This window comes from Microvirga sp. M2, from assembly GCF_047497095.1.
Lineage (GTDB): Bacteria > Pseudomonadota > Alphaproteobacteria > Rhizobiales > Beijerinckiaceae > Microvirga.
Window position 1 is genome coordinate 57,672 of the sequence record NZ_CP134063.1, and the last position, 54,997, is coordinate 112,668.

Genomic DNA, 54,997 nt, shown 5'->3' on the forward strand with positions numbered 1-54,997 from the left:
TGTGGCCCCCGAAGGTGAGCATGGCGCCCGAAAGCGCCGCCGTCGCATCGGTGGTGGGATGCCCCTCGGCGTCGATGGCCCAGCCGGCGGGAATGGGCTTGCCCGCGCGCCGGTGCAGCTCGATCTCGCCGCGCGCGATGGCGCTGGTGGCGAAGTCGAACACGAAGGGCGGCCCGTCGGGGCGCGGCCAGGCGAAGGCGATCGGGTTCGTGCCGAACACGGGCTTCTTGCCGCCCGCCGGCGCGACCCAGCTGTGGCTCGGCGTCATGGCGAGCGCCACGAGCCCGTCCTGGCTGATCGCCTCGACCTCCGGCCAGAGGGCCGAGAAATGATAGCAGTTGTTGATCGCCAGGGCGGCAAGGCCCGTCCGGCGCGCCTTCTCGACGAGCAGCGGCCTGCCACGCTCGAAGGCGAGCGGCGAGAAGCCGAACCGGGCGTCGACGCGCACGATTGCGGGCGCATGATCCACGACGTCCGGCACGGCGTTCGGATCGACCTTGCCCTCCTTCACGGAGCGCACGCAGCCGAGCAGCCGGTACACGCCGTGGGAATGGCACTCGTCGCGCTGACCGGCATAGACGACGCCCGCGATGGCCTGCGCATGCTCGACGGACAGACCGCCCGCCTTCAGGACGTCGATGCTGAGACGCCGGACCTCGTCCAACGAAAGGGAAACTTCTTCGCTCATACCTTACCTTGCCTTACCTTGCCTTGTTCCATTCGGTTCCGTCGATTTTGCGAAAGCGGATGCCTCTTACATCTGCGGCCAGGTATCCGACAACCGATAGCCGGCCGGCCACGGATCTTCGGGATCGAGCATGTGCTGGTGGGTGCCCGTGATCCAGGCGCGTCCGGAGATCATCGGGATAATGCCGGGCCTGCCGCCCACCGTCACCTCGGCCTCGATGCGGCAGATGAACTCGGAGTCGATGATCGAGCGGCCGACGAAGCTGTCGCCGACCTTCAGGATGCCGCGCGCATGAAGCACCGCCATGCGGGCCGAGCAGCCCGTGCCGGTCGGCGAGCGGTCGATCTTGCCGGGGCGCACCACGACGGCGTTGGCCCCGTGCGCGACGCCGTCCCGATCGACGAGCGGCGCCGCGATCTGGCAGAAGGAAATGTGGTTCCAGCCCGGAAGCTCGGGATGCCGAAAGCCGATCTGCTCATTGGCCGCCCGGGTGATCTTCACGCCGATCTCCGCCAGGTCCTTGGCCTCGTCGGGGCGGATCGCGAAACCGAGCGCCTTCGCGTCCGCGATCACGAAGCTGTCGCCGCCATAGGCGGTGTCGACCGTGAGCGTGCCCACGCCTGCGACGTCGAGCTTCACGTCGAGCTTGTCGGCGAAGGAGGGCACGTTGCGGACCCGGATCCGCTCGGCCTTGCCGTTCCGGCATTCGGCTTCGACCTCGATCAGGCCGCCCGGCGGCTCGAGAACCATGCGGGTGATCGGCTCCTGCATGGGAACGATGCCGGTGTCGAGCAGAACGGTGGACACGCAGATGGAATTCGAGCCCGACATGGGCGGCGTATCGGCCGGCTCCATGATGATCCAGCCCATCTGGGCCCGGGGATCCTTCGGCGGCACGAGCAGGTTCACGTGCCGGAAGACGCCGCCGCGCGGTTCGTTGAGCACGAAATTGCGCAGCGTCTCGTCCTCGGCGATGAAGCGCGACTGCTCCCAGATCGTGTCGCCGGGCGGCGGCGCGACGCCGCCCACGATCACGTCGCCGACTTCCCCTTCCGCGTGGCAACTGACCACATGAACGACTTTCGACGTGCGCATTGAACTCTCCGGGTCAAAGGTGGAGTCTGGAACGGGGAGGCCGGCACGGAGCGCGCCGTCCCGCGCCCTCAAAGAACGGATTTCAGGAACTCGATCGTCTCGGGCTTCTGCGGGTGCCCGATCACCTCTTCGGGCGTGCCGATCTCGTGGATCAGGCCCTTGTGGAAGAAGGCGACCCGGTCGGAGACGTCGCGCGCGAAGCGGATCTCGTGGGTGACGAGGATCATGGTCATGCCCTCTTCGGAGAGCATCTTCAACGTGTCCAGCACCTCGCCGACGAGCTGCGGATCGAGCGCGGAGGTCACTTCGTCGAAGAGCATGTAGTCGGGCGACATGGCGAGCGCGCGCGCGATGGCCATGCGCTGCTGCTGGCCGCCGGAGAGCTTGGACGGGTACACCTTCAGCTTCTCGCCGAGGCCCACATGGGTGAGCTGCCTGACGGCGATCTCTTCCGCCTCCCGCTTGCTCTTGCCCAGAACCTTGCGGAGCGCGAGCATGACGTTTTCGAGGACGGTGAGGTGCGGAAAGGCGTTCCACTGCTGGAACACGATGCCGATCTTCTGGCGCAGCTTGTTGAGATCCGTGCCGCGCGCATGGACGTCGATGCCGTCGACGAGGATCTGCCCGCCCTGGATCGGCTCGAGGCCGTTGATGCACATGAGCATCGTGGACTTGCCCGAGCCCGAGCCCCCGATGACGGACAGCACCTCGCCCTTCTGAACCGTGAGGCTGACGCCCTTGAGCACCTCGAGGGCACCGAAGGATTTCCGAACGTCCTTTAACTCAATCATTTTCACGCCACCGCTTTTCGAGCCGCGCCCCGAGCCGGGCGATCGGGAAGCTCATGAGGAAATAGATCAGGCCTGCAATCGACAAAACAAAGAGCGGCTCCTGGATGCGCGTCACGATGATCTGGGACGACCGCAGCAGCTCGACGATGCCGATCCAGAGAACGAGCGCCGTATCCTTCATGACGCCGAGCGTGAGGCCGATCCAGCTCGGGAGCGCGACGCGCATGGCCATGGGAAAGACGATGCTCGTCAGATCCTGGGTGTAGGTCATGCCGAGCGAACGGGCTGCCCGGCGGGTCGTCGGCGGAACGGCCAGGATGCCGCCGCGCACGATTTCCGCGCAATAGGCCGCCGTATAGAGCGCGAGCACCACGCAACCGACCGTGAAGGCCGTCACGTTGAGCTTGAGGATGGACTTGAACGAATTGGCGAGCACGAACTGGATCAGGAGCGGCACCGAGCGGAGGATGTCCAGCACGAATCCGACCGGGATGTTCAGCCACCACGGCGCGGAGGCGCGAACGAGGCCGAAGAGCATCCCCAGGATGGTGCCGCCCAGGACGGCCCAGAAGGTGATGGCGAGCGTCGTTCCCGCGCCCTGAAGAAGAAAGAGGAAGTCGTTCCAGGTGAGGCTTGTCTCGAACATCGCCGTCTCCTCAGTACCGGAACAGGCGCCAGGCGAAGAGGCGCGACGAGAGGGTGATGAGCTTGGCCATGAGGTAATAGATGACGGCCGCGATGGCGAAGAACTCGAAGGTCCGGAAGGTGCGCACGTTCAGGTCCTGCGTGACGCCCGTGAGGTCCGTGTTGAGACCGACCGTGACGCCCAGCGACGTCATCAGGAGCGCCCAGACCATCTGGTTGGACATGGGATAGAAGACGATCCGGAACATCTGCGGCAGGACGATGAGGCGAAACGCCTGCGGCGCGCTCATGCCGAGGGAGCGCGCGGCGCGCGTCTGCGTGTCCGGGATGGCGCGAAGGCCGCCGCGGAAGGTCTCCGCGAGATAGCCCGCGTTGTTGAAGGCGATGCCGGCCAGAAGCGCCACGTAGGAATCGAGATGGATGCCGAAGGAGCCCAGACCGAAATACGTCATGTAGACCTGGAACAGGGCCGGCGTGTTGCGCGCGAGTTCAACCCAGCCGGTCGAGAAGCCGTAGAAGAGCTTGTTGTTCGACTGGCGGCCGAGCGCCAGGAACACGGCCAGGACGACGCCGATCACCATCGACAGCACGGCGATCTGGAGCGAGACCCATGCACCTGCCAGCATGTCTGGCAGAGCATTCAGAGCCGGGCGCCAGTGAAATGTATAATTCAACATAATGGGTGCGGTCCCAACAACTGCAGTGCGTCAAAGGGGCGGAGGCGCTGCATGGCCTCCGCCCCATCGACGGCTCATCAGCGATAGACGCCCTTGACGGTCAGGTCGGGGGCTTCGCCGCCGCCCACCCACTTGTCGTACAGCTCTTGATACCGCCCCGTGCGAACCTGCTGGTTCACGAAGAGGTTCAGGTAGTTGAGCAGGCCCTGCTCCTGGCGCAGGCCAATGAGGGCGACATAGTCGGTCACGTAAGGCGCATCACCCTTGACCACGAAGCCCTTGAACTTACCGGACTTCACCGTCGCCTGCGCCACCGTGTTGGTGACGACGGTGGCGTCGATCTGGCCCTGCTGCATGGCAAGGAACACGTCGGCCTGGGTCTGGTAGGGGCGGAACGAACCGGTGCCCCACTTCTTGACATCCTTCTCGAGCGCAATGGCCTCGAAGGTGCCGGAGGTCGAGCCGGTCTTCTTGCCCTTCAGGCTCTCGTAGGTGTCGATGCCCGTTCCTTCCTTCGTGAGAACGACCATTTTGAAGGCGAAATAGGGAATCGAGAAGCCGATCGTTTTGGCGCGCTCCAACGTATCGGAGGTCGAGGCGACGCCCACATCCGCGCGATCCGAGACGAGGGCCGGAATGCGGTCCGGGAACGGCGTTTCGACGATTTCGGCCTTCACCCCGAGGACCTTGGCGAGGTCGTTGCAGGTGTCCACGTCGAAGCCGATGGGCTGGTTCTTGTCGTCACGGGAGCCCATGGGCGGGAAGTCGAGCGTCACTGCACAGCGCAGCACGCCGGAGGCGATGATATCGTCGAGCTTGTCCGCCTTGGCCGGCATGGCGGCGATCATGCCGAGAAGAAGTGCGGCCGCAGTTGTCCTCAGTTTCATCGTTCGTCCTCTGATTGTTGCGTCTCCGGCCCGGCGGTCTCGCCCAAGGTCAGGTGTCGCAACATCCGCATATTGGATACAATTTGCAATATGAAATGTGTTTCACTACGCCTAATGTCTGAGCGCCCGTGCCCGGAGATCAGCCAAAAGAATGAGACAAGCATCCTGGAAGGCGCAGCCCTCCCGGCGCGCCGGAATCGGTCGCATGTGTCACGATATCGGACGTGTCTTCGAGTGCGTCCCGGCGAAGCGTAACGGCGTGCTTCGCCTTGAGGGTCACATCAGAAGCGCTGCGCCGAAAACGGCGTCAGGTCGATCGTCGCAGGCGATCCTTCCACGAGCTCCGCCACGAGACGGGATGTGATCGCGGCCTGCGTCAGCCCGTGATGACCGTGCCCGAAGGCATAGAGCACGCGCTTGTCCCGCGAAGCTTCACTGATCACAGGAAGAGAATCCGGAATCGACGGCCTGAAGCCCATCCAGCGCTTGGCCGGCTGCTCGGTATCCAGATGCGGCAGGAAGCGTTTGAGACGCGTGATCATGGCGGCGGTGCGCTCATGATTGGGCGGCGCCTGCGTGCCCGCGAACTCGACGGCCCCGCCCACCCGGTCGCCCGTATCGAGCGTCGAGGCGACGAAGCCTTCGCCTTCGAACATGACGGGACGATTGAGACCGAACGCGCCCCTCGCGTAGGTGGCGTTGTAGCCGCGCTCGGTATCGAGCGGGATATGATCGCCCAGCTGCCTGGCGAGCTGACGGGACCAGACGCCGGCACAGATCAGCACGCGGTCCGCCGCCACGATCTGCACCGCCGCGTCCGTGTGGACGTGAACGGCGTCGTCCGTGGGCCGGATGGCGAGGGCCTTGCCCTCGACGCGCGCGGCGCCGCGCCCGACCGCAAGCCGCAGCAGGTCGGCGGCAAGAAGCGCGGGATCGGACACGTGACAGGATGCCGAATAGAGCACCCCCGCTTCGACATGGTGAAGGACAGGCTCGAGATCGGCGAGCTCGCGCGGCCCGAGGACCTCGAGCGGAATGCCGAAATCCTTCTGCCGGTCGATGATGTCCTGAGCCTGCAGGAAGTGGTTGCGGTCGCGCCAGACCGACAGGATGCCCTTCTCGCGCAGATGCTGGTCCAGCCCGAGCGACGAGAGGCGCTCTCTCCAGGCCGGCAGGGCCTGCGCGTTGATCGAGCGAATGGCCGCAATGCTGGATTTGATGCGGGCCGGAGACGAGGCCAGCACGAACCGCACCAGCCAGGGCGTCAGGGCGGGAAGATAGGACGGCCTGATGGTGAGCGGGCCGAGCGGATCCATCATCCAGCGGGGGAGGTTTCGCCACGCCTTGGGCGAGGCCAGCGGCATCACGTCCATGTCGGCGATCCAGCCCGCATTGCCGTCCGTCGGCCGCTGCGGATTGTTTCCCGGATCGATGAGGGTGACCTGGTGACCTTTGTCGAGAAGCGCATGGGCGGCCGCAAGGCCGACGATACCCGCACCAACGATCGCAATCCGCATCATGAAACCTGTTGTAGAAAAACCCTCATGGACAGGGGCGAGCCGTTTGGGGCCGCCCCTGGCAAGCCCTGTCCGGTCTAGGCGGAACGGCTCTGGTCGACGACCTGGAAGCCGTTCGCGAACGGATCGCGGTCGTCGATGAAGATGGTGTTGAATCCGGTGACCCGCGCCCAGCCTTCGATCGACGGGATGATCGCATCGCGGTCGCCCACCTTGGCGCGGCCTTCGATGCGGCCGGTGAAGGTGGAGCCGATGATGCTCTCGTGCACGAAGGCGTCGCCCTCCTTCAAAGCGCCGCGCGCGGCAAGATGCGCCATGCGGGCGGATGTTCCCGTGCCGCAGGGCGAACGGTCGATCGCCTTGTCGCCGTAGAACACGGCGTTGCGAGCCGTGCCGCCCGGCGTCTGAGCTTTGCCGGTCCACAGAACGTGGGTCAGGCGATCGATGGCCGGGTTCTCGGGATGCGCGATCCTGTAGCGCGCGTTGAAGGCCTCGCGCAGCTTCGGGCTCCAGCGCAGGATGTCGGACGGATTCACGTCGGCGAGGTCCGCATAGAGCGGCTGCTTCTCGACGATGGCATAGAAGTTGCCGCCATAGGCCACGTCGACCGTGAGAGTCCCGAGCCCCTCGACCTCGACCTCGTAGCCGGTGCCGTAGAGGAACGAGGGGATGTTGGTGATGCGCACGCTCTCGATGAAGGGCCCGTTCTGCTCGTAGCGGGCCTCGACGACGCCGGCCGGGGTATCGAGGCGGAGGAGCCCGGGGGTCTTCGGGTGAATCAGCCCGTTCTCGAGCGCGATGGTCACCGTGCCGATGGTGCCATGGCCGCACATGGGCAGGCAGCCGGAGGTCTCGATGAAGAGAATGCCGACATCGCAATCGGGGCGCGTGGGCGGATAGAGGATCGAGCCCGACATCATGTCGTGGCCGCGCGGCTCGAACATGAGGCCCGTGCGGATCCAGTCGTACTCCGCCAGGAAATGCTGGCGCCTCTCGAACATGGTCTCCCCGTTGAGCCGGGGGATGCTGCCGCCGCCGACCACGCGGACCGGGTTGCCGCAGGTATGCCCGTCGATGCAGAAAAAGGTGTGACGCGCCATGGCTTTTCGCTCTTGGGTTCGAACTCTTGGGTTCGAACTCTTGGGTTCGAACTTCTGTCGTGAAGGGTCAAAAAATGAGGCGGAGGAGACCTTCGTCTCCTCCGCCTTCATCGTATCAGGCCGCGGGCTTCAATCCCACATCGGGAAGCGCCGGGCGGTTCTTCAGCGCCTTGTCCATGATCGCCTCGACATAGGCGCGATCCTGGTCGCCCAGGGCCAGGCGCGGCGGACGGGTGAGCGCGGAGCCGCGGCCCATGATCTCCTCGCAGAGCTTGATGCACTGCACGAGATCCGGGCGGGCATCGAGGTGCAGGAGCGGCATGAACCACTCGTAGAGGGCGCGGGCCTCATCGTAGCGGGCGGCCTTCGCGAGGCGGAACAGGGTCTCGCCCTCCTGCGGGAAGGCGTTCGACATGCCGGAGATCCAGCCCGCCGCGCCGAGCATGACGCTCTCGACCACCACGTCGTCGAGGCCGGCGAACATCACGAAGCGGTCGCCCACCATGTTCTTCACGTCCGTGAAGCGGCGGGTATCGCCGGACGAATCCTTGAAACACACGATGGTCTCGCAATCGGTGAGCGAGGCCAGGATCTCGGGCGTCACGTCGTTCTTGTAGATCGGCGGGTTGTTGTAGACCATCACCGGCAGGTCGGTCGCCTTGGAGACGCCGCGGAAATGCGCGGCCGTCTCGTGCGGCTTCGAGGAATAGACGAGAGCGGGCATCACCATGACGCCGTCGAGCCCGACGCGCGCGGCCTCCCTGGCGACCTCGGACGCGAAGGCCGTCGTGAACTCGGCGATGCCGGCGATCACCGGCACCCGGCCGCGGGAGACGCCCTTCGCGGCTTCCATGATGGCGATCTTTTCGGAGCGCGACAGGGACGTGTTCTCGCCGACGGTGCCGCAGACGATCAGGCCGGAGACGCCGTCACGGATCAGGCCCTCCATGACCTTGGCGGTTGCTTCGATGTCCAGGTCGTAATTCGACTTGAACTGGGTGGTCACTGCGGGAAAGACGCCTTCCCAGCCGATTTTCTTCGCCATTGTGCTCCAAGCTCCTGCGATGAGGCGTTGAATTTGGTCAATGTAGATTGTATAAAATCGCCGATGTCAAGCCGGAGTCTCTAGCTCTTTCGCCAAAGAGCAATAAGATCCCGTTCCCTCTTCTTTGTTACAGAACCGTCAGTTGCCATGCCGCCTTCCAGACCCGCTCAGAAATCCCTTCAGCACAGGACCATCTCCTCGGCCGTCGCCGAGGAGCTGCGCCGCCGCATCGTGGACGGGGAATTCGGCGCGGGCTTCCAGCTCCGCCAGGACGCCCTGGCGGCGGAGTTCGGCGTCAGCCGCATTCCGGTCCGGGAGGCCCTGATGCAGCTCGAGGCGGAGGGGCTGGTGAAGATCCATCCCCATCGGGGCGCCATCGTCTCGGAGCTGTCCACCGAGGAGATCGACGAACTCTTCGAGCTGAGGGCCTGGCTCGAACCGCGTCTGCTCAAGGCCTCGGCCCCGCATTTGATGGAAGCCGACTACACCCGCCTGAACGAGATTTTGCAGGAATACAGCTCGGAACTGCGGGCCATGCATATCGGTCGCTGGGGCGAACTGAACACCGAGTTCCACATGGTGCTCTATCAGCATGCGAAGCAGCCGCGCTCGCTCGCCATCATCGCGAACCTTCTCCAGGAGAGCGACCGGCACACGCGCCTCCAGCTCTCGCTGACGCAGGGCATGGAGCGCGCCGCCGCCGAACATGCCGAAATTCTCAAGCTATGCACGCAAGGCAAGATCGGCGCGGCCTGCACGCTCCTGAAGAAGCATATCGAGGGCGCGGGACATTCCCTGCGCAGCTACCTCGAACAGCACCAGAAGGTCAGTGCGAGGAGATAGGCTATTCTCCCGTGTCGAGAATGACCTGAAAGCCGCCGAAGATCAGCCGCTTCGTGTCGAAGGGCATGTCCTTTTCGGCGAGGCGGGGATCGCTCCGGAGGGTTTTGTAGGCCTCGTCGCGCGCCTCCTTGGACGGCCACACGATCCAGGAGAAGACGACGTTCTCGCCGTCCTGGGCTTTCACCGCTCCCTTGAAATCGGTGAGCGTGCCGTCGGGCAGATCGTCGCCCCAGCACTCCACGATGCGGACCGCGCCGTATTCCTTGAAGACCGGCGCGGCCTTCGCGGCCGCCTCCCGATAGGCCTCCCGGTTTTCGGACGGCACGGGAATGAGGAAGCCGTCGACATAGCTCATGGCGCGTTCCTCCAATCACGCCGCGTCCGGGATCGAGCGGCCTTCGGCCAGGGCGGCGAGCTGGCCCGCGACGATGCCCCATCCTTCGTTAAAGCCCATGGCCTCGTGCTGCTTGAGCGTCTCCTCGTTCCAGTGGCGGACGCGCGCCGTGTAGCGGGTGCCCGCGCCTTCCGGGTCGAAGGTGACGATCACCACCATGAACGGATTCTGCGGAATCCATCCGGCCCTGAAAGCGTCGGTGAACACGAGCTTGCGGTTCGGAACGACCTCCAGGAACACGCCCTCCTGACGCGGAAGATCGGCGCCGTCGGGGGCCCGCATGGCCATCAGGCCGCGTCCGCCGGGACGCAGATCCAGATGAACCTCCGGCGTCGTGTAGGGACGCGGCGCCCACCATTCGGCAGTGCGCTCGGTCCAGACGCGATAGACGGTTTCGGGCGGCGCCTCGATCAGGCGCGTGATCGACAGCTCATGGGTGGCGGTCTCGTTCGTCATGGGTCGTCCCTCCGCTGCGGCTGCGCGCTCTTAGGCGTTCGCCATATCGGCCATGGCGGCCTTGGCCGCTTCGAGATCCATCCACATCACTTCCCAGATGTGGCCGTCCGGGTCCTCGAAGCTTCGGCCGTACATGAAGCCGTGATCCTGCTTCGGGCCGGGATCGGCGCGTCCGCCGGCAACCGCGGCTTTCGCGACGACGTCGTCGACTTCCTCGCGGCTGCCGGCGGACAGGCAGATCAGGACCTCTGTCGTCTCGCGGGCATCGGCGATCTTTTTCGGTGTGAACTGTCGGAACTTGTCGTGGGTCAGCAGCATCGCGTGAATAGTCTCGGAGAGGACCATGCAGCTGGCGGTGTGATCGCTGAACTGCGGGTTCTTGACGGCTCCGATGGCCTGATAGAACGCATCGGCCCGATCGAGGTCTGCGACCGGGAGGTTCACGAAAATGAGTTTCGACATGGCGTTTCCCCTTTGTGGTTTTGACATTGATTCCAGATAAAGTTATAAATTGCAACTATGAAGTTAGAAAAAATAACTAACAATCCGGAAACACGGCCGCGCCGCCACTACGAGGACGCCTGCGCGGCGGCCCATGCCCTCGACCTCGTGGGAGAGCGCTGGGCCCTGCTGGTCATGCGCGAACTGATGCTCGGACCGAAACGGTTCGGCGATCTGCGCGAGAGCCTGCCGGGCATCAGCGCGAACGTGCTGACCCAGCGGCTCGAAGGGCTGGAGGCCGCCGGCGTCCTCGTCCGACGCAAGCTGCCGCCGCCCGCCTCCGTCCAGGTCTATGAGCTCACCGAGTGGGGTTACGAGAGCGAGCCCATCTTCCAGGCGCTCGGCCGTTGGGCCGCCCGCTCGCCCCTGCACGACCCGACCCTGCCCTTCAGCGCCGCCTCCCTGATCCTGTCGCTGCGGACGATGCTGGATCCGACGAAAGCCGAGGGCCTCGATGCGCGAATCGGCTTTCGCCTGAGCGACGCCGAAACCTTCCTGGCGCATCTCGCCGGCGGACGGATCGAGATCGTGCGCGGGCCCTTGGACGGCGCGGACGTGATCTTTTCCGGAGCGCCTCCGGTGATGGCGGGCGCCATCTATGGCGGCCAGCCGATGGCCGCGCTGGAAAGCGCAGGCGTGCTGAAGGTGGAGGGCGACAGGGCCCTGGCCGAGCGGTTCCTCGGCCTGTTTCCGCTGCCGCCCAAAACGTCTCTTCGGACCTGAGAGCGCATCGTTTGAGCGGAAAACCGGGTCCACTTTTCGCTCGCGCGGCCCGCCGGGTCCGCACGATGCGCTAGGAGGGCACGTTCCACGCTCAGGACGGACGCTCGCGCGTCCTAAGGGCGCGAAACTCTTCCGCATCCATGACGCCGCGCCGGTTGTTGCAGGCCTGGCAGGCGAGCACGAGATTGGCGGGAGTGAGCGGCCCGCCCACGGAGCGCGGCACCACGTGATCGAGCGTCGCGAGAGCGGGCGAGCGGCTCAAGCCCTTCGCCAGACGGTGGGTTTCGACGCCGCAATAGACGCAGCGGCCGCCGTCACGGGCGAAAATCGTCTCGAACAGCCTGATGCGTTGCGCAGCTTTCATGGATGGGAACCAGGGAGGGATCGGGTGGTTGCTCTTGGCACGGCACAGAACTTGGCACGGAACAGAACTTGGCACGGAACAGGACCCGGCACGGAGCAGGAGATCAAGCCATGGTAGACACCCGCCGCAGGAACCGGAACCCCTATAACGACGACAACCGCTATGGCGACGTTCCGACCGGCGCCGTCGGCTTTCGCAGGGAGGGCCGGGACTATCCGGGCGGCTATGGCAGCGATGCTGACGAGTTTTACGGCGGCGTGGTCGATGACGGCCATGGCGGACCTCGCGACGACGAAGGATTTGCGCCCGCCTACAGCCGCTACCATTCGGGTCTCGGCGCTCTCGGAGATCGCGACCCGAACGATCCGGATCTGCGCGGCGGGCGCGACATGGGTCGTGACATGGGTCGTGACGTGGGTCGTGACATGTCCGGTCCGCACCGCGGACGCGGCCCGAAGGGTTACAGGCGCTCCGACGAGCGCATTCACGAGGACGTGTGCGAACGCCTGATGGAGGACCGATTCATCGATGCCTCGAACGTCGAGGTGACGGTCAAGGACGGCGAGGTGACGCTCTCCGGCACCGTAGCGAGCCGCGGCCTCAAGTATCGCGCCGAGGATCTCGCCGAGCTCGCCTCGGGCGTGCGGCATGTGCAGAACAACCTGCGCGCGCAAAGCATCGCGTCATGACCTTGCGGTCTTTGCCGGAAGAGCGTGGCGGTCCTTCCTGATGGAGCGCGCGGCGATCCGCTGTCTCGGCCGGGTCTTTTTGAAGCCGAAAAACCGGGAGCATGCGCCTCGGGCCGAAAGCATTTCTCTTTAGACGAATTCCCTTGGCCGCAGCCTTGCTTTAGCAAGCAAAGGTCTCAGGACCTTGGGACAGGCGCTTCCGTCCGCTCTTCGGTGATCTGCTCATGTTCGGTATCTCGGTTTTCGATCTGGCCTGGCTGGTGGTGGCGCTGCTTGCCGCCGGTGCCCTCACCGGGCTTCTGGCGGGCGTGTTCGGCGTCGGCGGCGGCGCCGTCGTGGTGCCGATTCTCTACGAGCTGTTCCGGATCCTGGCGGTGCCCGACGAGGTGCGCATGCCGCTCTGCGTCGGCACCTCGCTCGCGATCATCATCCCGACCTCGATCCGCTCCTTCAACGCACACCGCGCCAAGGGCGCGGTCGACATGTCGATCCTCAAGGTCTGGGCCGTGCCGGTCGTGGTGGGCGTCGTGCTCGGCAGCGTCATCGCACGCTATGCGCCCGCCGACCTGTTCAAGGGCGTGTTCGTGGTGGTGGCGGGCTTTTCGGCGATCCGGCTGCTCTTCGGCAAGGACACCTGGCGGCTCGGCCTCGACATGCCGGACCGGCCCGTCATGGTGGCCTATGGCGGCCTCATCGGCGTGCTCTCCGCCCTCATGGGGATCGGTGGCGGCCAGCTCTCGAACCTGTTCATGACCTTCTATAACCGGCCCATTCACCAGGCGGTGGCGACCTCCTCGGGGCTGGGCATCCTGATCTCGATCCCCGGGGCGATCGGCTACATCTATGCGGGCTGGCCGCACATGGCCGAATACCCGGACGTCGCAGCGTTCCAGCCGCCGCTGGCGCTGGGCTATGTCTCGCTGCTCGGCCTGCTGCTGTTCATTCCCACCAGCGCCTGGATGGCGCCGGTCGGCGCGCGGCTCGCTCACCGCCTCTCCAAGCGCCGGCTCGAACTCGCCTTCGGCATCTTTCTCGTGCTCGTCTGCGCCCGCTTCGCCGCAAGCCTCATCGCTTAAGGCACCTCGGGAGGCGGCGTCGGGTGGATGACCGGCTTGTCCGGTTCCGGCGGCTGCTCCGGAATGGACGAGGGAACTCTTGGCGCGTCCGGCGGCACGGGGGTTTCGGACGGCGTCGGCATGCCTGGAACCGGCTCCGTCGGCGGCGGTTTCGGATAGAATTCATCGGGCTGCGGGCGGTTGCTGGCAATCGCGGTCAAGGAAGCCTTCTCCTTATCGTTTCACCGGACAACCGTCCGGGAAGACGAAAAGTTCGGCAGGGCGGCCGTTCACCGCTCCTTGACCGAACACCGAACCGCCTGCGCGCGACGGCTTGACCTCACCGGCATTTGCCGTCAGGACGGACTCCCGATCACGCACACACGGTGTCGAACCATGCGCTTTCCGAAATCGCTCAGCCTTGCCACGCTGTTTCTCGCTGGTGCGGGGGTGGGTTCGGCTCAGGCGGCGGATCCGTTCTTCACCCTCCTGCCCGAAAGCCCCTCGGGCTGGATCGTGACGCTCAAAGCCAATCTGCAGGCGCAGCCCACCTTTCCCGGCGCGGACGATCTGAGCTTCATCGGCTATCCGTCCTTGAGCCTGCGCCGCGCGGGAACGGTGGAGCGCTTCAGTGCTCCCGACGATGGATTGAGCTTCTCCGTCCTCGACGCCTCGGCGCTGCGCTTCGGCGTCGTCGGCCGCTTCGTCGGGGGACGATACCTGCAGGACGACAGGCGGCTTGTCGGCCTCGACAAGATCAACTGGGCCATCGAACCGGGACTTTTCGTGGAGTACTGGCCCGTCGATTTCCTGCGCGCCCGCGCCGAGCTTCGCCACGGCATCAACGGGCATGACGGCTTCGTGGCCGATCTGGGCCTCGATCTGGTGCAGACCTTCGGGGCCTTCACGGTTTCGGCCGGCCCGCGACTGTCGCTGGGCGACGGGGAGTTCACGCGCACCTATTTCGGCGTGACGCCCGAGGAGGCGGCGCTCAACGGACAGGTCTGGGCCTATCGCCCGTCCGGCGGCCTCACGTCCGTCGGAGCGATCGCGAGCGCGTCCTACACCTGGTCGGAGCAATGGGCCACGACGGCTTTCGTGTCCTACAAGCGCCTGGTGGGCGATGCGGCGGACAGCCCGATCGTTCAGGAATTCGGCTCCGAGAACCAGATCGGTCTCGGCCTCACCATCTCCTATTCCTTCGCCGTGGGTCGGTGAGGGTGAAACGCGCCGCGCCCGAAGTGGTCTTCGGGCGCCGCACTTCTTGATTTTACGCCGCGAGATGAGCCGACGGCGCCTCGCCGCGATAGATGCAGCCTTCCGACGAGCCCGGCATGCCGCGCTTGAGCTCGACTTCCTCGAGGTTCGGGAAACGCTCCTTCACCTTGCGCCAGATATACGTCGTGATGTTCTCGAGCGAGGCGAGGCCGATCTCGTCCTGCTTGAGATCGAGGTTGGCATGGTCGAGGCCCGTGCCGTGATCGCCCTTCAGTTCCTTGATGTAGTTCTCGACATCATAGAGATTGACCGGCCAGCCATAGACCTCGTCGATCGGGCCGCCGAAGGTCAGCCGCGCGATGAACGTGTGGCCGTGCAGCCCGGAATAGGGATGCACCGAATGGGCGGCTTCGAACGTGAATTCGCAGTAGGTCTTCATGCGTCTTCCTCTGGCTTGTGATGGAATTGACCGCCGGCGTCAGGCGACTTCCGCTTTTCGCCGCTTCGTCGCGAGCATGTGGACGAGTTCGGAGGCGGGCTTGGGCCGTCCGAAGTAATATCCTTGCACTTCGGTGCATCCGGCCGCCGTGATCTGAAGGAACTGGTCCTCCGTCTCGACGCCCTCGGCGACGGTCGACATGCCGAGGCTTGCGCCCAGCCCCGCGATCGAGCGTACGATCGCCAGGCAATCCGCCCGGGAGGAGAGCTCGCGCACGAAGCTCTGGTCGATCTTGATCTTGTCGAACGGGAAGCTGCGCAGATAGCTCAGCGAGGAATAGCCCGTGCCGAAATCGTCCATGGCGATGCGCACGCCCATGCGGCGCAGCTGATGCAAGGTCGCGACGGTCAGTTCGTTGTCCTGCAGAAGAACGGACTCGGTGACCTCCAGCTCCAGGCGATCCGGCGCCAGGCCGGAGCGGGTGAGCGCGCGGCTCACGCTCTGGACCAGGGTCTTGTTGCGGAACTGCACGGGCGAGAGGTTCACCGCGACCTTGATCCCTCTCGGCCATCCGGTGGCCACGATGCAGGCCTGCTCCAGAACCCAGTCGCCCAGGGGCGAGATCAGCCCGATATCCTCGGCGACCGGGATGAATTCGGCAGGCGAGATCATGCCGCGCTCGGGGTGCTGCCAGCGCAGCAGCGCCTCGTAGCCTCCGATCTCGTTCGCCCGCACATTGACCTGCGGTTGGAAATACAGCTCGAACTCGCGGTTGACGAGAGCCTTGCGCAGGTCGGTTTCGAGCAGGCGGCGGGCCTGCAGCTCCGCATCCATCTCGGGCTCGAAGAAGCGATAGGTCGCCCGTCCGTCGGCCTTGGCGCGGTAGAGCGCGAGGTCCGCCTGCTTGAGCAGCTGATCGGGCGAGAGGTTGTCCTCGGAGGCGACCGCGATGCCGATGCTGGTGCCGATGACGATTTCCTGGCCCTCGAGATCGTAAGGCATGCTCACCGCTTCGACGATGCGCGTGGCGAGAGCCGCGCAATCCTGCTGATCGTCGATGGCGAGCTGCAGGATCGCGAACTCGTCGCCGCCGAGGCGCGCGACCACGTCCTGCGGACGGATGCAGCTGCGCAGCCTCTCGGCCACCAGCTTGAGCAGAGCGTCGCCGGTCTCGTGGCCGAGGGAATCGTTCACGTCCTTGAAGCGATCGAGGTCGAGGCAGAGCACCGCCATCTTCAGCCGCTCGCGCCCGGTTTCGGTGAGGGCGTGTTCGAGCTGCTGGCGGAAGAGCACACGGTTGGCGAGATCGGTGAGCGCATCATGATGAGCCATGTAGGCGATCTGCGATTCCGCCTGCCGGCGCTCCGTGATGTCCTCGTAGGTCGCGACCCAGCCGCCATTGGACATGGGCTGATGGGAGATGGCGAAGGTCTGCCCGTCGGGCTCCTCGTGGATGAAGCCGAACTGCTGCCTCTTGCGCATGAGCTCCTGCTGTTCGGCCACGATGCCGCGCAAGGGGCTCGCTTCCTCGCAATCCTGCGCCTCCGCCTGGCCGATCAGATGGCCGAGCGTGACGCCGGGCTGCACGGTCCTGTCGATGCCGAAAAGTTCCGCGAAACGCGCGTTGAAAACGATGATGCGGTCGGAGCCGTCCACCATGCACAGGCCGTGGGACATGTTGTTGAGCGCCGCATCGAAGCGCTCGTTCTGCATCCTGAGCTCGTGCTCCTGGGCCTGGAGCGCCTCGTTGCGAAGCTGCAGCTCCTCGTAGGCGCTGCTGAGAGCCTTGTTGGTCCTCTCCAGTTTCGCCGAGATGTTCTCGAAATTGTCGGCGTAAAGCCGCAGCTCGTTGTGCGCCCGCTCCAAGAGCCGGTTGTGCCATCCCAGCAGGGCCAGCAGGAACAAACCGAAGACGATCAGGCCGGCCGCAAGACTGGAGAACATCCAGTGCAGGCGGATCAGTTCGTGCTGATCCTGCTCGGCGCGCTGTCCGCCGTAATGATTGGCCGCGGCCGCGAGGCCCGCGAGCTTGATCTCCAGCGGTTCCAGCACCTTCAGGGCTGCCATCGCGGCGCCCGGCCCGTTCAGATGATCGATGGAGGGCTGGATTGCCTTCAGGGCCTTGTCCAGCTCCTGGGCCACGGCGAGCCATTCGGGCGCGGAATAGAGGAATTCCTTGAAATCGCCCGCGAAGAGCAGGTTCGTTCGGCTGACGATGATGTCGTATCGAAGCGAGACCTCGTCCTGAGTGACCGTCGGATCATGGGCCGCGAAGGCGCTCAGGCGCTGTTCCAGCCGCGTGAACTCGTGCACGGCCTGAGCGGCGTGCCAGGGCGTGTTGTAGCGCGCGACGTGCTTGAGGACGTCCTGGCGCTCGACGATGAGAATCGAGATGTAGGCTGCGGACACGATGAAGCCGGCAATGACGACGGCAAGCACCAGTTTGAGCGTGCGCAGCGACAATCGAAATTCTCCGGAGCGCCCAGGGTGGCGCTACTTCACGACGATCTTGGAGACCTGCCACACCGAGCGGCCGTAATAGGTCTGGTGCTGCAAATCGGGATCGGAATCGAAGGGATAGATGATGAAGATAGGGCCCTTGTCGCGGACGGACATGTACTCGCCGTTCACTTTGAGGGCGAAAAGAACCTTGTACTTCCTGACGTCCGCGACGGGGATGTCGCTGCTGTAGTCGTTGAGGGCGATCACCATGAGATGCTCGCCCGAGGCGCCGAGCCGGTCCAGGATCTTCGCGATCGGGATCCCCTCGAATTTCGTCGGCCCGGAATACCACGGAGTCGAGGTCGTGAAGGTTTCCAGGCCCATGGCCTCCAGCATGGGCCGGTCGAACTCCGCCGTATCGCCCTTGTTGGTGACTTTGATCTTACCGGAAATGGTGAGAATGGGTTTTTCCGTGGGCGTCGGAAGCGGTGCGGCTTCCGCCACTGTGGCCCCAAACCATGCCGAGAGCGCGACGAGCGCACATAAGAAAAGAGCTCTCGCTTTGAACTTAGACATCATCAGCCCCATCATAGTGCTCAGTAAATACACGCTTATATGGGGTGTGGTAAAACTTTATTTATCGGGACGGACGAGACCTTCGTACACACCCAACTATGTAACACATTCGTTCTTGCATTTGAGCTTCTCGCCCGATGTCGTCTCAGTCATCACTTCCTCTCGGTCAAGGGCAGGATTGACCGCGATTTCGAACCGCCTCGCCTCTTCGGCAAGGCGGTTCGAATCGCGGATTTGCAAGGCCTTCAGGCGCTCAACGGCTTCAGGCCCGCCTCGATCTCGGCACGCCGCGGCTCCAGGAAGGGCGGCAGGGCGAGGCTTTCGCCGAGCGTCTCCATGGGCTCGTCCGTGGCGAAGCCGGGACCGTCGGTGGCGATCTCGAACAGAATGCCGTTGGGCTCGCGGAAATAGAGGCTGCGGAAATAATAGCGGTCCACCGGACCGCTCGACGGCGCCCGCAGACTCTGCAGCCGCTCCCAGCATTCCTGATAGGTCTGCTCGTTCGGGGTGCGGAACGCCACATGGTGCACGCCGCCGGCCCCCGGCTGCGCGAACGGCAGATCGGGCTCCACGGCCATGTGCAATTCCGCGGCAGGCCCGCCCTCGCCCATCTCGAACACATGGACGGGCGTGTCGCCGATGCGATACTCGCGGGCCGCCCGCATGTCCATGGCGGCGGTCAGCACGAGGGCCGTGCGCTCGGGCTTCGGAACGCTGATGGTGATGGGGCCGAGGCCCCGGATCTGGTATTCCGCCGGGATGGGGCTGCGCTCCCACGGATGCGCCTCGCCCTGCCCGCCGTCATCGATGAGGCTCAGGCGCTGGCCTTCGAAATCCTCGAAATCGAGAACGAGCCGGCCGTCGCGCTCGGCGACCGGCCGATGCGCGATATCGAGGGAGGTCAGGCGATCCTTCCACCATTGCAGCGCCTGCTCGCCGTTCACGCGAAGGCCCGTGCGCGTGATGCTGTGGGTGCCGCGCTGCTCGCGCACCACCGGCCAGTCGAAGAAGGTGATGTCGGTGCCGGGCGTGGCCTTACCGTCCGCATAGAAGAGGTGATAAGCGCTCACGTCGTCCTGGTTCACGGTCTTCTTCACGAGCCGCATGCCGAGCGCCTGGGTGTAGAAGGCGTGGTTGCCGGACGCGTCGGCCGTGACGGCGGTGAGATGGTGAATTCCGGTCAGTTTCATGGGAATGCTCCATGGATGTCGACCGGAAGATAGGGCCGGGACGTCAGGATCGCGACCCTGCCGCGCGCCAAGAGGACCTTGCTGAAATGCAAAAACCCGGCTCATTTCAAGCCGAGTCCCTTGCAGCTGTGAAAGGACGAGCGTCAGGCGGCCTTGGCGCGCAGATCGTCCGGCGTCACTTCCGGCGGGATCGGGCAGAGATAGGCCCTTCCGCCCGTGCGCTCCTTCAGCTCCGCCTTGGCGCGGGCGATGATGTCGGGATTGCGCAGGCAATCGGCCGCCGTGGTGGCCATGGCCTTGGCGGCGAGCACCATGCCCTTGTGGGCTGCGGGCAGGTTGCCCTGGGCGACGAGCTGCCAGGTGTGGAACGGGGTTCCGATGGCGAAACAGGCCGCATGGCACTGCACGGTCGGGACGATCCAGCTCACGTCGCCGACATCCGTGGTGCCCATCTGGACCACCTCCCGGGTCGGCATGGAGAGCAGGCCGTCGTGCAGCACCTCCGTGGCGAGCGAGCGATCGTGCGGGGTGACGCTCGCGAGGATCTCCTCCTTCGTGAGCGCCTTCTTCTGCAGCTCGCCCGCGAAGGCATAATCCGCCTCGTCGAAGCCCGGGCCGCCGAGGCGCTTCATGTTCTCGTACATGACCTCCTGCAGCACCTTGTTGGGCACGACGTTCGAGGTCGCATCCGTGATCTGCACGGTGAAGGACGTCTCCGTCATCAGGGACGCGCCTTCCGCGATCTTCTTCACGCGCTCGAACAGACGCTCCGCGTCCGGCAGATGCGGCGAGCGCACGAGATAGAGGGATTCCGCATAGGCCTGCACCACGTTGGGCGCGTCGCCGCCCGTGTTGGTGATGGCGTAATGCACGCGCGCGTCGGAGGGCATGTGCTCGCGCATGTAGTTCACGCCCACGTTCATGAGTTCCACCGCGTCGAGCGCGCTGCGGCCCACATGGGGAGCGGCCGCCGCATGGGCCGCGCGGCCTGTGAAGCGGAAATAGGCCTGGATGCAGGCGAGCGACGAGGTGGTCTGCACTTCGTTGACCACGCTCGGATGCCAGCAGAAGGCGGCGTCGAGATCGTCGAACAGGCCCTCGCGCGCCATGAAGGTCTTGCCGGAGCCGCTCTCCTCCGCCGGACAGCCGTAATAGCGCACCGTGCCGGCGATGCCCTCCGCCTCCAGCGCGTCCTTGAGCGCCACCGCGGCCAGCGCCGAACCGGAACCGAGGAGGTTGTGCCCGCAGCCGTGCCCCGGCGTGCCCTTCGCGGTCGGCCGGTGCTCGGTCAGGCCCGACACCTGAGCGAGGTCGGGCAGCGCATCGAACTCGCCAAGGATGCCCACGATGGGGCCGCCTTTGCCGTATTCGGCCACGAAGGCGGTGGCCATGCCGCCCACTTTCTTCGTGATCCGGAAGCCCTCGCGCTCCAGCATGGCGATCTGTTCGGCGACCGAGCGATGCTCCTCGAAAGCGAGTTCCGGCATCGCCCAGATGCGGTCGCTCAGGGCGCAGTAATCGGCGGCCTTCGCGTTCACGCGACGGACGATTTCATTAAGGCTCAAGGGATCGTTCTGCATGGCGGGATTGTCTCTTCAAATGGTGCGTGGCGGGCAAACTATCTCCGGTTTGCCCAATGGGAAAGGGCCGGGCGACTCAGGAGTCCATGCCGTTCATGCGCGCCTCGGCGGCGCGGGCGTGGTCGATGCCGTATTCGTAGACGGTCCTGACGATGACGTCGCCGGGACGGATGCGGGACTGCGGGCGAAAGATCGCGCCCCAGCTGGTTCCCATCGCCCTGATGTGCCGGTGCGCGGCCAACCCCGCCACTCTATAGCCCGGCCAATCCGCCTTCACCCCGTCGCGAACAGGTCGCGGGTGTCCGGCGCGGCGACCGGCTCCTCGAAGGCGTTCGGATCGCCCGGACCGGTCTCCCAGCCCAGATCCGGCAGAGCGATGATGCGGAGCCCGCGCGGGTCGTTGCGGGTCACGACGATGTTGCGGCTTTCCATATAGGCGATGAGACGGCGCGCACGACCGGGCGAACGGCTGCCGCAGGCGCGGGCGATCTCGCCGTCCGGCGGGCACGCGGAGCTTTCCATCGCGGCACGGGCGAGCAGCAGATAAACGCCCTGAATGTCCTCTTCCAGCGCGCCCGCGAAGGCGACCGCGCGGTCCCATTCGGTGCCGTCGGCCGTAGCCGTATCGACGCCCGCGCGGGCGACCGCCAGGCGGCGGCGGAAAGTGTTGAGGTTCAAGGGCTCTCCGGAAATGCGGCGGATGCGGCAGCGCACGAGGAAGTCCTGATAGAGCACGGCCACGGACCGGAAGGCGGCCTCGGGGTCGTCCAGGATCTCGCGCAGGATCGCATCGAGGGTCGCCTCGCGCTCGGCCTTCGTCTCCGCCGTGACCTCCTCGGCCTGGGGCTCCGGCGCGGCCGCCGCGCGGGTGCGGGCGAGTTGGGCCAGGAGATCGTTGGTGGAGGGCGCCGGCGGCGGAGGCGGGGTGCGGCGCGGCAGGACCGGGCGGGCGGCCATCTCGTCCTCGCCGGCCTTGAAGATGAGGTCGCGCGCATCCTCCCTCTGCTGCTCGGGCAGCGGCATCAGCTTGAAGGAGCCCGAGCGGGCGGCGGTCTCCACCTCGCCGATGCGGATCGGCAGCGGGCGGCGCGAGAGCGCGGGGCCGAGCGCCACGAAATGGCCGCGCTCGAGATCGCGGAACATCTCGGCCTGGCGGCGCTCCATGCCCAGAAGGTCGGCGGCGCGCGCCATGTCGATATCGAGGAAGGTGCGGCCCATGAGGAAGTTCGAGGCTTCCGCCGCCACGTTCTTGGCGAGTTTCGCCAGGCGCTGGGTGGCGATGATGCCTGCAAGCCCGCGCTTGCGGCCGCGGCACATGAGGTTGGTCATGGCCCCGAGCGAGACCTTTCTGGCCTCGTCCGACACCTCGCCCGCGGCGGCCGGGGCGAAGAGCTGCGCCTCGTCCACGACCACGAGCATCGGATACCAGAAGTCGCGCTCCGCATCGAAAAGACCGCCCAGGAAGGCGGCGGCGCAGCGCATCTGCGCCTCGGCGTCGAGGCCCTCCAGGCTCAGGACCACCGAGACCCGGTGCTGGCGCACCCGGGCGGCGATGCGCTGGATGTCGCCCTCGCTGCGGGAGGCGTCCACCACCACATGGCCGAACCTGTCGGCGAGCGTGACGAAATCGCCCTCGGGGTCGATGACGGCCTGCTGGACGAGGGATGCGCTCTGCTCGAGAAGGCGGCGCAGGAGGTGGGATTTGCCGGACCCGGAATTGCCCTGGACGAGCAGACGCGTCGCCAGAAGCTCTTCCAGATCGAGCTGGGCCCTTTGTCCTCCGGGGGTGGAGGAAACCGCCCCCATGTCGATGCCGACCTTCATCAGCCTCCCTCTTCCATGTTCGAAATTCGTTCCGGTCCTAGAGCATCGGACCCGAAAGGGGAATGCCCTTCAGGCCCGATCCGCTAACACGGCAGGGCTCGTGAATGTGCCCAGGGTGGCGGGTTCCTCCACAGGCAAGCCCCGCTATCCCCAGGCATGACGCCGCAGGTTTGACGGAAACCGGCCACGTTTCGGGCCACGACCAAGGCCAAGCTGCGATTCCCGCACAAGCTCCGGAGGAATCCGTGCCGTCGCATATCCCGGCTCCCGGCGTCCTTTCCGTCCGCCGGTCGGGACGTGCCGGACGTGCCGGTTCTCAATGCGCTCGGTCGCCGCCCGATCCTCGATCAAGGAGCCGATCTCGGCCCACCCCCGGCCGCGGAGCAGCGGGCCGAGACCGTCTTCGAGACGACCGGGATCATCCTCGTCCTGCTGATCGTCCTCGGGGCCGCGTGGATCCTGATTCGCGGGCGGGTCTGAGATGCGTGAAGTCTATGCTTTCGAGCATCTTTCCCCGCAAAACCGGTGCCCACTTTTCGCGTCCGATGCTCTCCTTGCCTGAGCATCTTTCCCCGCAAAACCGGTGCCCACTTTTCGCGTCCGATGCTCTCCTTGCCTGAGCATCTTTCCACGCAAAACCGGTGCCCACTTTTCGCGTCCGATGCTCTAATCCGCGATCGCCGCTTCCGCCGCCCTCGCGGCGCCGCCGCGCAGGGGCCGTTCCTCCATGGCGACCAGGAAGGCCAGCGCCAGGCCGAAGCCCACCACGGCGGCGACGAAGACGTAGGCGAAGATGCCGCCGAGATCGATGCCGCTCTGCGCCGCCGCGCCCGCCAGGCTCTCGAAGCTCGCCGCTCCCGAGAGCCCCGCCCCGCTGAGCACGATGGCGCCGAAGACCGCCACGATGAGCGCGCCGCCGAGGGAACGGAAAAAATTGGCCGTGCCCGTGGCGGTGCCGAGTTCGTGCGGCAGCACCGCGTTCTGAATCGCGACCGTCGAGACCGGGAGCAGCGTGCCGAGCCCGATGCTGATGACCGCGAGCAGAACTTCGACCATGACGAGGGGCAGGGTATGGGCGAAAGCCGCGAGCAGGCCGGTCGCCACCATGGCGACGAGGAGGCCGATCATGGGCAGGCGCTTGTAATGGTCCACTCTGGCCATGCTGCGCCCGGAGATCGTGGCGCCGCAGACGGTACCGGCCATGAGCGGGATGAGCGCCAGCCCCGACATGGAAGCGGAGAGCCCGCGCACGGCCTCGAAATAGACCGGCAGGTAGATGGTGAGCCCGATATAGGTGCCCATGCCGAAGCAGGCGGAGAGCACGCCCATGCGCACCACGGGATTGTGCAGCACGCCCGGCGGGATCAGCGGCTCCGGCGCGAGGCGCATGCGGGCCGCGAACAGGCCCCACAGAACCAGGGAGCCCAGGACGAGGCCGAAGATCGGCAGGGAGAGCCAGGGATAGCGCAGGCCGCCCCAGCTCAGGGCCAGGAGCAGCGAGACCGTGGCGCTGACGAGCAGCAGGGCGCCGAGGACGTCGAGCTTGTGGGGGTGGTCGTGGCGCGGCAGCTTCTTGAGGCTGTGGGAGACCAGGAAGAAGGCGACGAGACCGAGCGGCAGGTTGATCCAGAAGATCACCGACCAGTGCAGATGCTCCGCGAAGAACCCGCCGAGCACCGGGCCGATCAGGCTCGACGTCATGAAGACGCTGGCGAAATAGACCTGGTACTTTCCCCGGTCCCGGGGAGCCACGATATCGGCCACGATGGTCTGGGCGAGCGCGATGAGACCACCTCCCCCGAGGCCCTGCAGGCCGCGCGCGAGGATGAGCACGAGCATATTGGGCGCGGCCGCGCAGGCGATCGAGCCGAGGATGAAGATCACGATGCCGATCAGCATGGTGCCCCGCCGGCCGTGACTGTCGCTGAACTTGCCGTAGAGGGGCGTGACGGCCGTGGAGGTCAGGAGATAGACCGTCACCACCCAGGGCAGGTGCTCGAGATCGCCGAGCTCGCGGCCGATGGTGGGAAGCGCCGTCGCGATGATGGTCTGGTCGAGGGCCGCCAGCAGCATCGCGAGCATGATGCCGACGATGATGGTGCGGATCTCGGCATGGCTCAGGGCAGGAGCTGCATGGCCTCTCGTGGCCTGGGGGACTGGCTGATCCATCTTCATCCTTCGCGGTTGGGCTCGCCCGTCTAGGAGATCGGCGCGGGTTTGTCTCAAATCCTTTTGCAGGGCAGATATGCACCGGAAGTGGCGGTGCGCCGGCTCCGGACGCCCCGGAGGGGCCACGCCGTCGCTGGAGAGAACGGTTCACGCAACCGGGTGTTTCCCATGAAGGTTCGTGAAAGGATCCGCAACTGCTAGGAGCCGGGACATATGGCGAAAGGCCCTTGCCCAAAGCCTCGCGGTCACGCTAGCTGGATGTCTGTTTCGCACCGAGCCCATGACCGCCCGCACCAAGCTCTCCCTCGCTCAGGCCCGCCGCATCGCCCTCGCCGCCCAAGGATTTCACGAGGCGCGGCCCGACGGCGCGAATGCCCGCCACGTGAAACGCCTGCTGAAGCGCTCGCACCTCCTGCAGATCGATTCGGTGAACGTGCTGGTGCGCGCCCATTACATGCCGCTCTTCTCCCGGCTCGGGGCCTATGACCGGGACCTGCTCGAAAGCCTCGCCTATCATCGCAGGAAGCGGGAGACCTTCGAGTACTGGGGCCACGAAGCCTCCCTGATTTCCCTCGATCTTCACCCCCAGTTCCGCTGGCGCATGGCGCGCGCCGCAAGGGGCGAAGGGATCTATGGCGGGCTCGCGCGGTTCGGACGGGAGAAGCGCGGCTTCATCGAGGAGGTGCGGCGGGAGATCCGGACGCGGGGGCCCATCGGAGCCGGCGACCTCTCCATCGGGGGCAAGAGCCAGGGCGCCTGGTGGGGCTGGAGCGACGGCAAGCGCGCCCTCGAATGGCTGTTCTGGGCCGGCGAGGTGACGACCGCGACGAGGCGGGGCTTCGAGCGCATCTACGACCTGCCGGAGCGGGCCTTGCCGTCGGACGTGCTGAACACGGCGACGCCCGCCGAGGACGAGGCGCAGCGCGAGCTCCTGAGACGCTCGATCCGCGCCCTGGGGATCGCCTCCGAGCGCTGCCTGCGCGATTATTTCCGCCTCGAGGCGCAAGACGCGAAAGCCCGCATCCCCGAGCTCGTGGAGGCGGGCGATCTCGTCCCCGTCGCGGTCGAGGGCTGGAACGGGCCGGTCTATCTCGATCCGCAGGCGAGATTTCCGCGCCGGATCGAAGCGCGCTCCCTCGTGTCGCCCTTCGATCCGATCGTCTGGGAGCGCACGCGCACGGAGCGCCTGTTCGATTTCCGGTACCGGATCGAGATCTACACGCCCGCCGAAAAGCGCGAATTCGGCTATTACTGCCTGCCCTTCCTGCTCGGCGAAAGGATCGTCGGCCGCCTGGACCTGAAGGCCGACCGCGCCCGGGGCGCCCTCGTGGTCCACTCCATCCACCCCGAGGCCTCCGTCGCGCCGGAAGAGATCGCCCCCCCTCTCAGCGAGGAGCTTCGCCTGATGGCCGAATGGCTGGGGCTCGCCCGCATCGACGCGCCCAAGGCATGGCGCGGACGGCTCGGCTTCTGACCTCAAGGTTCGACATGGCCTCGCCGGATCGCCGCCCGCCCCTATTTCCGGCGGGCATGAACAGGTATCTCTCCTCCGTCAGAAGCCTGTGGCTTCGCCTCCGGCTCAACGAAATCGGGCCGCTCGTCTCCATGGCCGCCTGCGGCCTCTTCGCCTGGGCCTTCATCGCCCTGGCCGGCGAGGTTCTCGAGGGCGAGACCCATGCCTTCGACAGCGTCGTTCTTTTGGCCCTGCGCAACCCCCATAATCTCGCCGACCCCATCGGCCCCGGCTGGCTGGAGGAGTCGGCGCGCGACTTCACGGGGCTCGGCGGCTACGCGATCCTCACCTTGCTGACGGCCGCGGCGGTCGCCTATCTGCTGATGGCGGGAAAACGCGCCGCCGCCCTGCTCGTGCTCGCGTCCGTGGTCGGCGGCGCGCTGCTCTCGGCAGGACTCAAGCTCGGCTTCGAGCGGCCCCGGCCCGACCTCGTTCCTCATGCCACGCGGGTCTACACGGCAAGCTTCCCAAGCGGCCATGCCATGCTGTCGGCCATCACCTATCTGACGCTCGGGGCTCTTCTCGCCCGCATGGAGAAAAGCCGCCGCATCAAGGCCTTCATCATGGGTCTCGCCATCGCCCTGACCCTCCTGGTCGGGGCAAGCCGCGTCTATCTCGGCGTGCACTGGCCGAGCGACGTGCTGGCCGGCTGGGCCGTGGGGGCGGCCTGGGCGTCCCTCTGCTGGTTCGTGGCCCTGCAATTGCAGCGCAAGGGCCAGGTGGAGAGGCCGGGCGAGACCTCCCTTCCGCCCGAGGCCGACCGGACATGACCGAGGACGAAAAGCCCATCCGGAAGATCCCGGGAAAGGTCACCCCGGCCTATCTCCAGCGGGCGGCGCTCGCCTATCTCGAACGCTATGCGTCCTCGGCCGAGAATCTGCGCCGCGTCCTGAGGCGCAAGGCCGACAGGCGCTGCCGCCTGCGCGGCGAGGATCCGGCGGCGTTTCATGACATGATCGACGAGGTGGTAGCCAAAAGCCTGCGCACCGGCCTTCTCGACGACACCCGCTACGCGGAGGCCCGCGTGGCGACCTTGCGCCGCCGCGGCGGTTCGGCGCGCGCCATCCAGGCGAAGCTCTCGGCCAAGGGCCTCGATCGCGGCACCATCGCGGCCGCGCTCGAAGGCGGCGAGGAGGACGACGAGGACAAGGCCGCCCATGCCTTCGCCCGCCGCCGCAAGCTCGGGCCCTATCGCCCCGGCGAGCGCGCGCCCTACCGCGACAAGGACCTCGCGGCCATGGCGCGCGCCGGGTTCCGCTTCGACGTGGCGCGCAGCGTCATCGACGGTGAGGGAGACGACGCGGACGCTTAGAGCATCGGACGTGAAAAGCGGGCGCCGGTTTTCCGTGACAAGATGCTCAGGACCATAGACGTGAGAAGCGCATCGTTTGAGCGGACCCGAAGGGCCGCACGATGCGCTAAGCCTTCGGATTGTCCCGCGCGAACATGATCATCGGATTGTCCTTGTAGGTCGTGCGCAGCAACTCCCGGTATCCGCATTTCTCGGCGACGCGGATCGAGGACCGGTTCTCCGGAGCGACGATGCAGACGGTTCGCGGGCCTTCGAAGTGAGCATCGCCCCAGGCGATCGCGGCGCGCACGGCCTCCGTGGCGTAGCCCCTGCCGTGAGCATGGGGCGCGATCATCCACCCGACCTCCGGCATGCCGTCGAACGACGGCTCGATATTGCGCTTGAAATCCGCGAAGCCGACCTCGCCGAGGAAGCGGCCGGTGGCCTTCTCCTCGACGGCCCAATAGCCGAAGCCCATGAGCGCCCAATGTCCCACATAGCGAACGAGGCGGCCCCAGATCTCCTCCCGGGTGAAGGGCCTGCCGCCGAGGAAGCGCGTCACCTCCGGGTCGCGCCAGAGCGCAAGGCTTTCCGTGAAGTCGGCGATGCCGTGCATGCGAAGGACGAGCCGCTCCGTCTCGAGCGTGGGAGCGGCGGAATGGGAGGATATGGACATCGCGACAATTTGCGGCGACCGCGGGCGCAATGCAATGGAGATGCGTTGCGCGGGCGGTCGGCTCTTTAGAGCAGCCCCGCCCCCACGTTCACGGCAAGAGCCAGGATGGTGGTGTTGAACAGGAACGCCAGCATCGCGTGCGCCAGGCTCAGGCGGCGCATGCGCTTTGAGACGATCATCACGTCCGAGGTCTGGGCGGCTGCGCCGAAATTGAACGAAAAGTACAGGAAATCCCAATAATCGGGCTTGTCGTCGTGCGGGAAGATCAGGCCTCTCCGCTCGCCTTTGTCGCCGTAATACTCATGAGCGTAGTGAATGGCGTAGATCGTGTGTACGAAGAACCAGGAGCACAGGATCGTGATCGCCGCGATCGTCAGCCGGAAGGCCTCCTGGCCGCCTGCATTGTGGATCCCGGCCAGCTCGATCCCGATGGCCGCGAGGCTGGCCACGGCGGCGGACAGGGTCAGGATCAGGAAGACCACCGCCTTCTCGTCTTCCTCCGCGGCCCGCTTCTGCATCATGGCCGTGGTCGAGCGCGCCGCCACGATTCCGGCCAGCGCCAGGTAGCAGACAACGCCGACATCCCACGCCACCAGAAACCGCGAGACCGTTGCCCAGGCCTGCGGCTGGACGGCGTAGACGATGATCGCCAGGAGGGTCGACCCGAAGAGCCGGGGCCGCAAGCGGGATTGGAGATGAAGCATCGACTGTCTCGTTCGGCCGGGCCTCGGGGCCGACCCGGCGGCAACGCTGTTCTGCAGGCCCCGACTGGAGTCCCATGAGCTTTGTCCTACATCACCCCCGTCAACCTTCAAAGGAGATCGCGATGAACCGCAAGGCAAGAGCCATCTGGCAGGGCACGGGCAAGGATGGGTCCGGGCAGCTGACGTCGGATTCGGGCGTGCTGTCGTCCACCCCCTATTCCTTCAAGACCCGGTTCGAGAACGAGAAGGGCACCAATCCGGAGGAGCTGATTGCCGCCGCGCATGCCGGCTGCTTCACCATGGCGCTTGCCTTCCAGCTGCAGGGAGCGGGCTTTACGCCGACGGAACTCTCCACCGAGGCCGTGGTATCGATCGAGCGGCAGGGCGACGGATTCGTGATCACGAAATCGGCACTGACGCTCAACGCCAATGTTCCGGGAATCGACGGCGCCAAGTTCGAGGAACTCGCCCGCGCGGCAGAGAAGAATTGCCCGGTCTCGAAAGTGCTTAACGCCGAAATCACCATGGATTTCACTCTGGCGTGAACCGACATGTTTCCTAGGATGGCCGGGCTCGTCCCGGCCATGATTTTTGAAAGCTCGCGATTCTCTGGCCTCATCGACAGAACCAATTCCCAGTTAGCCCGTTGAGACACCAAGCGGCGCTTCACGCCGTACTCTCACGCTTAGGAGGAATACTCATGGTTGCGAAACATCTTGCTGTGGCTCTGCTGGGTTCGGCTCTCTTCGCGGCTCCGGCCCTGGCGCAGACTTCGTCCGGCACCACGACGAACCCCTCGACCGGCGCGGCCCCGACGATGAACACCACCACCAGCTCGCCGAGCGTCAACAGCGGCACCGTCATGACCCAGATGCAGCCTGGTCAGTGGCGCGCCTCGAAGCTCGATGGGCTGAACGTCTACAACAACAACAATGAGAAGATCGGCGACATCAGCGAATTGCTGCTCGACGACAGCGGCAAGGTCCAGGCCGTCGTGGTCGGCGTCGGCGGCTTCCTCGGCATGGGCGAGCACGACGTCGCCATTCCATTCGATCAGGTCAAGTTCGTGAACGAGCCGCGCTCCAACACGTCGGCGTCCAATACGGGCACGACCGGCACGGCCGGCGCCGGCAATACGGCCATGAACACCACGACCGCTCCGAATACCACCGGCTCCGTGGCCAACACGACCGATCGCGCGGCGCCCGATCACGCCCTGGTCAACATGACCAAGGACCAGCTCAAGGGCATGCCCGAGTTCAAGTACAACCGCTAAAACCTTCGGCGGATACGGGAAAGGGGCCCCTCGAGGGGCCCCTTTCTCTTTGTGGGATTTACGATTTCTGATGCGCGATGATGCGGTCCTTGATCGCATCATAGGCGTTTTGGGGAATGATCTTCTTGTCGATGAGATCGCTCTTGGCCTTGTAGGGGCGGCCCTGGATGATCGCATCGGCCCGTGCGGTGCCGATCTGAGGCAGCTTGTCGAGTTCGTCCTTGGAGGCCGAGTTGATGTCGATGAGCTTGCCGACCGAGGCTGTCGAGCCGGGTGCGGGCTTTGCGGCAGGCGCCGGTGTGGCCGCGCTTGCGGGCGGTTTGGCCGGAGTGCCGGTGCTTGGCGCGGTGGTCTGCGCCAGAACCGGTGAGGTGAGCAGGAAAGCGAGAGCAGTGATCGCTCCGAGACGCGACAGATGCATTGTATCCTCCTTCTGTTCGCCAGCCATGATCGAGCCGGTGTCTTCAGAATGCCGAAACCGGCCGAAGGCTCCCTTGAACGGACTGTTTTCTGGCGTTCGGATTCCCTCTCGACGCCTGTCACGTGCCTTGCGCCGTCGGCAAGCGACCCGTGCGGACCGCGTCCGGCATCGCCGCCCGACCCGCAAACGGGATGAGGGGAGCAGCCTCGGTCGGCTCACCCGCGGCTGCCTTCTTGGGAGCTGCCTTCTTGGGAATTGTGCAAAAAGTGGACTTGGTTTCTCACCATGAGCGATGCGCTGCGTTCGTCAGGAGCATCGGATGGATCCAAACGTGCAAGTCCACTTTTCGCGTCCGATGGTCAGAACGGGTATCCCTCCAGGCGCCGGTAATAGCCGAGATTGGGATAGCCCGCAGCCGTGCACCAATCTGCTCCCGGCAGGCAGGGCTGCCACTCCTGGGACGGAGGATAGGGCGCAGTCACCGGCGGTACTCCGGGGATCGAGCCTGTGACGAGGGGCTCTTCCCCGATGATCGCCCTGCGCTCCAGCCGCCTCTGGTGAGGCGTCCGATAATAATGCGGCGGCGCCTGCTGCACGTATTGCACCGGCTCAAGCAGCGCGGCGGCGTCGTTAGGGGACCGGTCCTGTGCACGGGACACGGTGGCTGTGCCGGCCAGGATGGCAGCGGCTCCGAACATTGTGACTGCAACGGTTGTGAAGATGGTTCTGGTCATGTGCACCTCCTTTCGAGGGCCATCATACCAATCGGGATCACCGGATCGGCGTTCCTCGTCAACAGCCATGATCGCGCTCCTGTGATGACGGGGCGGCGTCATGTCAAAACCCCGGCGGAGTCCGCCGGGGCTTTGCGAGGTCTTGCGAGGTCTGTCCGATCCGGACGGGAAGGGCCTTACAGCATCATGGTTTTGAGCATCTTTTCACGCAAAACCGGTTCCCACTTCCCGCGTTCGATGCTCTAGAAATCACGCTGCACGCGCAGCCGTCCCTCCCAGCCATGGGACGAGCTTTGGACGGTCCCGGGCACGCCTACCACGCTCGACGGCACGAACACGTCTCCCCGGGGATCGATCTTGGCGTACATGATCTCGAGGCCGAGATCGAGGCCGGACACCGGAGACCAGATGAGGTTCGAGCCGAGACGCAACTCGTTGAAGTCCGAAAGTCCCACGGCGAACCCGCCCGGAGTGATCGTGGAAGCGCCTCCGCCGTACTCGACCCGCATGTACGAGCCGAAGACCGACTGGCGGATATCCGGCGTCCAGTAGTGGCGCAGGCCGCCCGCGATGGACCAGCCACGACCGCGTTTGATGTCCCCGGTGATCGGGTCGATATAGCCGTCGACCATGCCCACCGCCCCGGAGGCGCCGAGTTCGTTGATCGGGTCGATGGCGGTGACGGAATTGCCGCCGTTCATGTAGGCCATGGCCCCGTCCGTATAGGTCGCGGCGATCCAGAGGGCGTCTCCCGCGGCGATCTGCGGGAGATTGAAGGTCAGATAGCCCGCAACGGCGAAGCCGTATTCGGTATCCGGGATCGAGCCGACGATGCCCGGACCGAAGATGACGGGTCCGCCGACCGGGTTCGTGAGAGCCAGACTCCGGAGCTGATGGAGCGCGCCGGAGAGCTGAGCGTTGCCCCAGGTTCCCACGTATTTGAGGTTGCCGACGATGTCGGGCATCCGGTCGCCGCCATAGAAGAGCTGGGCCGCTTCCAACCCGCCCGGAATGAAGCCGGGGAGACGGCGGTCTTCGGCGTCTTCGAGGGACAGGGTGGCCGAGAAGCCGTTGCCGAAGGAGAAGGTGTAGGCCAGCAGGTTCACGTCCGGCGCGTCGTCGAAGCGCAGGGTGCCGAAATGCTCCGTCGGAAGGTCGCCGTCCGAGAAGAACGAGACCGCGCGACCGGCGGTCATGCCGCCGAACTGGACGAACGCCTCGGCCACCGACGGGGACGTGGAAATCGTTCCGGTATTGGGAATGCCGTTACTGACGCCGGCCGTTCCGCCGAACAGGTTGAACGGCGTTCCCGTCGTCCGGGTGATCTCGTAGCGGACGAACGTGCGCAGCAGGCCCCAGGCCGTCGCGGTACGGACATCGAGCTGGATGCGGCCGCGGGTGTAGAAGCCGACCGCGTCCTGGTCGCGATTGTAGGTGGAACTGTACTGGTACTCGGCACGCGCCCTACCGCCGACACGCAGGCACGTTTCCGTGCCGGGGATGTAGAAGAATCCGTTGCCGTAGGTGGAGCAGACGCGAACATACTCGACGGGAGCAGCTTTTGCGACAGGCAGGTCGGCTGCGCGGGCCCCGGCAACGGTGGCGAGACCCGCCACCGATCCGAGGACAAGGCTCATGAAAGGCTTCATCACAATGGTCCTCCAGGCATCACACCCATTTTGTCCGTACGGGAAGCCTGCTTTCACCACCCATGGCGGGTAGCGGCCCTCTTTTTCCGTCCGTCCACGAAACGCCACGACTACTGGTGGAATATTCGTGGTCGGGAACACGATTATTTGCAATGCAATGGGCTTTCCTTCCCTCTGTTATTGAGGATTAGTACGATTGAGTTCTTTGCGATGCTTGACAGGGAGCGGGCCAGATGCGAGCGGCGCGGCCCCCTCGATCCCGCGGGATTCGCACCCTTGAGTCTGAGGTCGCGGAGCCGATCGCATCCACCCGTCCGCAGCAGGGCGCTTCCTTGTCCGTGCGACCCTCCGCCTCGTCCGGCCCGGTTCCGAATCAGCCTGTCTTCATGCTAGAACAAAACAGGAACAATTCAGCGGAAAACCTCTGATTCCATGGACGAAAAGCTCAGCCGCAAGCTGCGGATCCTGGCGGATGCCGCGAAATACGACGCGTCCTGCTCCTCCTCCGGAGCGCCCGGGCGCAAGGCCGATATCGATGGCCTGGGCTCCACCACGGGCGCCGGCATCTGCCACGCCTACACGCCGGACGGGCGTTGCGTCTCCCTGCTCAAGATCCTTCTGACCAATTACTGCCTGTTCGACTGCGCCTATTGCGTGAACCGGCGTTCGTCCAACGTGAAGCGCGCGCGGTTTTCCGTCGACGAGGTGGTGACGCTCACGGTCGCATTCTACAAGCGCAACTACATCGAAGGCCTGTTCCTGTCGTCGGGGATCATCCGCTCGCCCGATCACACCATGGAGCAGATGCTGCTGGCGGCCAAGAAGCTACGCCGCGAGCACGGATTTCGCGGCTACATCCACCTGAAGACGATCCCGGAGGCCAGTCCCTGGCTCATCGAGGAGGCGGGCCTCTGGGCGGACCGGCTTTCCATCAACCTCGAACTGCCCACGGAGAAGAGCCTGGAGCGGCTGGCCCCGGAAAAGGACGGCGCGTCGATCGAAGGCGCCATGGCGCAGATGTTCGAGCGGATCGCGGAAGCGCGCGAGGAACGCCGCCATTTCTCGCCCGCGGGACAGACGACCCAGGTCATCGTCGGGGCGGACGACACCACCGACGCGCAGGTCCTGCGCACCTCCGCCCGGCTCTACGGCCGTTACGACATGAAGCGCGTGTACTACTCCGCCTTCAGCCCGATTCCGGATTCGAGCGCCGTCCTGCCGCTGAAGCCGCCCCCGCTCCTGCGTGAAAGCAGGCTCTACCAGGCCGATTGGCTGATGCGCCATTACGGCTTCCAGGTCGAAGAGATCGCGGAGGGCGGCGAGAAGGGCATGCTCGATCTCGATATCGACCCCAAGCTCGCCTGGGCGCTCAAGAACCGCCACCTCTTTCCCGTGGACGTGAACCACGCCGCGCGCGAGATGCTGCTGCGCGTCCCGGGCCTCGGGGCCCGCGCGGTCGACAGGATCGTGGCGGCGCGGCGGCACACCGCGCTGCGGCTTGAAGACGTGGCCCGCCTGACCTCGGCCCTCAGGCGCGCCAAGCCCTTCCTCGTCACCATCGATCATCACCCGAAGGCTGCTCTCGACCGGCAGGATCTGCGCGAACGCCTGGTCGGGAAGCCCCGGCAACTGAGCCTGTTCGCATGAACCTTCACTGCATCACCCTCCGGAACGCCGCAGATCTCGACGGTTTTCGCCGGGCCGTGCGCTGGCTCGCCTGCGAGGAACTCGCGCCGCAGCACGTCGTCTGGTCGCTCGACGAAGCGCCCGGCCTCTTCGGCGAGGACGCCTTGCGCGATGCGCCGCCGGTGTCTCTGCCGAGGGGCGTGGCGCGCCTCGTCGAGCTTGGCGTGTGCCACAGCGATCCCGAACGCTATGCCCTGCTCTACCAGCTCGTCTGGCGCGTCCTGAACGGCGAACGCGATCTTCTCGATGTGGCGAGCGACCCGCTCGTCCACCGCATCGACACCATGGCCCGCGCGGTCCGGCGCGACCTTCACAAGATGTACGCCTTCGTGCGCTTCCGGCGCATGAGGGCCGAGCATCTCGAGCGCTTCGCCGCCTGGTACGAACCGGAGCATTTCATCCTGGAAGCCGCGGCTCCGTTCTTCATCGACCGCTTCCGCTCCCTCGACTGGACGATCCTGACGCCCCTGGGCTCCATGCGCTGGGACCGGCGGGAGCTGAGCGTCGGCCCGCCCGGGCGGCGCGAGGATGCGCCGGAGGAGGACGGCTTCGAGGAGGGTTGGCGCGGCTATTACGAGAGCGTGTTCAACCCCGCGCGGGTGAACCCCGTCGCCATGCGGGCCGAGATGCCGAAGAAATATTGGCGCAACCTGCCGGAAACCGCCTCCATTCCGGGCCTGATCCAAACCGCCTCCCGGCGCGTTGACGCCATGATCGGACAGGAGGCGACCATGCCGGCAAAACGCACTCCCGAAGGGGCTCTTGAAGCCATGTGGGATCAGGAGCCAGGGACGCTCGAAGACCTCAACGCCATCATCGCCAAGGCGGGGCCGCTGGTGCCCGGCGCCACCCAGGCGGTGTTCGGCGAAGGGCCGAAACACGCGGATATCGTGTTCGTCGGCGAGCAGCCGGGCGATCAGGAGGACCTGCAGGGGCGCCCCTTCGTGGGACCGGCCGGCAGGCTTTTCGACAAGGCCATGAAGGAAGCGGGCATCGACCGCTCGCACGCCTATCTGACCAATGCGGTCAAGCATTTCAAATTCGAGCAGCGCGGCCATCGCCGCATTCATTCGAAGCCCACGGCCGGCGAGGTGAAGCATTACCGGCCCTGGCTGATGAAGGAGCTGGAGCTGGTGCGGCCCAAGCTCGTGGTGGCGCTCGGCGGAACGGCTCTGCTCGCCCTGACGGGCAAGTCCACGCCCATCTCCCGCTCGCGCGGGCGCGCCCGGTTCGGGCCTTACCTGGGCTATATCACCGTGCATCCCAGCTACCTGCTGCGCCTGCCCGACGAGGCGACGAAGCGCGAGGCCTACGAGGCCTTCGTCGAGGATCTGCGCCGCATCCACGATCTCGCACAAGCCGATCCGGACACGGGCGAGCTGCCGCTCGCGGCCGAGTGACCGTCAGGGGGATCGCCCGGGGGATTTCCAATGTGACCGCCAACGCGATCGCCACGGCCCCGCCGTGAGCTTGCGTCTCCGATCGAGGCGGTGCATCACGGGCGTCACCGTGACCCCGTGAAGCACGATGGAGACGAGGATGACGAAGCCCGCCGTGCTCCAGAGCGCGTCCGGCCGGTCGAAATCCTGATGCCGCAGAGCGTAGGCGAGATAATAGATCGAGCCGAGCCCGCGAATCCCGAAGAAGCTGATCGCCAGCCTCTCCCCGGCCGGAGACTTGGTTCCGATCAGCCCGATCCAGCCGGCGAGCGGCCGGATGACGAACAGCGCCAGCAGGCCGAAGACGACCGCCTCCCAGCTCAGGGCCCGAAAGAGCTGCCCGCCCGTCATCGCGCCGCCGAGAAGCACCAGCAGCGCCATCATGAGCAGGCGTTCGAGCTCTTCGGCGAAATCGTGCAGCTTCTCGTGATAGGCATCCTCCCGCTTGGTGGCGCGCAGCGCCAGCGCGGCCACGAAGACGGCGAGAAAGCCGTATCCCTCCGCCATCTCCGTGACCCCGTAGGCCAGGCACGTGATGCCCAGCGCCACGAAGCCGGAGCCGGTGCGCGACAGCTTGGCCCGGTTCGGCAGATGGAAGGTGAGCCAGCCCAGGACCCGACCGACCGCATAGCCCATGACGATGCCGGCCACGATCTTCCACAGGGCCGCATAGGCGAACCATTTGGCCAGGGACGTCACGCTGCCTCCCTGGGCCAGAGACAGCGCGAGCAGGACGAAGGGAAACGCGAGGCCGTCGTTGAGCCCGGCCTCGGACGTGAGGGTGAAACGCACCTCGTCCTCCTGCCCGCTCCTCGGCGGCCCGACCTGCACGTCGCTCGCCAGCACCGGATCCGTCGGCGCCAGCGCCCCGGCCAGCAGAACCGCGGAAGCCGCGCTCAGACCCAGGAGGCTGGAACCGAGAAAGGCGAGGCACAGGATCGTCAGGGGCATGGACAATCCGAGCAGCCGCCAGGTGAACGTCCATCGCTTCCAGCCGAAGGGCCGGTCGATCTTCAGGCCTGCCCCCATGAGCGAAATGATCACGACCAGCTCGCTCGCGTGCTCGACGAGGGTAAGCTGCTCCATCGGATGAGGCATCACCCCGGGCAGGTTGGGGATGGCGAAGATCAGCGCCCCGAGGCCGATGCAGAAGATCGGCAGGGAGAGCGGCAGCTCCTTCAGGACCATGGGGAGCCAGGCGGTCAGCAGGACGATGACCCCGAAGCCCGCCATCACGACGACGTAAGCGCTCATAGGGCAGCGAACGCGGGCGCGACCTGGGCAGTTCCACTGTTGCAGGGGTTAACCGCCCCTTAAACCGCCACAATTAGGGTGCTCCAGAGCGTGAAGGCCGGAATCAAACCGGCATCGAACGAATATGCGGGGTTGAGAGAAACGTGGCGAACGAACGTGACCGGCGGGAGCCGGTTTTCGATGCGCCAGCCGCCGATGCGGGGGAGCTGGACTTTCACCTCTCGCCCGAGGACCGGGCAGGGGGATCATCTATGGCGAGACGGCGGAGTTCCAGGCGCGACGACGGCGACAAGCCCCTGCGTCGCGGCTCCCGTCCCAAGAAATCCAGGCGCAAGGGCCGTTCGATCCTCGGCAAGCTCGTCTATGCAGGCGTCGTTCTCTGCCTCTGGGGCGTCATCGCCGTCGGCGGCGTGGTGGCCTATTACGCCTCGCAGCTGCCGCCCATCGACCAGCTCACCGTTCCCAAGCGTCCGCCGAACATCGCCATCATGGCCAGCGACGGCTCGCTGATCACCAATCGCGGCGAGACGGGCGGACGCACCGTCACCCTGAAGGAGCTGCCGCCTTATCTCCCGAAGGCTTTCGTGGCCATCGAGGACCGGCGCTTCTACGACCATTTCGGCATCGACCTGACGGGCATCGCCCGCGCGGTCTACCGCAACCTCGCCCATTCCGGCGGCCTGCAGGGCGGCTCGACGCTCACCCAGCAGCTCGCCAAGAACCTGTTCCTCACCCAGGAGCGCACCGCCTCGCGCAAGATCCAGGAAGCAATTCTCGCCCTGTGGCTCGAGCGCAACTACTCGAAGGACCAGATCCTCGAACTCTACCTCAACCGGGTCTATTTCGGCGCCGGCGCCTATGGGGTCGAGGCGGCCGCGCAGCGCTATTACGGCAAGTCCGCGCGCAACGTCTCGCTCTCGGAGGCCGCGGTGCTCGCGGGACTCGTGCAGTCTCCCTCCCGGCTCGCGCCCAACCGCAATCCGGACGGAGCCAAGGCCCGCTCCCAGCTCGTGATCGCGGCCATGAACGAGCTCGGCTTCATCACGCCGGACATGACCAAGACCGCGCTCGGCCAGCCGGCCGAGCCCGTGCGCCCGAACGGAGCGGGCTCGGCCAATTACGCTGCCGATTACGTGATGGACGTGCTCGACGATTTCGTCGGCACCATCGACGGGGACATCGCGGTCTTCACCACCATCGATCCCAAGCTGCAATCCGCCGCCGAGCACGCGCTGGTGGACGAGCTCAACGCCAAGGGCCAGAAATTCAACGTGGGCCAGGGCGCCTTCGTGGCCATGAAGCCCGATGGCGGCGTCCAGGCCCTGGTCGGCGGCCGCAACTACGAGACGAGCCAGTTCAACCGGGCCACCACCGCCCGCCGCCAGCCGGGCTCGTCCTTCAAGCCCTTCGTGTATCTGACCGCCGTCGAGAAGGGCTATACCCCCGACATGGTCATCGAGGACGGCCCCGTCAGCTACAAGGGCTGGAACCCGCAGAACTACGACCGCAAATATCGCGGCCCCGTCACCCTGCGCGATGCTCTCGCCCTGTCGCTCAACACCATCGCGGTCAAGCTCAACATGGAGGTCGGGCCGAAGAACGTGGCGCAGACCGCGCAGCGGCTCGGCATCACCTCGCCGATCCAGGCGAACGGATCGCTCGCGCTCGGAACCTCGGAAGTGACGCCCCTCGAGCTCGTCGGCGCCTATGCGGCCTTCGCCAACGGCGGCACCGGCGTGACCCCTTACGTGATCTCCGAGGTCAGGACCCTCGACGGCAAGATCGTTTACAAGCGCCCGGCCTCCGCTGGCGGCCTCGGCCGCGTCATCGACCCGTCCGCGGTCGCGATGATGAACGAGATGATGCACAACACCTTCGTGATCGGCACCGCCAGAGCCGCGCAGATCCCGGGCTGGCCGATGGCCGGCAAGACCGGGACCACCAACGACTACAAGGATGCGTGGTTCGTGGGCTTCACGGGCAATCTCGTGGCCGGCGTCTGGCTCGGCAACGACGACGGCGCGCTCACCAAGAAGGTCAGCGGCGGCAACCTGCCGAGGGAGGTCTGGCACACTTTCATGAAGACCGCCCTGAAGGACAAGCAGCCCGTGTCGCTGCCCGGCATGGAGCGCTTCCGCGACGACGTGCCCGTCGCCGGTTCGGGAGCCGATCCGCGCTATGCCAATGCGGGCAACGGCGACACGGGCTGGAGTCAGCCCCAGCCGCAGCCGCAGCGCCGGGTCAGCCGCGAAAGGAACTTCTTCGAGAAGCTGTTCGGGCTCTGAATTCCATTACCTCCGAGGTCATCGCCAGCGCTCCCTGATACCGGCATATTGGCTTCACCCTCAAGCCAAGGAGCATGCCATGCCCGCCTATGCCGTCGCCCGCCTGCACGATGTCGCCATGGGACCGGAGATCGTCGCCTATCTTCAGAAGATCGACGCGACTCTGGCGCCTTTCGACGGCCGGTTCATCATCCATGGCGGTCCGGTGGACAGCCTCGAAGGGGCATGGTCGGGCGACCTGATCGTGATCGAGTTCCCGGACAGGGCCCGCGCCCGCGACTGGTACGCCTCCTCGGCCTATCGGGCGATCCTGCCCCTGCGGACCCGGCACTCCGAAGGCGACGTCATCCTGATCGACGGCGTTCCCGACGACCATCGCGCAACCGACATCCTGGCGGCGTGACGGCCAAGGCCGTTCAGGCGGCCCTGCCCCGCACCCGCCCCGTCGCCGCGAAGACGATCAGGGCCAGGATGCCCGTCCCGGCGATGGCGGTCGGGAGCGGCAGCGCGGAGCCGCCGAGATTCTGGCCCAGCACGATGCCCAGGATCGCCGCGAAGGTCATCTGGCAGATCCCGAGCAGGGACGAGGCCGCCCCGGCCCGTTCCGGGAACGGCATCAGGGCCGAGGCCATGGCCTGCGGCATGGTGAGGCCGACGCCCAGGGCGTAGATCGCCATCGGGCCCGTGATGGCGAAGGACGAGGGCGCGCCGGAGGCGACGAGCACGACCATGAGCGTGCCGCCGGCCGCGAGGCTCGCCACGCCGAACCGGATCGTGCCGTCGAGCCCGTGTCGCCCGACGAGGCGCTGCGCGAGAAACGTGCCGGCGATGTAGCCCACGACCATGAAGGCGAACGAGAAGGCGAAAGACAGCTCATCCAGGCGGTACACCTCCTGCAGCACGAAGGACGAGCCGGAGATGAACGCGAACAGGCCGCCATAGGCGAGCATGGAAAAGCTCACATAGATGCGATAGGCGGGGTGGCGCAGCAGCATTCCGAACCCTGCCAGGATCGCCGTGAAGGAGAGCGGCGCGTCGGATTTCGTCCGGATGCTCTCCGGCAGCCGCAAGAGCACGGTCGCGGCGAGCGCGATGCCGCAGATCAGCATGACCGCGAAGGTCATCCGCCACTCGTAGAATTGGGCGATCAGGCCGCCGAGAACCGGCGCGACCGCCGGGACGACTCCCATGATGCTGCCCATGCGGGACAATTCCCGTCCGGCGCGCGGCCCCTCGTAGAAGTCGCGCACGATGGCGCGCCCGAGCACGATGGGGCCGGAGGCGCCGAGCGCCTGGAGAAACCGGGCCCCGATCAGGACCTCGATGGTGGGCGCGAGCGCGCAGATGAGGCTCGCCAGGGAGAACAGCCCGAGCCCGAACAGCAGCACCGGCCTGCGGCCGACCCGGTCGGAGACCGGTCCGTAGACGAACTGCCCCGCCGCGAAGCCCAGGAGGAACGCCGAGAGCGTCATCTGCGCCTGCCCGGTCGTCGCCTGAAGGCCTGCCGCGATCGCCGGCAGGGAGGGCAGATACATGTCCGTCGAGAGCGGCCCGAGCGCGGTGAGGAGCGCCAGGACGACGGTGAGGGCCAGGGTGTCGGGTTTGAGCATGGAAGGGCCGGATGAGACGTGAAGAATTCAGGGTTAAGCCGGGAACCCGGTTCTGTCACGGGCTCTAAGAGGACGAAAGGCTCTTGCTTGCATCACGCCTGGGTCGCAGGGTAATGAAATTTCGTATCGATATGAGCTGCACCTATGTCCCTTGCGCCCCAATCCGTTCGTATGTCCCCCGACCTCGCACTGGCGGTCCGCCGCTTCCCGTTCGCCGTTCTGGCCGCAGGCCTTGCGACGGCCGATATTCTCGGTTGGATTTTCGGAGCGCCATGGATGGAGGCCCTCCCCTGGAAACCGGATGGTATCCCGTTCGCGCTGATTCTGTCGTTCTTCACGGCCGTGATCGCGGCTTTTGCGGCATCCCGGCAGAGCGGCCGCGTCCGGTTTCTCGCACAGGGCGCGGGATTCCTGATCGGCTTCTCGCTCCTGTACTGGGTCAAGTTCGAAGACGATGCGGCCCCGTCCCTCCTCTTTGCATGCGTGTGTTTCATGTCGGTCGCGGCGGGCATCGCCGCGCGGCGCGGCGTGAGCGGCTTCTGGTTCGCCAATGCCCATCTCATCGCCAGTCTCGCCATCGGGCTTACCGCCCTGGGAGTCGTTCTCGCCGGCGGCGCAATCGTGTTCTTCACCATCGATGCCTTGCTGGGATGGCCCATCGAGAAACTCGGTGCGACGTTGGTGATCATCGCCACCTTCTTCGCCTTCCCGCTGCTCTGGCTGACGCTCGTGGCGCCCATCGCTGCGGAACCGATCAAGCCGGATCACGACAATCTCCTGCTGCGCATCATCGCCGTTCTCACCGATGCCCTGCTGATTCCTCTGACCCTGATCTTCGGCGTCGTCCTTCATCTCTACGCCCTGCGCATCGCGATCGCCGGCGAAATGCCGAAAGGGCAGATCGGCACGATCGTGCCGCTCTATCTGGTTGTCGGCTACGCAACCTATCTCCTCGCCTCGGGGCCGCACGCACCGCTGGCCCGGATGCGGTCCCTGTTTCAGGCCTCGTGGCTGGCGAGCACGCTGATCCCTCTGGCCCTGCTGACGCTCGCGACCGCCATTCGCGTCGGCGCCTACGGCATCACGGAAGACCGCTATTGGCTGATCCTGGTGATCATCGGCGCGGGCTTCCTCCTGGCGTCCGTTCTGGTTCGGCGGCCTTTCGACATCCGCCTCGTCCCGCTCACGGGCGGCATCCTCACGCTCGTCGCGGTGATCGGGCCCCTGAGCGCCGAGAAGGTGACGGCCTATAGCCAGTCGGCGCGGACGGATGCCGACGCGCTGGACTCCTCCGCCAAACCCTCCTCCGACGTCTCCTCCGTTCCGAGACCGGCGACCTTCGACTTTACCCAGCCCGCCATCATCCGGGCCGGGACGGTTACGATTCTCAACGATTTCGCCGTCGACTTCGATCAACAAAGGTCGCACACGATCCGGAGCTTCTCGACAAGCGTGACGCTCTCCCTCGAAGGCCGATTCCTGACCCTTGAAGGCGACACCTGGACGAGCCGGTTCGATCTCTCGCCTCTCCTGACGATGGACAGCAGAGGTCTGGCGGATCTTCATTCGACCCTGCACAGCGTCGAGGGCAGAGAGGGCGATTTCGTTCTGTCCCGCTTTCAGAGAACGGCTGAACCCGCGGGAGACGCCATCCGTCATCTGAGGGGCACCGTCATTCTCCATTGATCCGCCGTGAGAGGCCAGCCGGCCGTCGGAATCACACGGTCACCTGGGTTCCCACCTCCACGACGCGGTCGGTGGGAATCTGGAAGAACTTGGTGGCGTCGCTCGCGGACTTGGCGAGGGTGATGAACAATCTGTCCTGCCAGCGCGGCATGTCGCTGTGGAGCGCGGGCCGGATCGAGCGGCGCGAGACGAAGAACGACGTCGTCATGATGTCGAGCTTCAGGCCCGTCTTGCGCAGGAGGGCGAGGCCGCGCGGGATGTTCGGCGTCTCCATGTAGCCGAAGCTCATCGTCGCGCGCCAGAACGAGTCCCCGAGAGGCTCGATGCGGACCCGTTCCCTGTCGGAGATCCGGGGCGCGTCCTCGGTCCGCACGGTCAGGATCACGTTCTGCTCGTGCAGGATCTTGTTGTGCTTGAGATTATGCAGGAGCGCCGATGGAGCGGTCGTCGGATCGCCCGTCATGAACACGGCCGTGCCCTTCACGCGATAGGGCTGGCTCTTCTGCAGCATGGCGATGAGTTCGAGGAGCGGCACATCGTTCTTTCGGGTTCTTTCGAACAGGAGGCGCGTGCCCCGGCGCCAGGTCAGCATGAGCGTGATCAGGGCCGCGCCCACGAGAAGCGGCATCCAGCCCCCCTGAGGGATCTTGAGGGCGTTCGCGACGAGAAAGACCACGTCGACGATCAGAAACGGCGTGATGACGGCAATCGCCAGCCAGAGCGGCCACTTCCAGTATTTCCAGACGACCACGAAGGCCATGATCGCGGTCACCACCATCGTGCCCGTGACGGCCAGCCCATAGGCATGGGCCAGGGCGCTCGAGCTCTTGAACACGATGACCAGGAAGACGACCGCGATCAGAAGCAGGACGTTCATCCGCGGCACGTAGATCTGCCCCTTCTCGGTCTCGGACGTCCAGCGGATTTCCATGCGCGGCAGCAATCCGAGCTGGATCGCCTGCTGGGTCATGGAGAAGGCCCCGGTGATGACGGCCTGGCTCGCGATGACGGTGGCGAGCGTCGCCATGACCACCATCGGGAGCAGCGCCCAATCCGGATAGAGCAGGAAGAAGGGGTTCTCGATCGCTTCCGGATGGGCGAGCAGGAGGGCGCCCTGGCCGATATAGTTGACGGCAAGGCACGGCAGCACGAGGCCGAGCCAGGCGGTCTGGATGGGTTTGCGCCCGAAATGCCCCATGTCGGCGTAGAGCGCCTCAGCCCCCGTGACCGCAAGGAACACGGCGCCGAGGGCCAAAAGACCGACCGTTCCGTGGGTGGCCAGGAAGGCGATGCCGTAGGTCGGGCTGAGCGCTGCCATGATGCTGGGATCGTCGACGATATGGACGGCCCCGCCCAAAGCCATCAGCAGGAACCAGAGGCCGGTGATCGGTCCGAACCAGGCGGCGACGCGGGCCGTGCCGCGGCTCTGAATGGAGAAAAGGCCGACCAGGATGGCGAGGCTCAGGGGCAGGACATAGCGCGAGAAGCCGGGCGAGGCGACGGTCAGGCCTTCGACGGCCGAAAGCACCGAGATGGCCGGGGTGATGATCGCATCGCCGTAGAACAGCGCGGCCCCGATCATCCCGAGCAGGGTGATGACGAAGACGTTGTGCCCCATCACCTTCTGGGCGAGCGCCATGAGGGTGAGCGTGCCGCCCTCGCCGTTGTTGTCGGCCCGCAGGATGAACAGAACGTATTTGACCGTGACGATGACGATCAGCGCCCACAGGATGAGGGACACGATTCCGAACACCATCGGGCGGGTGACGGCGCCGCCTCCGGCCGCCGCGGAGAGGGACTCCTTGAGGGCATAAAGCGGGCTCGTGCCGATATCGCCGTAGACCACGCCGAGCGTGCCCAGTGTCAGGCTCCCCAGGCCCGGGCGGTGGGGAACGGTCGAGGAGGCTTCGACTTCAGCCGTCCGGCCTTCGCGGATTGCAGGCATGGCCCTGTCCGTCTGCGGCGGGCGTCGCGTCACTCATCGGACCGGCTCCTGGAGCCGCCGGGCATATGGCCGTTCGTCCTCGCCGTCCTGAAGGATACGACATTGCTCGATGCCGGCTCGTTGATTCTCAGCCGCTGGGCCTCGACCAGAGCGCCGAAGAGGGCAAGGACCAGGTTGTCGTGCTGATATTCGACCACGTCCTCGGCCCAGTTGAGGGCCAGGCCCCGAAGGGTGATCATGCAACTCCACCGCCGATCGTCGCATGACAGCCGATGCAGGCTCCAGTCCGGCAGCTCCCAGCCGATAAGCCACACGCCCAGATCGAGCCAGGCATGCGCGGCGAACAGCCTGTCGGCGACTTCGTTGGAATGGATGCTCGATTGAAGCCGGGGGCAGGCCTCCCGCAGGATCTTCGCCACGAGGCTCCTGCGCGGCTCGTCAGCCGCTTCGATCGCCGCCAGGAGAGCGCGAAGTTCACGCTCCCGATCCCGCTTGGACCACATCGAGGGTGTCCGGATCTTCAGGCCCGCGCCTGACCAAGATTTCCTTGTACCGGAAAGCGGTGTCAAAATCAGGGCGCGGACGGATTACCGCCCTCACCCGATGCGGTGCAGAGCGCTGCCGTAGGTCTTGAGCCAGGCCTCCGCCTCGTCGGTGCGCGGGCAGAGCTGATAGGTGATCTTCCAGAAGCGCTGGGAATGGTTGAGCTCGCGCAGATGGGCGACCTCGTGAGCCGCGAGATAATCCAGCACGAAAGGCGGGGCCATGATGAGGCGCCAGGAGAAGTTGAGGGCCCCGTTGGCCGAGCAGGAGCCCCAGCGGCTCTTGGTGTCGCGCACGGTGATCCGCTTGGCGGGCTGCCCGAGCTGAGCCGTGTGCTTCTTCACCGCGAGCGCGAAGTCGCGCCTGGCCTCGGCCTCCAGGAAGTCGCGCACGCGGCGCGCCACATGGGCGGCCTCGCCCGTGACGGCGATGATCGGCTCGCCCGCGCTGTCGCGGGCCGCCTGGGTCAGCCCGCGAACCGAGGACCAATGGACGATGCGGTGCGGCACGCCGCGCAGGGGCACGAGCGCGCCCGGCTCGAACAGCACCCGATCCGGCACCTTGGCGAGGCGGCTTGCGATCCATGCCCCGTGACTGTCGGCGAATTTCTGGGCGAGGCCCACATCGGTGCGCTCGGGAATGGTAAGCACGACCTCGCCGGTCGCGTGGGAGACGCGCAGCGTGATTCGTTTCGCGGTCGGACGACGTTTCAGGGCCACCTTGAACGACTGGCCCTCGTAGCTAACCTTGAGATGTGGCGGGTCCGCAGGAACGCGGCGGAACAGAGCGGATTTCATGTCCGCAATCTGCCCGCTCACGTCGATTCTGTCAGCGCAGCCGTTTGCCGCTCCCAAGAACGTATCGAGAACGGATCCGGGCTCTTGACGCGGCCGGTCGGGCTGGTTCTCAGCCCTGATTCTCAATGAATTCAACGATTCGAGGAGCGATTTGAGCCCTGAAGCGAGAACCGTTGAAGACGCCATAATGACCGACCCCGGCCTGGAGGTGATAGAGTTTCTTGTCCGCGGGAAGGTTGGGGGTCAAGTCGAGCGCGGCCAGGGTCTGGCCGACGCCCGAAATGTCGTCCCGCTCGCCTTCGATGGCCATGATGGCGCAGCGGCGGATGGCCGTGAGATCCACCGGCTCGTCCCGGTGCATCATCTCGCCCTTGGGCAGCTCGTGCCGGACGAAGACCTTGTCGACCGTCTGCAGGTAGAACTCGGCCGTGAGATCCATGACGGCGAGATATTCGTCGTAGAAGTCGCGGTGCTTCTCGGCCGAATCGCCGTCGCCCTCCACGAGGTGATTGAACATCTCCCAATGGGCCGTGAGATGCCGGTCGATGTTCATGGCCATGAAGCCGGACAATTGCAGGAAGCCCGGATACACGTCGCGCCAGAAGCCGGGATGGGACGGCGGCACCTTCGCGATGCAATGCTGCTCGAACCACTCGATGCCGCGCTCCTCGGCCAGCCGGTTCACGGCCGTGGGCGAGCGGCGGGTGTCGATCGGGCCGCCCATGAGGATCATGGAGCGCGGAATGGCCGGGTCGTTCTCCGCCTCGAGGCGGGCCACCGCGGCCATCACCGGGACCGCCGGCTGGCACACGGCCATCACGTGCAGGTCCGGGCCGAGCTGCCGGAACATCGCCTTGAGGTAGTCGATGTAATCGTCGAGATCGAAGCGGCCGTCGGCGAGAGGCACCATGCTGGCATCCGCCCAGTCCGTGATCATCACCCGATGGGTGGGAAGAAAGGTCTCCACGGTGCCGCGCAGAAGCGTCGCGTAATGACCCGACATCGGCGCGACGATCAGGAGCTTGGGCTGGTTCTCGGCGATCGCATGATCGCGCCGGAAGGAGATCACCCGGCAGAAGGGGCGCTCCCACACGACCTCCTCGACGACGGGCACCGGCTGGTTGCCGAGGCTCGTGACGCCCAGTCCGAAGTCCGGCTTGGCGTAGCGGCGGGTGGTGCGCTCGAAGAGCTCGCAGGCGGCGGAAACGGTGCGCCCATAGGGCGTGTTGTTGAGCGGATTGACCGGATTGTCGAAAAAGAGCTTTGTAATATCCGAAGCTGCGCGGGCGGGAGTCAGGAGCCAGTGCGCCGTATCGTACCAGTAATAAGACAAATTCATTTGCATCCCCAAAGGCTGGGCGCCCGATTTCTCCCGCGCGACGGGGTAGGCTTTATCCTCAACCGTAATTTAAAGATTAAAGTTCCTCCCGATTATTGCAACGTCATTATCGAATTAATCGAATTCAAGGGGGTTTTACCCCTTCCGAATCATCGATTCAGTCCCAGCTTAGGATTCGTGGCCTTTATCTTGTTGCTTGGCGAACGTCTCGAAGGCCCTATTCTGTTGGTTCATGGCAGCCATCGTGTCCAAAAGTCCGAAGACCTCGCCCCGCCAATTGCGCCTCGATACATTGGTCAGGCTGCGCTGGCTTGCGGTGACGGGGCAGTCGGCGGCGGTGGCGACGGTCCGGTTCGGCCTCGGATTTCCACTCCCCTTCGAGCTGTGCTTCCTCATCATCGCGGCCTCCGTATGGACCAATCTGCTGCTGCGCATCCAGTATCCCGCGAGCCACCGGCTCAGCGACAATGCGGCCACGGCCCTGCTCGGTTTCGACATCCTGCAGCTGGCGGCCCTGCTCTATCTCACGGGCGGGCTGGAGAATCCCTTCGCGATGCTGTTCCTCGCGCCGGTGCTGATTTCGGCGACGGCCCTGACCCCCGAGCGGACTCTCGCGCTCGGTCTGCTGGCCGTCGGCTGCGCGACCTTTCTCGTGCTCACCCACAAGCCCCTGCCCTGGTTTCCCGGGCAGAATTTCAGCCTGCCTTTCCTCTACGTCTCCGGGATCTGGACCGCGATCCTTCTGGGCACGGTCTTCACCGGGATCTATGCCTGGCGCGTCGCCGAGGAGGCGCGCCAGCTCGGCCAGGCGCTCGCGGCCACGGAACTCGTTCTCGCCCGCGAGCAGCATCTCTCGCAGCTCGACGGCCTTGCCGCCGCCGCCGCCCATGAGCTTGGAACGCCGCTCGCCACCATCGCCCTCGTGTCCAAGGAGCTCGGCCATGCGCTGCCCAAGCAGGGTCCCGTCGCGGAGGATCTGCGGCTCCTCCAGGAACAGGTGGACCGCTGCCGCTCGATTCTGACCAAGCTCACCTCCATGGGCGAGGAGGACGAGGAAGGCTTCCTTGAGACCGTCTCGCTCAGCCAACTCGTCGAGGAGATCGTCGAGCCGCAGCGGGCCGTGGGTTTCGATGTGCGGGTCTCGGCCCATGGCGACGGCCCCGAGCCCCTGGGCCGGCGCAATCCCGGGGTCGTCTACGGCCTGTCCAATATCCTCGACAACGCGACGGACTTCGCGGAAAGCCAGGTCACCATCGACGCGCGCTGGACCCCTCACGAGGTTTTCATCGAGATCCGCGATGACGGGCCGGGCTATGCGCCCGATATCCTGCTGCGGGTGGGGGAACCCTATGTCACGACCCGCAGCGCGGCGGAGCGGACCGAGGCCGACAACGACGAGGGCGGCGGGCTGGGCTTAGGACTCTTCATCGCCAAGACGCTGATCGAGCGCTCGGGGGCCGAACTGACCCTGACCAACGCCGCCCCGCCCGCCACGGGAGCCGTCGCACGGATCGTTTGGCCCCGTCATGCGTTTGAACAGGGTGCGGCAATTTCGCCGCAGGGAGAATCCAAGGGGTCTCTCAAAGAACAGGGGAAGAATTCCCACATCTAGGGCAGGCCTCCCGGCCTGTTTCAAGAAGGAATTGTTCCGTTATGCAAGGAGATGTTCTGATGGCCGACGCACCCGTTGCGTTCGAGGACCGTGCCGACAAGAGCCTCTTGATCGTGGATGACGACCGGCCCTTCTCGACCCGCCTCGCCCGCGCCATGGAGGGCCGCGGCTATCAGGTCCGCGTCGCCGAGAGCGTGGCCGACGGCATTGCGGCGATCGACAGCGATCCTCCGGCCTTCGCGGTGATCGACATGCGGCTGAGCGACGGGAACGGGCTCGACGTCATCGAGCGGCTGAAGAACCGCCGTCCCGACGCCCGCGGCGTGATTCTCACCGGATACGGCAACATCGCCACCGCCGTTACGGCCGTGAAGATGGGCGCGTTCGACTATCTCGCCAAGCCCGCCGACGCGGACGAGATCCATGCGGCCCTCATGGCCCAGCCGGGAGAGCGCGCGCTGCCGCCGGAAAACCCCATGTCGGCGGACCGGGTGCGCTGGGAGCATATTCAGCGGGTCTATGAACTCTGCGGCCGCAACGTCTCCGAAACCGCGCGCCGCCTCAACATGCATCGCCGAACGCTGCAACGCATCCTCGCCAAGCGCGCGCCGCGCTGAGTCCCCTCTCTACAGACGTCCGTCCGCGATCCTGTCCGGATCGGCCAGCGCATGCAGGGCCGACGCGGCCGCATGGGCGAAGCGCAGGGTCACCGCCTTGCGGCGTGCGCCGGCGAGCGGATGGCGCGCGGCCTCCCGCAGCACCGCCGCCCCGAAGCTGTCGGCGACGATCAGGCCGCGATCCTCGGGCAGGATTCCGAACGGCACCGTCTCCGGTACGGCGAAATAGAACCGGTCGCAGAAATCCTCGTAATCGGGCCATTTCCGGTCGGAGCGGAAATCCGCGACGCTCGACTTGATCTCGATGATCGTGAGCATGCCGTCGGGCGCGAGCGCGATGAGGTCGGCGCGCCGTCCGTTGGCGAGGGTGAATTCCGGCAGGGTCGCGTGGCCGAGTTCGGCGAAGAGCCGGCGCACGCCGCGCTGAACGCCGGCGGCGACCGGCGATTGCCGCCCGTCGGCGGGAAGGACGATGCTGGAGGAGATCAGGGCGGACGATTCGGACATGGCGGCAGAGTAACCGCTCCTCCCGGGCCCGCAACGGCACCGTTGTCGCGCATGACATGAGAGGACGGCCGGTCTCCTGTCGCGGCGCCGGGCCCTGCGGCCACGATGACAGCGTAGCGGCGGAGCCCTCGCCTGCCGCCTCAGTGCAGCATCAGGTTGTGTGGGGAAAGATTCTCCAGGATATCCCGCAGTTCCTCCATATGCGGATTGAAGGTGAGCGCGATCTGGAAGGCCGCGCGGGCCTCGTTCAGATGGCCGTGGCGCAGGCAGACGTTGCCGAAACCCGAAATGGCCCCGAAATGGCGGGGTTCCAGCCGCAGCGTCTGCGCGATGTCGAGCAGGCTGTCCGCATCGCGCTTCTCGATATAGGCGACCGTCGCGCGCTTGTTCCAGGCCTCGGCCCAATCGGGGTGCATGGCCACGAGATGGTCGAGCAGGGGCTTGGCCTTGTGAAGCTCGCCCGACGCGATGGCCTCCACCGCGGCCGCCAGCGTCTCCTCCGCCACGCGGTCCTCGTGAGAGCTCCACAGCATCCAGATCTGGTCTTCGATCTCCTCCACCGGACCCTCCGGAGCCGCTTGGGCGAGCGCCGTGAAGAGCCTCTTCAGGCGGCTCGGCAAGGCAGGCGACGGCGCGCGCCCCGGAGCCTCGAGGACGAGATGGAAAACCGGATCGACCGGCAGGGACGACGACATAACGGAGTCCGATCCCCCTCGCTGGAGATGCATCTGGAGGGGGACATAGAGGCGAAAACCGAAGCGACGAGGGGCGAAAGGCGGAGTTTGGACTGGTCGGAGCGGCGAGCCTTCGCTAGTTTCCTCCACGCCTTCGATCCAAGCCTTCGGTCCAAGCCTTCGATCCAAGCGCCGTTCGGCCCGAGTGTCCTTCGGCCCGCGCGAACAGTCACCAAGGAGATGTCATGGAGCGCGATCCGCTGCGCCTGGCGTGGAAAACCTCTCCGCTTCGTCATGGGCTGGGTTTTGCGCTTCTGGCCCTGTCCGGCCTCCTGCTGCTGGTCGGCCTCGAACTGATCCGCGCCGTCGTGGAGCGGGCCGTGTCGGGAGACGCCGCCGCCCCGGCCACTCTGCTGCGGATCGTTCTCCCTTCCGCGGCCCGCCTCTGGCCGGAGCCGCTCGTCCTGTTTCCGGGCTTCGCGCTCGATCCCGGGACCCTCACGCTCGCCTCCATCGGCGGTATCCTTTCCGTTCCCTTCCTCATCGCGCTTCTGCTGATTCCGCTCGACTGGATCGGCGTGAGCATCGGCTCGCGGGCTCTGGCGGCGCTGCGCGCGCAGGCGCTCGAAGCCATCCTCAAGGCCCCGCCCTCCGCGCAGGACGATCTTTCGACGGCGACCGCGCTGGCCGCCCACGGGCTGGCCCGCGAGAACTCCGTGCTGGGGCTCAGCCTGTTCGTCCCGGTCAAGCTCGGGGGCATGATCGGGCTCGCCTGCGCCTATGTGTTCGTCATGGACTGGGCCCTCGGCGCCATTCTTGCGGCGGTCCTTGCGGTCGGCGCCGTCCTGAGCGCGCGGCGGGCGCTCCTGCGCTTCGACGCCACCTATGCGCGCAACCGGGAGGGCGAAGTCGCCGAAAGGATCCTCGCCGACCTCGAAAACCGCATTCCGGCCATGCGCGCCCACGGCACGGGCTATTACGAGCGGGACCGCGTGAGCAGACTTCTCGGTGAAGGCCATCGTCCCGTGGTTCGGCGCGAATACCGCCTCGCCCTTGTCGATTCCACCTCGGCCGTCGTTCTGATGCTCGCACCCATCGCGGTGCTGGCGCTCGGGGCCTGGTTCGCGCAGACGCGTCCGCTGAGCGCCGGCACCGTGGCGGCCTGCGCGCTCGCCTCCGCGCTCGCGGCCTATGGCGTGCGCGAGATCGTGCAATGGCAGCGCATGGCGGCGCGGGCCCGCGCCCTGCTGACCGATGTCGGGCGGAGCCTTTCCGCCTTGAGGCCGCGCGACGGCAGGAAGGGCAAGGCCGCGCTGCCCGGGAGCGGCGCGCTCGTGGCGCAGGGCGTTTCGGCCTACGATCCCGCCAGCGGCGCCCGAATCACGTCGGTCAATCTGAATCTTGCCTTCCCGTCCCATGTCGCCCTCGTGGGCGACGGCGATTCCGGGCCGCGGCTTCTCGCCGCCCTCATGAGCGGCCAGATCCACCCATCCGTCGGACGCATCACCCTCGGCGGCGTGGACCTGATCGACGCCAATCCCTTCGAGCGCAGCCAGCGCATCGCGTTCGCGGGAGAAACCGTGCTCATCGAAGGCAGCCTGCGGGAGAACCTTCTCTATGGCTGCCGGGCACCCGCGGAGGAGCTCGAGCATCGTCTCTCGGACGCCGTCGCGGTCACGGGGCTCGACCGGCTCACCCATGCGCGCGGCTTGTCCGGAACCCTCGACCCCAAGCGGGAGACCGCGATCGCGGCCGCGATCGTCGAGGCGCGGCGATTCGTGCAGGAGGCTTTGAGAGACGAAGATCTCGACCGCTTCGTCGACCCCTTCGATGTCGCGCGCTACAACCGCTACGCCACGGTCGGCGAGAACCTTTTGTTCGGAAAGCCCGTGGGCGACACGTTCCGCCAGGGCAGGCTCTCGGCCCATCCTTACGTCCGCGCCATTCTCGAGGCGAACGACCTCACGAAGGCCCTGAGCCAGATCGGCCTCTCCATCGCGTCGAGCATGGTGGAGATCTTCGCCGACGTTCCGGACGGACATCCGCTCTTCGAGCGCTTCTCGTTCTTCTCCGCGTCCGACCGCCCCTATTTCCAGGACCTCGTGGAACGGCAGAGCGGCCAGAGGCGGCCCGGGCGCGATCAGGAACGCCTGATCGGCCTTGCGCTGCGCTACAACGAAAGCCGCCACCGCCTGGGCCTCGTCGACGCGGCGCTCGAAGCCCGGATCCTGACGGCGCGCGGCGATTTCGCCCGCATGCTGCCGGTCAGCCTGAAGCCGTCCATCGAATTCTACGAGAGGTCGAGCTTCTGCTCGGCGGCGAGCGTCCAGGACAACCTGCTCTTCGGGCGCATCGCCGCCGATCAGGCCGGGGCGGCCGAGGCCGTGCAGGGCGTCATTCGCCGGGTTCTCACCGAGCGGGGCCTCGACGGCGAGGTGTCGCGGATCGGCCTCGACCTTCCGATCGACGTTCAGGGCGACGACCTGAACCTGACCGACATCGCCGCCATCGATCTGGTGCGCTGCCTCGTGCGCCGGCCCAGCATCCTCGTGGTCCAGCGGGCGCTCGACGGCCTGACGGGTCCCGCCGCCGACCGTCTTGTGACGGCCCTTCGCCGGTCCATGGTCGGGCGCGGGCTGATCATCGTGACGCCCTCCGTGTCCCCGGCCATGGATCATCCGCCCTTCGACGCCGTTATCCATTTCGAGCGGGGCGAGCCCGTCGTGGCGCCCCGCACGCGACAACCGGAAGCGCTCAGTGCGTGAAAGCCTGCACTTGCTATCCGGAATTTCCTGAGGTCATCTCATTGTCATGTGCGGCATCGCACAGAAACAGGATTTTCGACCGGGCATGATTCACGAATGGTAAGCCGAGTTGCATCCTCTGACGCGCTTCAGGTCCGCTTTTGGGGCACCCGCGGCTCCACCTGCGCCTCCGGCCCTCAGTTCATGGAATTCGGCGGCCACACGGCCTGCGTCGAAATCCGCTGCGGCGAGCGCCTCTTCATCGTCGATGCGGGAACCGGCATCTCGGCCTTGGGCAGCGCGCTCGGCGAGGACGTGCCCGACACCATCGACATTCTCTTCAGCCATCTGCATCTCGATCACGTGGGCGGCCTGCCCTTCTTCAAGCCCGCTCTCACCAAGGAGCGGCTGGTACGCACTTATTGCGGCAATCTCGATGGCGACAGCGCCATGGAGTCCCTCGACAAGCTGTTCTCGCCTCCGCTCTTTCCGGTGCGCCTGAGCCAGTTTCCGGCCCGGTTCGAGCATGTGGGCTTCAAGGCTGGGGAAACCCTGACCTTCGACGACGGCGCCGTCGTCGAGACCCATTCCCTGAACCATCCCGGCGGGGCGACGGGCTACCGCTTCCGTCACGGCGGCCGCAGCGTCTGCTACATCAGCGACGTGGAGCACACCGAAGCATGGCCGGATCAGTCCCTCGCCTCCTTCGTGCGCGACACGGATCTCATGATCTATGACGGCATGTTCTCCGAAGCCGAATACCCGCGCTGCCGGGGCTGGGGACACTCCACCTGGGAGAAGGGCGTGGAGCTCGCCAAGGCCGCGGGCGTGAAGGCCATCGCCATCTTCCACCTCTATCCAGGCCACGACGACGCCTTCATCCGCGCCATGGAGGCCGAGATGCAGGCGGTGATGCCGAGTGCCTTCGTGGCCCGCGAGCGGCAATCGGTGATCCTGGACGCTTCCGGTAGGGAAGCGGTTGCGGATTGGTCCAAGGCCGCTAAGGTGCCCGCCGTCTAGCGCATCGTGCGGACGAGGGGATCCGGGTTTCACTTTCGTGGCCCTTCGGGTCCGCTCCCGACGATGC

Annotated in this window: 55 protein-coding genes (1 of these 55 running past the window's edge); 20 read left to right on the plus strand and 35 right to left on the minus strand. The window is 65.9% G+C overall.

The genetic code is table 11. The features are described 5' to 3' along the window. From RE429_RS00285 to RE429_RS00325, 9 genes are all read right to left on the minus strand, one after another. Positions 1-688 carry the 5' portion of an Ldh family oxidoreductase gene (locus tag RE429_RS00285; RefSeq protein ID WP_414472421.1) on the minus strand. 329 nt of this gene lie to the left of the window's left edge, so 688 of the gene's 1,017 nt are visible here — the first part of the coding sequence; it begins with the start codon at positions 686-688; its stop codon lies beyond the left edge, outside the window. A gap of 66 nt (positions 689-754) precedes the next feature. Further along, positions 755-1,783, minus strand: coding sequence for a trans-3-hydroxy-L-proline dehydratase (locus RE429_RS00290; RefSeq protein WP_414472422.1), 1,029 nt, complete (start codon positions 1,781-1,783; stop codon positions 755-757). Between the two features lie 68 nt (positions 1,784-1,851). Then, positions 1,852-2,574 (minus strand): amino acid ABC transporter ATP-binding protein, encoded by a 723-nt coding sequence (locus RE429_RS00295; RefSeq protein ID WP_414472423.1) that lies wholly within the window; start codon positions 2,572-2,574, stop codon positions 1,852-1,854. After that, positions 2,567-3,220 (minus strand): amino acid ABC transporter permease, encoded by a 654-nt coding sequence (locus RE429_RS00300; protein ID WP_414472424.1) that lies wholly within the window; start codon positions 3,218-3,220, stop codon positions 2,567-2,569. The genes RE429_RS00295 and RE429_RS00300 overlap by 8 nt, the downstream gene beginning before the upstream one ends. Before the next feature lie 10 nt (positions 3,221-3,230). Then, a complete protein-coding gene (locus RE429_RS00305; protein ID WP_414472425.1) occupies positions 3,231-3,896 on the minus strand; it encodes an amino acid ABC transporter permease in 666 nt (221 codons plus the stop codon). 77 nt (positions 3,897-3,973) lie between these two features. Further along, on the minus strand, positions 3,974-4,783 hold the full coding sequence (locus RE429_RS00310) for a transporter substrate-binding domain-containing protein (RefSeq protein ID WP_414472426.1): 810 nt from the start codon (positions 4,781-4,783) through the stop codon (positions 3,974-3,976). Positions 4,784-5,064: 281 nt separating this feature from the next. Further along, positions 5,065-6,303, minus strand: a complete 1,239-nt coding sequence (locus RE429_RS00315) for an NAD(P)/FAD-dependent oxidoreductase (protein ID WP_414472427.1) — start codon at positions 6,301-6,303, stop codon at positions 5,065-5,067. Positions 6,304-6,377: 74 nt separating this feature from the next. Beyond that, positions 6,378-7,400 (minus strand): 4-hydroxyproline epimerase, encoded by a 1,023-nt coding sequence (locus RE429_RS00320; protein WP_414472428.1) that lies wholly within the window; start codon positions 7,398-7,400, stop codon positions 6,378-6,380. Positions 7,401-7,515: 115 nt separating this feature from the next. Continuing rightward, the gene (locus tag RE429_RS00325) at positions 7,516-8,445 is read right to left on the minus strand and encodes a dihydrodipicolinate synthase family protein (RefSeq protein WP_414472429.1); all 930 of its coding nucleotides are present in this window, start codon (positions 8,443-8,445) and stop codon (positions 7,516-7,518) included. Between the two features lie 147 nt (positions 8,446-8,592). Between RE429_RS00325 and RE429_RS00330 the strand changes: the two genes are divergently transcribed. Next, on the plus strand, positions 8,593-9,288 hold the full coding sequence (locus RE429_RS00330; RefSeq protein WP_414472430.1) for a GntR family transcriptional regulator: 696 nt from the start codon (positions 8,593-8,595) through the stop codon (positions 9,286-9,288). A 1-nt stretch (position 9,289) separates the two neighbouring features. Here RE429_RS00330 and RE429_RS00335 read toward each other — a convergent pair whose 3' ends face one another. Genes RE429_RS00335 through RE429_RS00345 form a run of 3 tightly spaced genes read right to left on the minus strand, consistent with a single transcriptional unit; the run spans position 9,290 to position 10,600 of the window. Then, positions 9,290-9,643, minus strand: coding sequence for a DUF1428 domain-containing protein (locus RE429_RS00335; protein ID WP_414472431.1), 354 nt, complete (start codon positions 9,641-9,643; stop codon positions 9,290-9,292). A 15-nt stretch (positions 9,644-9,658) separates the two neighbouring features. Beyond that, positions 9,659-10,138 carry an SRPBCC family protein gene (locus tag RE429_RS00340; RefSeq protein WP_414472432.1) on the minus strand — a complete coding sequence of 160 codons (480 nt, stop codon included), beginning with the start codon at positions 10,136-10,138 and terminating at the stop codon, positions 9,659-9,661. 30 nt (positions 10,139-10,168) lie between these two features. Continuing rightward, positions 10,169-10,600 (minus strand): VOC family protein, encoded by a 432-nt coding sequence (locus RE429_RS00345; protein WP_414472433.1) that lies wholly within the window; start codon positions 10,598-10,600, stop codon positions 10,169-10,171. A gap of 57 nt (positions 10,601-10,657) precedes the next feature. Between RE429_RS00345 and RE429_RS00350 the strand changes: the two genes are divergently transcribed. Next, positions 10,658-11,362 carry a winged helix-turn-helix transcriptional regulator gene (locus tag RE429_RS00350; protein ID WP_414472434.1) on the plus strand — a complete coding sequence of 235 codons (705 nt, stop codon included), beginning with the start codon at positions 10,658-10,660 and terminating at the stop codon, positions 11,360-11,362. 91 nt (positions 11,363-11,453) lie between these two features. Here the strand turns inward: RE429_RS00350 and RE429_RS00355 are convergent, their stop codons facing one another. Next, positions 11,454-11,726 carry an HNH endonuclease gene (locus RE429_RS00355; protein WP_414472435.1) on the minus strand — a complete coding sequence of 91 codons (273 nt, stop codon included), beginning with the start codon at positions 11,724-11,726 and terminating at the stop codon, positions 11,454-11,456. 110 nt (positions 11,727-11,836) lie between these two features. On the opposite strand from RE429_RS00355, the gene RE429_RS00360 reads away from it, so the two are divergent. Beyond that, positions 11,837-12,415 carry a BON domain-containing protein gene (locus tag RE429_RS00360; RefSeq protein ID WP_414472436.1) on the plus strand — a complete coding sequence of 193 codons (579 nt, stop codon included), beginning with the start codon at positions 11,837-11,839 and terminating at the stop codon, positions 12,413-12,415. Positions 12,416-12,639: 224 nt separating this feature from the next. Beyond that, positions 12,640-13,491 (plus strand): sulfite exporter TauE/SafE family protein, encoded by an 852-nt coding sequence (locus RE429_RS00365; protein WP_414472437.1) that lies wholly within the window; start codon positions 12,640-12,642, stop codon positions 13,489-13,491. Here RE429_RS00365 and RE429_RS00370 read toward each other — a convergent pair. Then, positions 13,488-13,691 carry a hypothetical protein gene (locus RE429_RS00370; protein ID WP_414472438.1) on the minus strand — a complete coding sequence of 68 codons (204 nt, stop codon included), beginning with the start codon at positions 13,689-13,691 and terminating at the stop codon, positions 13,488-13,490. The genes RE429_RS00365 and RE429_RS00370 overlap by 4 nt on opposite strands. 175 nt (positions 13,692-13,866) lie before the next feature. Between RE429_RS00370 and RE429_RS00375 the strand changes: the two genes are divergently transcribed. Continuing rightward, a complete protein-coding gene (locus RE429_RS00375; protein ID WP_414472439.1) occupies positions 13,867-14,688 on the plus strand; it encodes a MipA/OmpV family protein in 822 nt (273 codons plus the stop codon). Between the two features lie 52 nt (positions 14,689-14,740). Here RE429_RS00375 and RE429_RS00380 read toward each other — a convergent pair whose 3' ends face one another. The 7 genes from RE429_RS00380 to RE429_RS00410 all read right to left on the minus strand — a co-directional run bounded on the left by RE429_RS00380 (position 14,741) and on the right by RE429_RS00410 (position 22,739). Next, positions 14,741-15,127: a 6-pyruvoyl trahydropterin synthase family protein gene (locus tag RE429_RS00380; RefSeq protein WP_414472440.1), complete on the minus strand. Its 387-nt coding sequence runs from the start codon at positions 15,125-15,127 to the stop codon at positions 14,741-14,743. Positions 15,128-15,166: 39 nt separating this feature from the next. Continuing rightward, positions 15,167-17,590 (minus strand): putative bifunctional diguanylate cyclase/phosphodiesterase, encoded by a 2,424-nt coding sequence (locus RE429_RS00385; RefSeq protein ID WP_414472441.1) that lies wholly within the window; start codon positions 17,588-17,590, stop codon positions 15,167-15,169. Between the two features lie 30 nt (positions 17,591-17,620). Then, positions 17,621-18,148, minus strand: coding sequence for a molybdopterin-dependent oxidoreductase (locus RE429_RS00390; protein ID WP_414472442.1), 528 nt, complete (start codon positions 18,146-18,148; stop codon positions 17,621-17,623). A 242-nt stretch (positions 18,149-18,390) separates the two neighbouring features. Further along, the gene (locus tag RE429_RS00395) at positions 18,391-19,335 is read right to left on the minus strand and encodes a ring-cleaving dioxygenase (protein WP_414472443.1); all 945 of its coding nucleotides are present in this window, start codon (positions 19,333-19,335) and stop codon (positions 18,391-18,393) included. A 143-nt stretch (positions 19,336-19,478) separates the two neighbouring features. Continuing rightward, a complete protein-coding gene (locus tag RE429_RS00400) occupies positions 19,479-20,915 on the minus strand; it encodes a M20 family metallopeptidase (RefSeq protein WP_414472444.1) in 1,437 nt (478 codons plus the stop codon). A gap of 76 nt (positions 20,916-20,991) precedes the next feature. Continuing rightward, positions 20,992-21,165 (minus strand): hypothetical protein, encoded by a 174-nt coding sequence (locus RE429_RS00405; RefSeq protein ID WP_414472445.1) that lies wholly within the window; start codon positions 21,163-21,165, stop codon positions 20,992-20,994. Between the two features lie 23 nt (positions 21,166-21,188). Beyond that, positions 21,189-22,739 carry a helicase HerA domain-containing protein gene (locus tag RE429_RS00410; RefSeq protein ID WP_414472446.1) on the minus strand — a complete coding sequence of 517 codons (1,551 nt, stop codon included), beginning with the start codon at positions 22,737-22,739 and terminating at the stop codon, positions 21,189-21,191. A 306-nt stretch (positions 22,740-23,045) separates the two neighbouring features. Between RE429_RS00410 and RE429_RS00415 the strand changes: the two genes are divergently transcribed. Then, on the plus strand, positions 23,046-23,219 hold the full coding sequence (locus RE429_RS00415) for a hypothetical protein (protein WP_414472447.1): 174 nt from the start codon (positions 23,046-23,048) through the stop codon (positions 23,217-23,219). Positions 23,220-23,405: 186 nt separating this feature from the next. Here the strand turns inward: RE429_RS00415 and RE429_RS00420 are convergent, their stop codons facing one another. Continuing rightward, complete coding sequence (locus tag RE429_RS00420; protein WP_414472448.1) at positions 23,406-24,908, minus strand: MDR family MFS transporter; 1,503 nt, start codon at positions 24,906-24,908, stop codon at positions 23,406-23,408. A 280-nt stretch (positions 24,909-25,188) separates the two neighbouring features. Between RE429_RS00420 and RE429_RS00425 the strand changes: the two genes are divergently transcribed. Genes RE429_RS00425 through RE429_RS00435 form a run of 3 tightly spaced genes read left to right on the plus strand, consistent with a single transcriptional unit; the run spans position 25,189 to position 27,733 of the window. Next, positions 25,189-26,382, plus strand: a complete 1,194-nt coding sequence (locus RE429_RS00425; RefSeq protein WP_414472449.1) for a winged helix-turn-helix domain-containing protein — start codon at positions 25,189-25,191, stop codon at positions 26,380-26,382. A gap of 56 nt (positions 26,383-26,438) precedes the next feature. Next, on the plus strand, positions 26,439-27,191 hold the full coding sequence (locus RE429_RS00430) for a phosphatase PAP2 family protein (RefSeq protein WP_414472450.1): 753 nt from the start codon (positions 26,439-26,441) through the stop codon (positions 27,189-27,191). Then, the gene (locus RE429_RS00435) at positions 27,188-27,733 is read left to right on the plus strand and encodes a regulatory protein RecX (RefSeq protein ID WP_414472451.1); all 546 of its coding nucleotides are present in this window, start codon (positions 27,188-27,190) and stop codon (positions 27,731-27,733) included. Before RE429_RS00430 ends, RE429_RS00435 begins: the two co-directional genes overlap by 4 nt. A 106-nt stretch (positions 27,734-27,839) precedes the next feature. On the opposite strand, the gene RE429_RS00440 is transcribed toward RE429_RS00435, so the two are convergent. Together RE429_RS00440 and RE429_RS00445 are read right to left on the minus strand one after the other, a co-directional pair. After that, complete coding sequence (locus RE429_RS00440) at positions 27,840-28,388, minus strand: GNAT family N-acetyltransferase (protein ID WP_414472452.1); 549 nt, start codon at positions 28,386-28,388, stop codon at positions 27,840-27,842. Positions 28,389-28,453: 65 nt separating this feature from the next. Beyond that, positions 28,454-29,092, minus strand: coding sequence for a DUF1345 domain-containing protein (locus RE429_RS00445; protein ID WP_414472453.1), 639 nt, complete (start codon positions 29,090-29,092; stop codon positions 28,454-28,456). A gap of 122 nt (positions 29,093-29,214) precedes the next feature. On the opposite strand from RE429_RS00445, the gene RE429_RS00450 reads away from it, so the two are divergent. Both RE429_RS00450 and RE429_RS00455 read left to right on the plus strand, forming a co-directional pair. After that, on the plus strand, positions 29,215-29,637 hold the full coding sequence (locus RE429_RS00450) for an OsmC family protein (RefSeq protein WP_414472454.1): 423 nt from the start codon (positions 29,215-29,217) through the stop codon (positions 29,635-29,637). A 155-nt stretch (positions 29,638-29,792) separates the two neighbouring features. After that, positions 29,793-30,368 carry a PRC-barrel domain-containing protein gene (locus RE429_RS00455; RefSeq protein WP_414472455.1) on the plus strand — a complete coding sequence of 192 codons (576 nt, stop codon included), beginning with the start codon at positions 29,793-29,795 and terminating at the stop codon, positions 30,366-30,368. A 58-nt stretch (positions 30,369-30,426) separates the two neighbouring features. Here the strand turns inward: RE429_RS00455 and RE429_RS00460 are convergent, their stop codons facing one another. The 3 genes from RE429_RS00460 to RE429_RS00470 form a co-directional block, all read right to left on the minus strand. Further along, positions 30,427-30,789 (minus strand): ComEA family DNA-binding protein, encoded by a 363-nt coding sequence (locus RE429_RS00460; RefSeq protein WP_414472456.1) that lies wholly within the window; start codon positions 30,787-30,789, stop codon positions 30,427-30,429. A gap of 359 nt (positions 30,790-31,148) precedes the next feature. Next, positions 31,149-31,523: a hypothetical protein gene (locus RE429_RS00465; RefSeq protein ID WP_414472457.1), complete on the minus strand. Its 375-nt coding sequence runs from the start codon at positions 31,521-31,523 to the stop codon at positions 31,149-31,151. 242 nt (positions 31,524-31,765) lie between these two features. Then, on the minus strand, positions 31,766-33,160 hold the full coding sequence (locus tag RE429_RS00470) for a porin (protein ID WP_414472458.1): 1,395 nt from the start codon (positions 33,158-33,160) through the stop codon (positions 31,766-31,768). A 444-nt stretch (positions 33,161-33,604) separates the two neighbouring features. Between RE429_RS00470 and RE429_RS00475 the strand changes: the two genes are divergently transcribed. Both RE429_RS00475 and RE429_RS00480 read left to right on the plus strand, forming a co-directional pair. Continuing rightward, positions 33,605-34,819: a putative DNA modification/repair radical SAM protein gene (locus RE429_RS00475; RefSeq protein ID WP_414472459.1), complete on the plus strand. Its 1,215-nt coding sequence runs from the start codon at positions 33,605-33,607 to the stop codon at positions 34,817-34,819. Continuing rightward, on the plus strand, positions 34,816-36,258 hold the full coding sequence (locus RE429_RS00480; RefSeq protein ID WP_414472460.1) for a UdgX family uracil-DNA binding protein: 1,443 nt from the start codon (positions 34,816-34,818) through the stop codon (positions 36,256-36,258). The genes RE429_RS00475 and RE429_RS00480 overlap by 4 nt, the downstream gene beginning before the upstream one ends. 3 nt (positions 36,259-36,261) lie before the next feature. On the opposite strand, the gene RE429_RS00485 is transcribed toward RE429_RS00480, so the two are convergent. Continuing rightward, on the minus strand, positions 36,262-37,551 hold the full coding sequence (locus tag RE429_RS00485; RefSeq protein ID WP_414472461.1) for a cation:proton antiporter: 1,290 nt from the start codon (positions 37,549-37,551) through the stop codon (positions 36,262-36,264). 143 nt (positions 37,552-37,694) lie between these two features. Between RE429_RS00485 and RE429_RS00490 the strand changes: the two genes are divergently transcribed. Together RE429_RS00490 and RE429_RS00495 are read left to right on the plus strand one after the other, a co-directional pair. Further along, positions 37,695-39,836 carry a transglycosylase domain-containing protein gene (locus RE429_RS00490; protein ID WP_414472462.1) on the plus strand — a complete coding sequence of 714 codons (2,142 nt, stop codon included), beginning with the start codon at positions 37,695-37,697 and terminating at the stop codon, positions 39,834-39,836. A 79-nt stretch (positions 39,837-39,915) separates the two neighbouring features. Beyond that, positions 39,916-40,239: a DUF1330 domain-containing protein gene (locus RE429_RS00495; RefSeq protein WP_414472463.1), complete on the plus strand. Its 324-nt coding sequence runs from the start codon at positions 39,916-39,918 to the stop codon at positions 40,237-40,239. Between the two features lie 13 nt (positions 40,240-40,252). Here RE429_RS00495 and RE429_RS00500 read toward each other — a convergent pair whose 3' ends face one another. Beyond that, the gene (locus tag RE429_RS00500; protein WP_414472464.1) at positions 40,253-41,446 is read right to left on the minus strand and encodes a multidrug effflux MFS transporter; all 1,194 of its coding nucleotides are present in this window, start codon (positions 41,444-41,446) and stop codon (positions 40,253-40,255) included. Between the two features lie 144 nt (positions 41,447-41,590). On the opposite strand from RE429_RS00500, the gene RE429_RS00505 reads away from it, so the two are divergent. Then, a complete protein-coding gene (locus tag RE429_RS00505) occupies positions 41,591-43,132 on the plus strand; it encodes a DUF4153 domain-containing protein (protein ID WP_414472465.1) in 1,542 nt (513 codons plus the stop codon). Positions 43,133-43,163: 31 nt separating this feature from the next. On the opposite strand, the gene RE429_RS00510 is transcribed toward RE429_RS00505, so the two are convergent. From RE429_RS00510 to RE429_RS00525, 4 genes are all read right to left on the minus strand, one after another. Continuing rightward, positions 43,164-45,077, minus strand: a complete 1,914-nt coding sequence (locus tag RE429_RS00510; RefSeq protein ID WP_414472466.1) for a potassium transporter Kup — start codon at positions 45,075-45,077, stop codon at positions 43,164-43,166. A 29-nt stretch (positions 45,078-45,106) separates the two neighbouring features. Next, positions 45,107-45,580: a hypothetical protein gene (locus tag RE429_RS00515; RefSeq protein ID WP_414472467.1), complete on the minus strand. Its 474-nt coding sequence runs from the start codon at positions 45,578-45,580 to the stop codon at positions 45,107-45,109. Positions 45,581-45,673: 93 nt separating this feature from the next. Further along, positions 45,674-46,417: a M48 family metallopeptidase gene (locus RE429_RS00520; RefSeq protein ID WP_414472468.1), complete on the minus strand. Its 744-nt coding sequence runs from the start codon at positions 46,415-46,417 to the stop codon at positions 45,674-45,676. A gap of 109 nt (positions 46,418-46,526) precedes the next feature. Next, positions 46,527-47,756 (minus strand): polyhydroxyalkanoate depolymerase, encoded by a 1,230-nt coding sequence (locus RE429_RS00525; RefSeq protein ID WP_414472469.1) that lies wholly within the window; start codon positions 47,754-47,756, stop codon positions 46,527-46,529. Positions 47,757-47,988: 232 nt separating this feature from the next. Between RE429_RS00525 and RE429_RS00530 the strand changes: the two genes are divergently transcribed. Both RE429_RS00530 and RE429_RS00535 read left to right on the plus strand, forming a co-directional pair. Beyond that, on the plus strand, positions 47,989-49,368 hold the full coding sequence (locus RE429_RS00530) for an ActS/PrrB/RegB family redox-sensitive histidine kinase (protein WP_414472470.1): 1,380 nt from the start codon (positions 47,989-47,991) through the stop codon (positions 49,366-49,368). Positions 49,369-49,427: 59 nt separating this feature from the next. Then, on the plus strand, positions 49,428-49,985 hold the full coding sequence (locus RE429_RS00535; RefSeq protein ID WP_370439135.1) for an ActR/PrrA/RegA family redox response regulator transcription factor: 558 nt from the start codon (positions 49,428-49,430) through the stop codon (positions 49,983-49,985). Between the two features lie 9 nt (positions 49,986-49,994). On the opposite strand, the gene RE429_RS00540 is transcribed toward RE429_RS00535, so the two are convergent. Further along, positions 49,995-50,492 carry an MmcB family DNA repair protein gene (locus RE429_RS00540; protein WP_414472471.1) on the minus strand — a complete coding sequence of 166 codons (498 nt, stop codon included), beginning with the start codon at positions 50,490-50,492 and terminating at the stop codon, positions 49,995-49,997. A 140-nt stretch (positions 50,493-50,632) separates the two neighbouring features. Next, entirely contained in the window at positions 50,633-51,187 is a 555-nt protein-coding gene (locus RE429_RS00545) for a hypothetical protein (protein ID WP_414472472.1), read from the minus strand. A 224-nt stretch (positions 51,188-51,411) separates the two neighbouring features. On the opposite strand from RE429_RS00545, the gene RE429_RS00550 reads away from it, so the two are divergent. After that, a complete protein-coding gene (locus RE429_RS00550) occupies positions 51,412-53,931 on the plus strand; it encodes an ABC transporter ATP-binding protein (RefSeq protein WP_414472473.1) in 2,520 nt (839 codons plus the stop codon). Between the two features lie 96 nt (positions 53,932-54,027). Next, positions 54,028-54,930 carry an MBL fold metallo-hydrolase gene (locus RE429_RS00555; RefSeq protein WP_414472474.1) on the plus strand — a complete coding sequence of 301 codons (903 nt, stop codon included), beginning with the start codon at positions 54,028-54,030 and terminating at the stop codon, positions 54,928-54,930. Positions 54,931-54,997 lie beyond the last annotated feature (67 nt).

Excerpts from the sequence above, each read along its gene's own strand:
- RE429_RS00380 (WP_414472440.1), bottom strand. The coding sequence starts at position 15,127 with ATGAAGACCTACTGCGAATTCACGTTCGAAGCCGCCCATTCGGTGCAT.
- RE429_RS00465 (WP_414472457.1), bottom strand. The coding sequence starts at position 31,523 with ATGACCAGAACCATCTTCACAACCGTTGCAGTCACAATGTTCGGAGCC.
- RE429_RS00340 (WP_414472432.1), bottom strand. The coding sequence starts at position 10,138 with ATGACGAACGAGACCGCCACCCATGAGCTGTCGATCACGCGCCTGATC.
- RE429_RS00320 (WP_414472428.1), bottom strand. The coding sequence starts at position 7,400 with ATGGCGCGTCACACCTTTTTCTGCATCGACGGGCATACCTGCGGCAAC.
- RE429_RS00300 (WP_414472424.1), bottom strand. The coding sequence starts at position 3,220 with ATGTTCGAGACAAGCCTCACCTGGAACGACTTCCTCTTTCTTCTTCAG.
- RE429_RS00540 (WP_414472471.1), bottom strand. The coding sequence starts at position 50,492 with ATGTCCGAATCGTCCGCCCTGATCTCCTCCAGCATCGTCCTTCCCGCC.
- RE429_RS00440 (WP_414472452.1), bottom strand. The coding sequence starts at position 28,388 with ATGTCCATATCCTCCCATTCCGCCGCTCCCACGCTCGAGACGGAGCGG.
- RE429_RS00435 (WP_414472451.1), top strand. The coding sequence starts at position 27,188 with ATGACCGAGGACGAAAAGCCCATCCGGAAGATCCCGGGAAAGGTCACC.
- RE429_RS00335 (WP_414472431.1), bottom strand. The coding sequence starts at position 9,643 with ATGAGCTATGTCGACGGCTTCCTCATTCCCGTGCCGTCCGAAAACCGG.
- RE429_RS00470 (WP_414472458.1), bottom strand. The coding sequence starts at position 33,160 with ATGAGCCTTGTCCTCGGATCGGTGGCGGGTCTCGCCACCGTTGCCGGG.
- RE429_RS00460 (WP_414472456.1), bottom strand. The coding sequence starts at position 30,789 with ATGCATCTGTCGCGTCTCGGAGCGATCACTGCTCTCGCTTTCCTGCTC.
- RE429_RS00535 (WP_370439135.1), top strand. The coding sequence starts at position 49,428 with ATGGCCGACGCACCCGTTGCGTTCGAGGACCGTGCCGACAAGAGCCTC.
- RE429_RS00355 (WP_414472435.1), bottom strand. The coding sequence starts at position 11,726 with ATGAAAGCTGCGCAACGCATCAGGCTGTTCGAGACGATTTTCGCCCGT.
- RE429_RS00510 (WP_414472466.1), bottom strand. The coding sequence starts at position 45,077 with ATGCCTGCAATCCGCGAAGGCCGGACGGCTGAAGTCGAAGCCTCCTCG.
- RE429_RS00425 (WP_414472449.1), top strand. The coding sequence starts at position 25,189 with ATGACCGCCCGCACCAAGCTCTCCCTCGCTCAGGCCCGCCGCATCGCC.
- RE429_RS00430 (WP_414472450.1), top strand. The coding sequence starts at position 26,439 with ATGAACAGGTATCTCTCCTCCGTCAGAAGCCTGTGGCTTCGCCTCCGG.
- RE429_RS00530 (WP_414472470.1), top strand. The coding sequence starts at position 47,989 with ATGGCAGCCATCGTGTCCAAAAGTCCGAAGACCTCGCCCCGCCAATTG.
- RE429_RS00505 (WP_414472465.1), top strand. The coding sequence starts at position 41,591 with ATGTCCCTTGCGCCCCAATCCGTTCGTATGTCCCCCGACCTCGCACTG.
- RE429_RS00475 (WP_414472459.1), top strand. The coding sequence starts at position 33,605 with ATGGACGAAAAGCTCAGCCGCAAGCTGCGGATCCTGGCGGATGCCGCG.
- RE429_RS00545 (WP_414472472.1), bottom strand. The coding sequence starts at position 51,187 with ATGTCGTCGTCCCTGCCGGTCGATCCGGTTTTCCATCTCGTCCTCGAG.
- RE429_RS00555 (WP_414472474.1), top strand. The coding sequence starts at position 54,028 with ATGGTAAGCCGAGTTGCATCCTCTGACGCGCTTCAGGTCCGCTTTTGG.
- RE429_RS00345 (WP_414472433.1), bottom strand. The coding sequence starts at position 10,600 with ATGTCGAAACTCATTTTCGTGAACCTCCCGGTCGCAGACCTCGATCGG.
- RE429_RS00525 (WP_414472469.1), bottom strand. The coding sequence starts at position 47,756 with ATGAATTTGTCTTATTACTGGTACGATACGGCGCACTGGCTCCTGACT.
- RE429_RS00350 (WP_414472434.1), top strand. The coding sequence starts at position 10,658 with ATGAAGTTAGAAAAAATAACTAACAATCCGGAAACACGGCCGCGCCGC.
- RE429_RS00410 (WP_414472446.1), bottom strand. The coding sequence starts at position 22,739 with ATGAAGGTCGGCATCGACATGGGGGCGGTTTCCTCCACCCCCGGAGGA.
- RE429_RS00395 (WP_414472443.1), bottom strand. The coding sequence starts at position 19,335 with ATGAAACTGACCGGAATTCACCATCTCACCGCCGTCACGGCCGACGCG.
- RE429_RS00315 (WP_414472427.1), bottom strand. The coding sequence starts at position 6,303 with ATGATGCGGATTGCGATCGTTGGTGCGGGTATCGTCGGCCTTGCGGCC.
- RE429_RS00360 (WP_414472436.1), top strand. The coding sequence starts at position 11,837 with ATGGTAGACACCCGCCGCAGGAACCGGAACCCCTATAACGACGACAAC.
- RE429_RS00305 (WP_414472425.1), bottom strand. The coding sequence starts at position 3,896 with ATGTTGAATTATACATTTCACTGGCGCCCGGCTCTGAATGCTCTGCCA.
- RE429_RS00550 (WP_414472473.1), top strand. The coding sequence starts at position 51,412 with ATGGAGCGCGATCCGCTGCGCCTGGCGTGGAAAACCTCTCCGCTTCGT.
- RE429_RS00375 (WP_414472439.1), top strand. The coding sequence starts at position 13,867 with ATGCGCTTTCCGAAATCGCTCAGCCTTGCCACGCTGTTTCTCGCTGGT.
- RE429_RS00310 (WP_414472426.1), bottom strand. The coding sequence starts at position 4,783 with ATGAAACTGAGGACAACTGCGGCCGCACTTCTTCTCGGCATGATCGCC.
- RE429_RS00485 (WP_414472461.1), bottom strand. The coding sequence starts at position 37,551 with ATGAGCGCTTACGTCGTCGTGATGGCGGGCTTCGGGGTCATCGTCCTG.
- RE429_RS00420 (WP_414472448.1), bottom strand. The coding sequence starts at position 24,908 with ATGGATCAGCCAGTCCCCCAGGCCACGAGAGGCCATGCAGCTCCTGCC.
- RE429_RS00295 (WP_414472423.1), bottom strand. The coding sequence starts at position 2,574 with ATGATTGAGTTAAAGGACGTTCGGAAATCCTTCGGTGCCCTCGAGGTG.
- RE429_RS00325 (WP_414472429.1), bottom strand. The coding sequence starts at position 8,445 with ATGGCGAAGAAAATCGGCTGGGAAGGCGTCTTTCCCGCAGTGACCACC.
- RE429_RS00455 (WP_414472455.1), top strand. The coding sequence starts at position 29,793 with ATGGTTGCGAAACATCTTGCTGTGGCTCTGCTGGGTTCGGCTCTCTTC.
- RE429_RS00500 (WP_414472464.1), bottom strand. The coding sequence starts at position 41,446 with ATGCTCAAACCCGACACCCTGGCCCTCACCGTCGTCCTGGCGCTCCTC.
- RE429_RS00365 (WP_414472437.1), top strand. The coding sequence starts at position 12,640 with ATGTTCGGTATCTCGGTTTTCGATCTGGCCTGGCTGGTGGTGGCGCTG.
- RE429_RS00290 (WP_414472422.1), bottom strand. The coding sequence starts at position 1,783 with ATGCGCACGTCGAAAGTCGTTCATGTGGTCAGTTGCCACGCGGAAGGG.
- RE429_RS00480 (WP_414472460.1), top strand. The coding sequence starts at position 34,816 with ATGAACCTTCACTGCATCACCCTCCGGAACGCCGCAGATCTCGACGGT.
- RE429_RS00520 (WP_414472468.1), bottom strand. The coding sequence starts at position 46,417 with ATGAAATCCGCTCTGTTCCGCCGCGTTCCTGCGGACCCGCCACATCTC.
- RE429_RS00450 (WP_414472454.1), top strand. The coding sequence starts at position 29,215 with ATGAACCGCAAGGCAAGAGCCATCTGGCAGGGCACGGGCAAGGATGGG.
- RE429_RS00390 (WP_414472442.1), bottom strand. The coding sequence starts at position 18,148 with ATGATGTCTAAGTTCAAAGCGAGAGCTCTTTTCTTATGTGCGCTCGTC.
- RE429_RS00400 (WP_414472444.1), bottom strand. The coding sequence starts at position 20,915 with ATGCAGAACGATCCCTTGAGCCTTAATGAAATCGTCCGTCGCGTGAAC.
- RE429_RS00445 (WP_414472453.1), bottom strand. The coding sequence starts at position 29,092 with ATGCTTCATCTCCAATCCCGCTTGCGGCCCCGGCTCTTCGGGTCGACC.
- RE429_RS00515 (WP_414472467.1), bottom strand. The coding sequence starts at position 45,580 with ATGTGGTCCAAGCGGGATCGGGAGCGTGAACTTCGCGCTCTCCTGGCG.
- RE429_RS00330 (WP_414472430.1), top strand. The coding sequence starts at position 8,593 with ATGCCGCCTTCCAGACCCGCTCAGAAATCCCTTCAGCACAGGACCATC.
- RE429_RS00495 (WP_414472463.1), top strand. The coding sequence starts at position 39,916 with ATGCCCGCCTATGCCGTCGCCCGCCTGCACGATGTCGCCATGGGACCG.